The 46,235-nt window shown below is 44.1% G+C and carries 38 protein-coding genes, 2 pseudogenes and 1 riboswitch; of the genes and pseudogenes, 4 read left to right on the top strand and 36 right to left on the bottom strand.

Annotation, left to right across the window (positions count from 1 at the left end; genetic code table 11):
• The 20 genes and pseudogenes from P364_RS0133775 to P364_RS0133685 all read right to left on the bottom strand — a co-directional run.
• Positions 1-1,415, bottom strand: a 1,415-nt coding sequence (locus tag P364_RS0133775) for a serine hydrolase (RefSeq protein ID WP_029881513.1), incomplete at its 3' end; no start/stop codon positions are given.
• 223 nt (positions 1,416-1,638) lie between these two features.
• Positions 1,639-3,000 (bottom strand): sensor histidine kinase, encoded by a 1,362-nt coding sequence (locus P364_RS0133770; protein WP_024634382.1) that lies wholly within the window; start codon positions 2,998-3,000, stop codon positions 1,639-1,641.
• Entirely contained in the window at positions 2,997-3,671 is a 675-nt protein-coding gene (locus P364_RS0133765; RefSeq protein ID WP_024634381.1) for a response regulator transcription factor, read from the bottom strand. The genes P364_RS0133770 and P364_RS0133765 overlap by 4 nt, the downstream gene beginning before the upstream one ends.
• 453 nt (positions 3,672-4,124) lie before the next feature.
• Positions 4,125-6,245, bottom strand: coding sequence for a serine hydrolase domain-containing protein (locus tag P364_RS0133760; protein ID WP_024634380.1), 2,121 nt, complete (start codon positions 6,243-6,245; stop codon positions 4,125-4,127).
• Positions 6,246-6,463: 218 nt separating this feature from the next.
• Entirely contained in the window at positions 6,464-8,494 is a 2,031-nt protein-coding gene (locus P364_RS0133755; protein WP_052016885.1) for a serine hydrolase domain-containing protein, read from the bottom strand.
• 92 nt (positions 8,495-8,586) lie between these two features.
• Positions 8,587-10,041 carry an alpha/beta hydrolase family protein gene (locus P364_RS0133750; RefSeq protein WP_024634379.1) on the bottom strand — a complete coding sequence of 485 codons (1,455 nt, stop codon included), beginning with the start codon at positions 10,039-10,041 and terminating at the stop codon, positions 8,587-8,589.
• A 129-nt stretch (positions 10,042-10,170) separates the two neighbouring features.
• Positions 10,171-11,151, bottom strand: a complete 981-nt coding sequence (locus tag P364_RS0133745; RefSeq protein WP_024634378.1) for an alpha/beta hydrolase — start codon at positions 11,149-11,151, stop codon at positions 10,171-10,173.
• A 151-nt stretch (positions 11,152-11,302) separates the two neighbouring features.
• Positions 11,303-11,526: pseudogene (locus P364_RS38410) on the bottom strand (alpha/beta fold hydrolase); the annotation flags it as partial.
• Between the two features lie 294 nt (positions 11,527-11,820).
• A complete protein-coding gene (locus P364_RS0133740) occupies positions 11,821-13,191 on the bottom strand; it encodes a HAMP domain-containing sensor histidine kinase (protein ID WP_024634377.1) in 1,371 nt (456 codons plus the stop codon).
• Complete coding sequence (locus P364_RS0133735; protein WP_024634376.1) at positions 13,188-13,862, bottom strand: response regulator transcription factor; 675 nt, start codon at positions 13,860-13,862, stop codon at positions 13,188-13,190. Before P364_RS0133735 ends, P364_RS0133740 begins: the two co-directional genes overlap by 4 nt.
• 89 nt (positions 13,863-13,951) lie before the next feature.
• A complete protein-coding gene (locus P364_RS0133730; protein ID WP_236642120.1) occupies positions 13,952-14,695 on the bottom strand; it encodes a hypothetical protein in 744 nt (247 codons plus the stop codon).
• Positions 14,696-14,844: 149 nt separating this feature from the next.
• The gene (locus tag P364_RS0133725) at positions 14,845-15,921 is read right to left on the bottom strand and encodes a sensor histidine kinase (RefSeq protein ID WP_024634374.1); all 1,077 of its coding nucleotides are present in this window, start codon (positions 15,919-15,921) and stop codon (positions 14,845-14,847) included.
• Positions 15,918-16,592, bottom strand: coding sequence for a response regulator transcription factor (locus P364_RS0133720; protein ID WP_024634373.1), 675 nt, complete (start codon positions 16,590-16,592; stop codon positions 15,918-15,920). Before P364_RS0133720 ends, P364_RS0133725 begins: the two co-directional genes overlap by 4 nt.
• A gap of 130 nt (positions 16,593-16,722) precedes the next feature.
• Complete coding sequence (locus P364_RS0133715; RefSeq protein WP_024634372.1) at positions 16,723-17,538, bottom strand: ABC transporter permease; 816 nt, start codon at positions 17,536-17,538, stop codon at positions 16,723-16,725.
• Positions 17,535-18,575, bottom strand: a complete 1,041-nt coding sequence (locus P364_RS0133710; protein ID WP_024634371.1) for a daunorubicin resistance protein DrrA family ABC transporter ATP-binding protein — start codon at positions 18,573-18,575, stop codon at positions 17,535-17,537. The genes P364_RS0133715 and P364_RS0133710 overlap by 4 nt, the downstream gene beginning before the upstream one ends.
• 149 nt (positions 18,576-18,724) lie before the next feature.
• Positions 18,725-20,125 (bottom strand): family 43 glycosylhydrolase, encoded by a 1,401-nt coding sequence (locus P364_RS0133705; protein ID WP_024634370.1) that lies wholly within the window; start codon positions 20,123-20,125, stop codon positions 18,725-18,727.
• Between the two features lie 62 nt (positions 20,126-20,187).
• On the bottom strand, positions 20,188-21,942 hold the full coding sequence (locus P364_RS0133700; protein ID WP_236642119.1) for a glycoside hydrolase family 2 protein: 1,755 nt from the start codon (positions 21,940-21,942) through the stop codon (positions 20,188-20,190).
• A gap of 47 nt (positions 21,943-21,989) precedes the next feature.
• Positions 21,990-22,379, bottom strand: coding sequence for a hypothetical protein (locus P364_RS0133695; RefSeq protein WP_024634368.1), 390 nt, complete (start codon positions 22,377-22,379; stop codon positions 21,990-21,992).
• A gap of 301 nt (positions 22,380-22,680) precedes the next feature.
• Positions 22,681-23,648: pseudogene (locus P364_RS38405) on the bottom strand (family 43 glycosylhydrolase).
• Positions 23,638-24,597 (bottom strand): ArsR/SmtB family transcription factor, encoded by a 960-nt coding sequence (locus tag P364_RS0133685; protein ID WP_024634367.1) that lies wholly within the window; start codon positions 24,595-24,597, stop codon positions 23,638-23,640. Before P364_RS0133685 ends, P364_RS38405 begins: the two are co-directional and overlap by 11 nt.
• A gap of 194 nt (positions 24,598-24,791) precedes the next feature.
• On the opposite strand from P364_RS0133685, the gene P364_RS37935 reads away from it, so the two are divergent.
• The gene (locus P364_RS37935; protein WP_024634366.1) at positions 24,792-25,064 is read left to right on the top strand and encodes a hypothetical protein; all 273 of its coding nucleotides are present in this window, start codon (positions 24,792-24,794) and stop codon (positions 25,062-25,064) included.
• Positions 25,065-25,336: 272 nt separating this feature from the next.
• On the opposite strand, the gene P364_RS0133675 is transcribed toward P364_RS37935, so the two are convergent.
• Positions 25,337-26,569: a cytochrome P450 gene (locus P364_RS0133675; protein WP_024634365.1), complete on the bottom strand. Its 1,233-nt coding sequence runs from the start codon at positions 26,567-26,569 to the stop codon at positions 25,337-25,339.
• A gap of 322 nt (positions 26,570-26,891) precedes the next feature.
• Here P364_RS0133675 and P364_RS0133670 point away from each other — a divergent pair, with 322 nt between their 5' ends.
• Positions 26,892-27,551: a hypothetical protein gene (locus P364_RS0133670; RefSeq protein WP_024634364.1), complete on the top strand. Its 660-nt coding sequence runs from the start codon at positions 26,892-26,894 to the stop codon at positions 27,549-27,551.
• Positions 27,552-27,620: 69 nt separating this feature from the next.
• Here the strand turns inward: P364_RS0133670 and P364_RS0133665 are convergent, their stop codons facing one another.
• Positions 27,621-28,226, bottom strand: coding sequence for a TetR/AcrR family transcriptional regulator (locus tag P364_RS0133665; RefSeq protein WP_024634363.1), 606 nt, complete (start codon positions 28,224-28,226; stop codon positions 27,621-27,623).
• A gap of 283 nt (positions 28,227-28,509) precedes the next feature.
• Between P364_RS0133665 and P364_RS0133660 the strand changes: the two genes are divergently transcribed.
• Positions 28,510-29,949, top strand: a complete 1,440-nt coding sequence (locus P364_RS0133660) for a DHA2 family efflux MFS transporter permease subunit (RefSeq protein WP_052016884.1) — start codon at positions 28,510-28,512, stop codon at positions 29,947-29,949.
• A gap of 158 nt (positions 29,950-30,107) precedes the next feature.
• Here the strand turns inward: P364_RS0133660 and P364_RS0133655 are convergent, their stop codons facing one another.
• The 5 genes from P364_RS0133655 to P364_RS0133635 all read right to left on the bottom strand — a co-directional run bounded on the left by P364_RS0133655 (position 30,108) and on the right by P364_RS0133635 (position 33,928).
• Complete coding sequence (locus P364_RS0133655; RefSeq protein ID WP_024634361.1) at positions 30,108-31,007, bottom strand: TetR/AcrR family transcriptional regulator; 900 nt, start codon at positions 31,005-31,007, stop codon at positions 30,108-30,110.
• 50 nt (positions 31,008-31,057) lie between these two features.
• Positions 31,058-31,591, bottom strand: a complete 534-nt coding sequence (locus P364_RS0133650) for a GNAT family N-acetyltransferase (RefSeq protein ID WP_024634360.1) — start codon at positions 31,589-31,591, stop codon at positions 31,058-31,060.
• Positions 31,592-31,633: 42 nt separating this feature from the next.
• Positions 31,634-32,305, bottom strand: coding sequence for a thiaminase II (gene tenA, locus P364_RS0133645; protein ID WP_024634359.1), 672 nt, complete (start codon positions 32,303-32,305; stop codon positions 31,634-31,636).
• Positions 32,306-32,425: 120 nt separating this feature from the next.
• Positions 32,426-32,524: riboswitch (TPP riboswitch) on the bottom strand.
• Positions 32,525-32,570: 46 nt separating this feature from the next.
• Positions 32,571-32,789, bottom strand: coding sequence for a hypothetical protein (locus tag P364_RS0133640; protein WP_024634358.1), 219 nt, complete (start codon positions 32,787-32,789; stop codon positions 32,571-32,573).
• 8 nt (positions 32,790-32,797) lie between these two features.
• Positions 32,798-33,928 carry an NAD(P)/FAD-dependent oxidoreductase gene (locus P364_RS0133635; RefSeq protein ID WP_024634357.1) on the bottom strand — a complete coding sequence of 377 codons (1,131 nt, stop codon included), beginning with the start codon at positions 33,926-33,928 and terminating at the stop codon, positions 32,798-32,800.
• A gap of 241 nt (positions 33,929-34,169) precedes the next feature.
• Here P364_RS0133635 and P364_RS0133630 point away from each other — a divergent pair, with 241 nt between their 5' ends.
• On the top strand, positions 34,170-34,985 hold the full coding sequence (locus P364_RS0133630) for an AraC family transcriptional regulator (RefSeq protein ID WP_024634356.1): 816 nt from the start codon (positions 34,170-34,172) through the stop codon (positions 34,983-34,985).
• Here the strand turns inward: P364_RS0133630 and P364_RS0133625 are convergent.
• The 9 genes from P364_RS0133625 to P364_RS0133580 all read right to left on the bottom strand — a co-directional run bounded on the left by P364_RS0133625 (position 34,982) and on the right by P364_RS0133580 (position 45,999).
• Positions 34,982-35,623 (bottom strand): HAD family hydrolase, encoded by a 642-nt coding sequence (locus P364_RS0133625; protein ID WP_024634355.1) that lies wholly within the window; start codon positions 35,621-35,623, stop codon positions 34,982-34,984. The genes P364_RS0133630 and P364_RS0133625 overlap by 4 nt on opposite strands.
• Positions 35,624-35,669: 46 nt before the next feature.
• A complete protein-coding gene (locus P364_RS0133620) occupies positions 35,670-36,263 on the bottom strand; it encodes a DUF1349 domain-containing protein (RefSeq protein WP_024634354.1) in 594 nt (197 codons plus the stop codon).
• 65 nt (positions 36,264-36,328) lie between these two features.
• Positions 36,329-37,573, bottom strand: a complete 1,245-nt coding sequence (locus P364_RS0133615) for an MFS transporter (RefSeq protein WP_024634353.1) — start codon at positions 37,571-37,573, stop codon at positions 36,329-36,331.
• A gap of 85 nt (positions 37,574-37,658) precedes the next feature.
• Entirely contained in the window at positions 37,659-38,690 is a 1,032-nt protein-coding gene (locus P364_RS0133610; protein WP_024634352.1) for a zinc-dependent alcohol dehydrogenase, read from the bottom strand.
• Positions 38,691-38,751: 61 nt separating this feature from the next.
• Entirely contained in the window at positions 38,752-40,032 is a 1,281-nt protein-coding gene (locus P364_RS0133605) for an aminotransferase class III-fold pyridoxal phosphate-dependent enzyme (RefSeq protein ID WP_024634351.1), read from the bottom strand.
• Positions 40,033-40,065: 33 nt separating this feature from the next.
• The gene (locus tag P364_RS0133600) at positions 40,066-41,220 is read right to left on the bottom strand and encodes a glycosyltransferase family 2 protein (protein WP_024634350.1); all 1,155 of its coding nucleotides are present in this window, start codon (positions 41,218-41,220) and stop codon (positions 40,066-40,068) included.
• Positions 41,221-41,563: 343 nt separating this feature from the next.
• Positions 41,564-42,133 carry a TetR/AcrR family transcriptional regulator gene (locus tag P364_RS0133595; RefSeq protein ID WP_024634349.1) on the bottom strand — a complete coding sequence of 190 codons (570 nt, stop codon included), beginning with the start codon at positions 42,131-42,133 and terminating at the stop codon, positions 41,564-41,566.
• Between the two features lie 205 nt (positions 42,134-42,338).
• Positions 42,339-43,817, bottom strand: coding sequence for an Lsa family ABC-F type ribosomal protection protein (locus P364_RS0133590; protein WP_024634348.1), 1,479 nt, complete (start codon positions 43,815-43,817; stop codon positions 42,339-42,341).
• A gap of 445 nt (positions 43,818-44,262) precedes the next feature.
• Complete coding sequence (locus P364_RS0133580) at positions 44,263-45,999, bottom strand: NAD-dependent malic enzyme (protein WP_024634346.1); 1,737 nt, start codon at positions 45,997-45,999, stop codon at positions 44,263-44,265.
• Positions 46,000-46,235 lie beyond the last annotated feature (236 nt).

Below are 46,235 nucleotides of genomic sequence, written 5' to 3'. Positions count from 1 at the left end.
AATTTCAACTTTTCTGTACCATCATCACTCACAAAAGTACCATCTGATGTATAGGTGTATTCTTGAACCGGATTACTTGGAGCCGTGAGAGAGGAGACCGTCATTTGTCCAGCCTTATTTATTTTGATCTTCGTAACTGAATTATTGCCACCATATATCCCTGCAAACTTGGAGATTTCTTTAGGCATATCAGCCTTCACAGGTACACCAAATGATTTTTCCGGTTTCCGTTCTTTAATAATGCCCTTTTCTTCAAGTGCGCTAAGTAATAACTCACTCGCAATGAATTGATTGGTTATACTTGCTCCGCCTGAAGAGATCACGGCTGCAGCCATGTTGTATTCCGGAAGTACGACGAGTGAAGAATGATAAGATAACGTATCTCCACCTTTCGTAACAGCCTTGATGCCGTAGGCACTGAATGGGAACAAGTCCACACTATCCCACCCTAATCCGTAAGACATAGAAGAATCACTATCCTCTGGCCACATGCCTCTTCTGTATTCTTTTTGCTCCATGGCTTCTACCGACTTGTTGGAAAGAATCCCTTTGACCTCTCCTGTGAAGATTTGCGAAAATTTCACCAGATCCTTAGCGGTGGAATATATGCCTCCTGAAGCAATGATATTATAATTCTCGTGTGGAAGCTGCCCCTTATACAAAGGAGAGTAGATTCCCGCCATTTCTCCCGTATTAACTATATCCTGTGGTGTTTTGGTATGATTCATTTTCAGAGGCTCTGTAAAATATTTGTGTATAAATGCCGTAAAGCTCATACCAGTGACTCTCTCAACCAGAATTTCAGCTAATGTAAATCCATCGTTAGAGTACACCGAATACGCACCTGGCTCTGCCATCAGATTCTGGGTCGCCAATTGATCCAAAAAGGTATCATGTGCATAGGTATCATTGTCCCCATACAGTATAGCACTACCGCTAGAGGTTCCGAGAAGCCCGGCCGAATGATTCAGCAACATACGGGGTGTAATCTGTTTGTATCGTTTATCTTTCATTGTAAAATCAGGCATATAGTTCACAACAGGCACATCCAAATCGATCTTGCCTTCATCAACCAGCTTCATTACAGCGGCTGTAAGCATCATTTTACTGGTTGAACCAATGCCATAGATCGTGTTCGTAGTAAGAGGTACCTTGTCGTTTAGATCGTTCTTCCCCGTTTGACCGGACACCGTAATCTCTCCACCATCAATGAGCGCATATTGCAGACTCGTCGTACCGTACGCCTCCGTCAGTAACTTGGCTTTTTCGATCACCGTTTTCTTCGCGGTCTCATACGTAAGGTTACTGTTGTTCATGGGAGCCGGTGCGGCCATTGCAGACATTGGGGCAAGTATCGTCAGCATGAGAGTCACAGCAACTATAGTATTTCTCTTTCTTGCTGTCCTCACACTCATCTTCAGTTTTGTTACCTCTCTTGGTTTCATTCTTGCATCTACTCCTGTCTTCATCATTGTGGTAAGCCACCTTAACCTGGGCGCTAAAGACAATATAACAAACCAAGATGTCCCCCTAATGACTACAGCATGAACGGAGGATGAATAGGCAAAAAAGTTTGCATCATCATACGCAAGGAGGTTTATACAGGGTGTCATAGCCTAGAGAAGGCATGAAATCCAATCACTCTGTGGGTGTTGTGATTGGCAAGATGACTATGAAGGTCGTTCCTCGTCCATATTCGCTCTCCACCCGGATGTCCCCTTGATGAAGCGAGACGATCTGCTTTACAATAGCTAGTCCCATACCGCTTCCTTCATATTTTTGACTGTGGGAACGATCAGCTTTAAAGAAGCGGTCAAATATACGCTTTTGGTCTTCCGGGAGAATTCCAATACCCGAATCCGATATGCGGATCGTCACGCTCTTGATATTCTGTTTGATCCTGATGCTAATTCGGGCACCATCTTCGGAAAATTTGATCGCATTGCCGAAGATATTGATCCACACCTGATTTAACTGGTCATGATCGGCCGTGATTTTAGTGGGCTGCAAATCAAGATCGAACTGAATGTTACGGGCCGACCATTGGGGTTGAATAGCGACGATTACTCGTCTGATCTGTTCATCCAGACTGAGCGTGGCAAGTCGCATTTGCAATGACTGAGATTCGAGCAAACTCAGCTTTAGCAGACTATCACTTATTTTGGACATCCGTGCAGTCTCAGTGATGATAATGTCGAGATAAGAGCTTCGTTCGTCATCCGGGATGTCTACCTGCTTGAGCGCTATAGCAAAACCGGAAATGGAAGTGAGTGGAGACTGAACTTCATGGGACATGTTTGCTACGAATTCCCTGCGCATCTGCTCAAGCTGTTGTAGATCGTGCATCATTTCTTCGAAGCTGCGAGCCAAAGTACCTATCTCACCCTTTTGTTTAATATTAAGCTTGACGTTGAAATCTCCAGCAGCTATAAGCCGGGTCGCTTCTGTCAATTTTTTGATCGGTCTTACCAGAAAAATAGCCGCAATTAGTATCAATAGGCTTCCTGTTAACAACGAACAAATCAAAAAGGTTACAACAAACTTGATAAGAAATGAGGTGGAAGAGGAAGTGAGGGGCTCTACAAACATTGCTATGCTTCCCATTTCAGTTTTTATCGGCAATCCCAAGAAGATCGTATCGATTCCATTAACTTGGACTCTTCCTCCATCCAGCACTTTCTTCACTTGTTCTGTAGTCACTAGAAAAGGATGTTGTCCTTTAAGTTCTCCATAGGATTGAAACTGACCCGTTGCTTTATAGATTCGAATGTGGTAAGAGTTGAGTTGTTTCATTTCACTTATAAACATTTCTGCTTCGCGTAGAGGCAATGTCTCGTAGATGCGGACGATATCCTGGCCAAAGTCAAGCAAGGAGCCTTGTAAGTTTTCGTTTAATTCATCTTGAAATATCCAGGTTGTAGCAAGAAAAGAAAGGATTGTGCCCCCGATCACGGAGACCAGAAAGGTCAGGACTACACGTGTATAGAGGGAGCCGGTCACTCCTGCACCTCTAGCCGGTAGCCAAGTCCCCGCACCGTTTCGATACGAAAATCGGAGATATCGGCAAAACGTTCGCGTAGACGTTTAATATGCACGTCTATCGTTCGATCATCGCCAGTATAATTAATTCCCCAAACTTGATCGATTAATTGCTCCCGCGTATAGACTTGTCCCGGTAATCCAGCAAGTTTATACAATAATTCGAACTCTTTAAGCGGCAAGGTGAACGACTCTGTACCCCTCAGGACCTTATAAGTCTGCCGGTTCAGAATAACGTTTCCTAATTGGATGGTCTGCGTTAAACCTATACGGTATCGTTTCAACAGTGCCTTGACGCGAGCCATCAACTCAAGCGGATCAAATGGCTTCGTCATATAGTCATCTGTCCCGAGCTGAAATGCTTGTACTTTCTCCCAGGTCTCGTTTCTTGCCGTCAACATTAGTAACGGAAGATCGGGATTGGCTCTTCGAAGTTCCTCGCATAATGCCCAACCGTCCATGACTGGCATCATAATATCAAGAATAACCAAATCGACTGGCGTGGAGGTATAGATAGCCAGGGCTTCCTTTCCGTCTACGGCGTTGATGGTTGTAAATCCGTCGTTGCGCAAAAATAAACAGACGAGTTTGCGAATGTTCGCATCGTCGTCAGCAACTAATATCGTAGGCATCGTTTCCACTCTCCTAAAAAAGAATAATTCTTCCGTTGAGCAAGAGCGAAGAATTCTAATCATGCTACCTCATTGATGAAAATCACTCTGTTCTACTATAAATACATCTTCTTCTTTGCATAATTCCATATTGAACAAAAGCAGCCGATTACTTTGATCGGCTGCCTTCTTAGTTTCGTTAAATTAACGTAAATACTCCCCCTATACCTTCCTTTCATAAAACTAACTACGGCACAACATCTATTTTAAACTCCCCTATTTCCATGGTTTTGCAATCCTCAGGAAGCAATCACATGTGAGAATTTATGATATAGCGTTAACCTGCCCCTTAGCTTAACCGTAAGACAGTCGACTATTTAGCCGGCTGTCTACTTAAAGGGGATAATACCATTCTGCAACTTTTTTCTGTTCATGTTCTTGCTACCTTCAGCATGCTACCTTACTAGAATTCATCTATTTCAATGAAATTTCAAATGTGGAATCCACGTTACCTGCAAATACAATGCGGCCGTTTTCTGGTAAAACAACCTCATTCTTACCGCTAACCACGGTGTGATTAATACAAATTCCGGTCTGATCATAGACGGCAAAGGCTCCCTTTGCAGGCATCTTCACTATCATGACTTTTCCTTTCGCTTTAGCTGGTACCGAAAACCATTTCGCATATCCATCTGCTTGAATGGTTGTTGCGGATTGTTTACCCGAATATATTGGTTTCACCATTTCCTCACTGACGTATACATAACCTGAAAATGTAAGATACTCTCCTCCGTTCTTTTTGGAGAAATGAATGTCCATCGTATCACGTCCAGCAGTACCCGGAATTTGCAAGAGATTGGCCGCTGCGTTCACTCCAGTAATCTTGTTATTGGACATATACCCTGGATTCTCTTTATTCAACTGAATAGGCAGGATCGATGTAGCATTAAGATAGAGCATTGATGTGTATTTCTCATTCACCAGATAATATTTTTTACCATCACGCTTTTTCCATGAGGCATTAACCTCTTTGGATAACACATTGGCTTCCAGCTTCTCCGCATTATATTCTGAGAAAGCCAGCTGTCCGAGTCCTGGAACGGATATATAAGAACGAGACCACAGGTAGGTATTCCCGTTTTTCTCCGTAACAAATTTCAATTTTTCTGAACCATCTTCATTAACAAAAGTACCATCTGCTGTATAGGTGTATTCTTGAGCCGGATTATTCGGAGCTGTTAGTGTGGATACACTCATTTGTCCTGCCTTATTTATGTTGATCCTCATAACCGAATTATTGCCGCCATACATTCCTGCATACTTGGATATTCCTTTAGGCATACTTGCCTTCACAGGTACACCAAAGGATTTTTCTGGTTTCCGTTCTTTAATAATGCCCTTTTCTTCAAGTGCGCTTAGCAATAAATCACTCGCAATGAATTGATTGGTTATGCTTGCTCCACCTGAAGAGATAACGGCTGCAGCCATGTTGTATTCCGGAAGTACCACGAATGAAGAATGATAAGATAACGTATCTCCACCTTTCAGAACGGCCTTAATGCCGTATTCGTTGAATGGGAACAAGTTCACACTATCCCACCCCAACCCGTAAGACATAAGTGTATCGCTATCCTTTGGCCACATGCCTCTTTTGTACTCTTCTTGCGCCATGGCTTCTACAGACTTACTGGATAGAATGCCTTCGACCTGTCCTGTGAGGATTTGAGAAAATTTGACCAGATCTTCAGCGGTAGAATACAGACCTCCAGTACCGAGGACATTATAATTCTCTTTTGGGAGTTGTCCCTTGTAAAAAGGAGAATAGATTCCCGCCATTTCTGCCGGATTAACCACATCCTGTGGTGTTTTGGTGTGTTTCATATCCAAAGGTTCCGTAAAATTTTGGTGTATAAAAGCCGTATAACCGAGTCCGCTAACTCTTTCGACCAGAATCTCGGCTAACGTAAAGCCGTCGTTGCTGTAGACGGAGTATGCGCCGGGATCTGCCTTCAGGTTTTGACTCGCCAATTGATCGAGAAACGTATCATGTGAATACGTGTCATTATCTCCGTATAATGTGGCATTGCTGGTTGAGGTGCCCAGCAGAGCGGAGGAGTGATTCAGAAGCATACGGGGTGTAATCTGTTTGTATCGGTTATCTTTCATTTTAAAGTCAGGGATATAGTTCACGACGGGCACATCCAAATCGATCTTACCTTCGTCAACCAGCTTCATAACAGCGGCTGTCAGCATCATTTTACTGGTTGAACCAATGCCATAGATCGTATTCGAAGTAAGAGGTACCCTGTCGTTTATATCGTTCTTGCCCGTTTGACCAGACACCACAATCTCTCCACCATCAATGAGCGCATATTGCAGACTCGTTGTACCATACGTCTCCGTCAGTAACTTGGCTTTTTCGATCACCGTTTTCTTCGTGGTCTCATACGTAAGGTTACTGTTATTATTCATGGCACCCGGTGCGGCCATTGCAGATAATGGGGCTAACATGGTTAACACTAGAGTTAACGCTGCAATTGAAGTTCGTTTTTTGACGGTTCTCTTGGGCACTCTGGTTTTCTCTTGTTGTATCATTTGCATCTTCTCCTGTCATTATCTCTCTATTAGAGTATCTTGCTTTGTACTAAACTAAGCTTAACCAATATAAATGTACTGCTCGTGACGTCTATATGAACCGAATATGAACAGGCAAAATAATTTGAGTACATGATGATTTACGATCTATGATCGTTCCTTTTTTCGTCATAAAAATATCCCCTTTAAGTAGACACTTAAAGGGGATAAAGACTCGTCTATTTCAATGAAATTTCAAATGTGGAATCAACGTCACCAGCAAATACAATGCGGCCGTTTTCTGGTAAAATAACCTCATTCTTACCGCTAACCACGGTGTGATTAATACATACACCCTTTTGATCATATACGGCGAAAGCGCCATTTTTAGGCATTTTTACCGTCATGACTTTTCCTTTCACCGTTGCGGGTATCGAATACCATCTGGCATATCCGTCTGATTGAATCGTTGTTACAGATTGTTTGCCCGAATAGAGTGTTTGTACAAATTCCTCACTGGCGTATATGCTACCAACGGCTGTAATGTACTCTACTCCGTTCTTTTTAGCAAAATAAATCTCCTTTGTATCACGTCCAGCCAGGCCAGGGATTTGCAGCTCAGTGACTGCTTCGTTTGCTCCAATAATCTTAGTATTGGATATATACCCTGGGGTCTCTTTGTCCAAATGAATAGGGAGGATTGGTGCTGAATTGAGATACACCGTTGATGTATATTTCTCATTCACCAGGTAATATTTTTTACCTTCACGCTGCTCCCATGAGGCCGTATTATCCTGGGATAATTCATTGGCTTCCAGCTTCTCCATTTTATATTCGGAGAAAGCCAATTGTCCAAGTCCTGGCAAGGATATATAAGATCGATACCACAGATAAGTCCTTCCATTCTTCTCTTTAACGAATTTCAACTTTTCCGTGCCTTCATCGTTAACAAAAGTACCATCCGCTGTATAGGTGTATTTTTGAGCCGAATCAATTGGAGCTGTGGGTGTGGATACAGTCATTTGTCCAGCAGTATTCATTTCGATCTTCTTAACCGAATTATTGCCGCCATATATACCTGCATTCGTGGATATTTCTTTAGGTATATCTGCCTTCACGGGCATACCAAACGATTTTTCCGGCTTCCGTTCTGTAATAATTCCCTTTTCCTCAAGTGCGCTGAGTAATAATTCACTCGCAATGAACTGATCTTTGGCACTTGTTCCACCTGATGAGGTAACGGCTGCAGCCAGATTATATTCCGGCAGTACGACTAATGATGAGTGATACGATATGGTATCTCCACCTTTCGTTACTGCCTTGATACCGTATTCACTGAATGGGTACAGATTTACACTATCCCACCCTAAACCGTAAGATATAGACGTATCGCCATCCTCTGGCCACATGCCTTTTTTGTACTCTTCTTGCGCCATGGCTTCTACAGACTTATCGGTAAGAATACCTTGGACCTCTCCCGTGAAGATTTGTGAAAACTTCGCAAGATCTTCAGCTGTGGAATAAATGCCTCCAGTAGCGATAACATTATAATTCTCTTGTGGAAGCTGACCCTCAACCAAAGGAGAATAGATTCCCGCCATTGCTGCCGTGTCAACCACATCCTGTGGTGTTTTGGTATATTTCATGTCCAAAGGTTCCGTAAAATATCGGTGTATAAAAGCTGTAAAACTCATGCCGCTAACACGTTCAACCATAATCTCGGATAACGTAAACCCATCGTTACTATACACCGAGAATGCGCCGGGATCTGCCTTCAGGTTTTGACTCGCCAATTGATCGAGAAACGTATCATGTGAGTACGTATCGTTATCCCCGTACAATGTGGCATTGCTGCCAGTGCTGCCCAGCAGACCGGAAGAATGATTCAACAGCATGCGTGGTGTGATTTGTTTGTAGCGAAGATCTTTCATCTGAAAATCAGGTATATAGTTCACAACAGGCAGATCCAAATCCACCTCGCCTTCGTCAACTAACTTCATAACAGAAGCTGTGAGAAACATTTTACTAGTTGATCCTATGCCATAGATCGTATCCTGCGTAAGAGGCACCTTGTTGTTTTTATCGTTTTTACCCGTCTGACCGGACACCACAATCTCGCCACCATCGATAAGGGCATATTGCAGACTTGTGATTCCATGCTTCTCAGTGAGTAACTTGGCTTTCTCCAACACCGTTTTCTTGGTTGGTTCATACGTAAAATTACTGCTACTTGTAGCAGGCGCGGCCATTGCAGACATTGGAGCTAACATCGTTAATACCAGAGTTAACACAGCGATTGAATTGCGTTTCCCCTTTTGTCGTCCCAATCACATCATCTCCTGAATTTTAATGTTTTGGTTGATTAAAGTTCTTTTGGATCTATAAATTTCACCTCTGGATACAAGTCGCTCGGCCCCTGAATCAGAGTTCCGCCCGTTCCTTTCAATTGCTTATTAAAGAAATCAAGTACATATTGATTTACAATGTTTGATCCTCTTTTACCATTGATGTCTCCTGTGATCCCGGACAGTTTAACCAGCTCCGAATAGAATTGAAGATCCGTGAAATTGAAGTGCTGGGTTCCTTCTATATAAATCACATTTCCCCCATGATTGATAACATTTTTCATAATGTGTAGCTCATCTGAAAGAAATTTAGTTACTTCGTCATCCGAATTTCTATCCTTTTCAAAATTGGCTAACCATTCTTCAAAACTTCCCGATCGGATGAACATAAACGGCTTGTTTATATCATCTCTATCTTCTACTTCATTCAGTGACCCATCCATATTAACCCCGGCCTTGATTCGATGATCTAAATACGTTGCATTAAACGCCGTTGCACCCCCAAAAGAATGCCCCATCGCGCCTATGTTATTTAAATCAATTTTCCCTTTGAATTGACTTTCAATTGCACCTGAATTCAGCTTTTCAATTTGATCGATTACAAACTCCACGTCTTTTGTCCATATATTCCCTGTTTTTGTACGTTCATCTAATGTAGTCGTACTTTTTTTGTAATCCGTTACACGGCCATCTGGAAAAAGAGTAGCAAAGGTGCTATACGTATGGTCGATGGTGACTACGATAAACCCATGACTGGCCAGACTCTCCGCCTGTGATGCTTGTAGAATTCTACTGGTTCCCATACCATGAGATAGCAGTACCACGGGATAAGGACTTGTGGAAGGTAATATTTCTACATTTTCATAAGAGTTGGTTTGACTATACTTCAAGTAGTCAAGCAAAAATTCGGGCAGTTTTAAAGAAGCAGAGAAGCTCTGAATATACTTTTTGAACATTTCTTTATTATTCGGAAACAGTGTGTCACGCTTGTTGTTATTAATGTTCTCAGTAGGATACCAGAATTGGACCATTAACTCCCTCTTGTCGCTCTGATCTTCAGTTAAGACTTCGTCTCTGTTCTGATCCGTAAAATGAAAGGTTTGAGTACCCACTTTCTCTGGACCATCCGGCTTCGGCAAATTAAAAACAGGTAGGTATACAGACAAGGCAGTAGAAACAACCATCAGAATGACGATTAGGGAAGATAAACTATATTTCAAGAACTTCCCTATTTTTAGATTCACCATCTTTTCGGAATGTCTGAATAAAACGATGAGTATGAATAGCGCCGTCATGATATATACCAAAAGCAACTGCCATCTGTATCCCTCAACAAATAATTGAACTAATAATATAACGCTACTTCCTATACCCAAACCCAAGCCTATTTTCTTTGCACTTCTTTTAATAAACAATAGATCTACCAGTAAAGCGAAACAGGATAAAACTAAAAGTATCTCAAATAATCTCATTTGAATTCCTCTCTTTCATCACGGACATCGGCCGAATTGGACTTACTATGGAAAAACCGTCCCACAGGACGGCTTTTCATATTCATTGATACAAATCTGTGAAATCACGAGTAGACTATTACAGGATATTTACTTCACTTCGTTCATGAATGCTCTAAAGTCTTCAGCTATTTCTTTAAATAACGTATGGTGTAAATAATGTCCTCCATCCATTGTGATTACTTTTCCATGTACCGAATCTTTGATCTGCCCTTCATGCAAAGGTATCCAACCTTTTACACCTTCATTATTCGCTTGAACAAAGAGAAGAAGTGGAAGGTCTTTAGGGAAGGTTAAACCTTGGGCCCCTTTGAAATTGGAAGAAATATGGTCCATCTCATTTAACATCGTGGAACTGTTCGAGTTTTTATTCGACAGCATTTCCATCTGCTCTACGGTGTGTTCATCAAATGGGAGTCCAGCATAAGGGCCTTCACCAAATTTGACCACTAATCTTTGGAGACCTGATTTTTTAAGGAATCCGAACATTTTTGTAGGCATTTTGGCATCCATACCCGGTTGTGTTGAAACACTGCTATCGATTCCGACAAATGCCGTCACCTCGTTTGGATATTTGTTCACATAATCAATGCCGTAAATGCCTGCAATGGAGTGGCCCATGAGGATATACTGGTTAATGTTAAGCTGTTGTAAAGCTTCATGAACTTCACTTACGATATTCTCTGTGGTTCTTTCTTTTTCTGTTCCATCACTTAATCCATAACCGAAAGGCTCAACTGCAACCACTTTGTAAAATGGAGATAATTCATCAATAAGTAACTTGAAATCAAGCGCTGGTGTTGCTGTTCCATAACCGGGCAGAAGCACGATCGTTTCCTTGCCTTCACCTTGAATGAGCACATTCATATTTTTCCCGTCTACCGATACGTGCTGGCCGTAAGTCTCTATCTTTTTCGCCTCTGAATTAGTGCTGATCACATTCGTGATATAAACAATACCTAGAAACAAAACAATGGCGATTACGATTGCTCCTAGTACTTTAAGTATATTGTTTCTTACCTTTTTGGCCCTCGAGCCATTCTTCGCTTTCTTTTCCTCTGGTTGTGTCACTCTCATCTTCTCCTGTCTTGAACTGTTTGTTCGGCTTTCTTCTTAGCTGCTAATGAAATCTTAACGTATGAAAATGTACTCTCCGTGACGTCAATATGAACTGAATATGAACAAGCAAATAAATTAATAATTACGGTGACGTCATTGGCGGATAAATTTCCGAAATGGAATGACCCATAAGGATATAACGATCAATATGGAGACTCTGTAAAGCTTCATGAATTTCATTAACGATATTTGCCGTACTGCGTTACTTTTCGGTCTGATCACTCAATCCAGGCTCAACCACGACCACTTTATAATATGGAGTCAGCTCTGAGATAAGCGGCTTAAAATCTAGTGTGGTACGGCTGTTTCATAACCGGGTAGAATCACGACGGGTTAATATCCCCTTTCATTTTATTCCATCTCATTTTTTCTTCTCTCTTTCTTGTGTCACATACATCTGCTCCTGTCCTCATCTGGTTAATGGCCGTAACAAGCGTTAATACAAGCCTAACCAACCAAGATGTCCTCACCATGACGACAATATGAACGGAGCATGAACTAACAAAAAAAAGGCCACGTTTCACATATAAGGAAACTTGTATGTGAAACGTGGCCTGAAAATTCGGTTTAAACCATAATCCAGTGTATATTCTGTTCTGTACATTCACCTCACCTGTATGTCTAAATATCGGTAGGAGGCGTGATTGGCAATGAAACGATAAAGGTCGTTCCCTGACCCACTTCGCTTTCCACCTCAATATCACCTTGATGAAGCGATACAATCTGTTTAACGATAGCAAGTCCCATACCACTGCCGCCATACTTGCGACTATGAGAACGATCCGACTTGAAAAACCGTTCAAAAATACGCTTCTGGTCTTCGAGAGGAATTCCGATGCCCGTATCGGAGATTCGTACGGTCACATTTTTGGCATCCTGCTTGATATCTACGTGAATCACGCCGCCATCTTTGGAAAATTTGATGCCATTGCTGAGGATATTTGTCCATACCTGATTCAACTGATCATGATCAGCCGTAACTTTAACGGTCTGTAGATCCAGTTCAAAATGAATGTTGCGTGAAGACCATTGTGGCTGAAGCGCTACGATCACCCGCCTGATCTGTTCATCCAGGCTCAGTGTGCTAAGTCGCGGTTGCTGTGACTGCGATTCAAGCACACTGAGCTTGAGCAGATTATCACTCATTTTGGACATCCGCTTCGCCTCGGCGATTATAATATCAAGATAACGACTTCGTTCATGATCTGCGAGATTAACTTGTTTCAGTGCTTGAGCATAACCGGATATCGAAGTAAGCGGAGATTGAACCTCGTGTGACACATTCGTTACAAATTCCCTGCGCATCTGCTCCAACTGCTGCAAATCATGCATCATTTCTTCGAAGCTTCGTGCCAGTGTCCCCAGTTCTCCGGTTTGCTTGATATTCAGCTTAACATTGAAATCTCCAGCAGCGATCCGCTTCGTCGCTCTTGTCAGTTTTTTGATCGGTCTAACCAGAAATACGGAAGCAATCAGAATGATCATACTCCCTGCAAGCAACGAACAGGTTGCAAAGATCGAAGCCCATTGGACGACAAACAAGGAAGAAGGTGGAGCGAGCGTCTCAAAAAATATTGCTTTCGCTCCCATTTCCGTTTTCACCGGTAAACCTAAAAGAACTGTTGCAATACCGTTCGGATTGTCCTGGACTACGCCTCCATCTAACACTTTCTTTAGTTGCTCTTTCGTCACCGTGGCCGATTTATGTCCGTTAAGCTTTCCATACGACTGGAACTTACCCGATGCATCGTAAATTCGAATATGATATGAATTCAGTAGCTTCATTCCACTCACGAACGATTCTGCTTCACTTAATGGAAGGGTCTTGTAAATCTGCACGACATCTTGGCCGAAGTTACGTATGTTAATTTGAGCATTTTCATTCAATTGATCTTCAAATATCATCGTGGACATAAAAAAAGAAATGACTGTGCCGGCGATGACGGAGACCAGAAATGTCAGGACCACACGGATATATAACGATCTAATCATTCGTAAACCTCAAGCCGGTACCCCAGACCTCGCACCGTTTCGATCCGAAAATCGGGTGTTGTTGCGAAGCGCTCACGCAGGCGTTTAATATGTACGTCTACGGTTCGATCATCACCAGCATAATCGATGCCCCAGATCTGATCTATTAATTGCTCACGTGTATATACTTGTCCGGGTGTTCCAGCGAGTTTATAGAGCAATTCGAACTCCTTCAGCGGCAACGTAAGCGACTCTGTTCCGCTTGTCACCTTGTAGGTTTGTCGATCCAGGATGACGTTGCCGAAATGAATCGTCTGCGTGGAGCCGATTTTGTATCGTTTCAGTAAAGCTCGAACACGAGCCGTGAGCTCCAACGGATCGAATGGTTTCGTCAAATAATCATCGGTTCCCAGCTCGAATCCCTTCACCTTCTCCCAGGTCTCCCCTCTCGCCGTCAGCATGAGCAACGGAAGATCCGGATTGGCTCTCCGCAGTTCTTTGCATAATGTCCATCCATCCATAATCGGCATCATAATATCAAGCACGACAAGATCAACATGCGTTGAGCCGTAAACGGTCAGTGCCTCCTTGCCATCCGCGGCTTCAGCCGTTTCAAATCCGTCATTTCTCAAAAATAAACAGACGAGTTCACGAATGTTCGGATCATCGTCAGCAACTAGTATTGTAGGCATTTGTTTCCTCTTTTCCTGTTTCCATGTCATGTAGTCGTAATCATTATACTATTATTGAATTTGTAAAAAGCAAGAAGCACGTAAGAAATTTAATCACGCCATCCCCTCAAAATGTTCTGCATCCCCGCCTTGTTATGAAGAAACTGTGTCACACGAGAGCCATTGGCACCAGATGGATGAGGGAATCCCCATAAAATTTTTCCATTGTCTATCCGATGTTCATCAAGCAATTGATGAAGTACAGCCTCCACCGACTTTCCTAATGGAATAATAAGAGGATGCTTCAGCTGTTCCAATTCTGGAAGAAAAGACTCAAGTATGGCTTCATACAGAAATTCATTTTTAGTAATGGAAGGCTGGTGTCCATTGTAATTTTGCTTATTCACGAAGACCGGATATCGAATCAGGGAAGTTGTATGTAACAATGTACAGTCTGCTCCAAAAAGCCTTTGCACATGGGGCACTGTTAAGTAGTCATGCAGCCCTATCTCCTGGAGCATTTGAATCAAGTTGGTACGCATGGAGCCGGCCATTCTTGCCGCTATTTTGGCTTCTTTACAGGCTTGTTCGTATGAATGATGTTCCTTCAGAGCTTGGATGGCCGTTCTATAAGCAATCTCCATCTGTTGCCAACCTGGTGTGATGCCCACAAGCATGACTTTTGCGGAAGGATTGATATATTCATTATGCGGAGAATAGAATATCTCAATCTCTCCTGAAGAGCTTAATTTCAGATCATTAATCAGCAGTTGTGCTTTTGTATACTTTGGCTGTATCGGGAATGAATTCATTATGTCAGTCAGACGCTTTTGGTGAGTAGAAGATATCAGCACATTGCCCACTCCTTACGACCTTATGTGTTTGGCTTCCCTGTGAAATTATCACTTGTATCTCTTATTTTGTACAAAAAAAGCCGAATTCATTGAAATAAAAGGGGTAATTGACAGACAATGTCCATCGATTACCCTTTATGGCATTCTTTTTAGGCTGAATGGGCCGGAAGTTGTACCGTGAATGTCGCACCTTCTCCCGGTTCACTAAACACAGAGACGGTGCCATCATGCATCTCCACAATCTTATGCACGATGGATAAGCCCAGCCCACTGCCTCCCATGGAACGTGTACGGGATTGATCCACCTTGTAGAACCGTTCGAATATGCGAAGCTGATCCTGTTTGGTGATACCGGGACCACTGTCCGTAATGCGAACACTGACCTTGTCTTCACTCTGCGTTAGGAAAATACCAATCGTTCCACCTTCTGGTGTGAACTTGATTGCATTATGAATCAGGTTAATCCACAACTGAATCATCAAGTCCTCGTCAGCAAAAATTTCAACTTCTTCCAGCTCTACGTTCATATCAATTTTTTTATCATCCCATTGGGGTTCGCAAGCCAGAACAAGAGTCACCAGCTGCCGATCCAATCGGTAAGATGTTTTATGAGAGGCATGCTCGGATGAATCCAGAACGGCAAGTTTCATCAAATTATCACTGAGTCTGGACAAACGGACACATTCCGTCTCAATGATCGTCAGATACTTTTCCCGTTTCTCCTGATCCATATCTTTATTTTTCAACGCTCTGGCGAACCCGCTGATTGACGTGAGCGGTGATCCGATCTCATGTGAAACGTTCGAAATGAACTCCTGACGCAGATCTTCCATCACTTTGAGGTTCGCTGCCATATCGTTAATACTATCTACCAGCTCGGCTAACGGATGATTATGTCCTGGCCTTCCGTTTCTTTTCACATAAGCCGAATCCAGATTTACACGAAAATCGCCACGGGAAATACTTCTTAACGCCTGAATCATCTCGTGTAGGAAGTCATATTCCCTACCTTTGACCAGCGGGCCGATAATGACAATGAATAATCCAAAAAAAATAAATCCGAGCATGGCATTGATGAGTAAACTAATCAAATCATGCGGATTCCACGAAATATAGGCATACACACTCTTGGTAATGTAGAATGCCGCTGTCCAGCAGGCAAACAGGGCCAGAGATACCAGAATGAAATTTCTGGCAACATGAAGAAATCCGGGCCCCTGCTTCATTGCCTTACCTCCAGACGATAGCCCAAACCTCGCATGGTACGAATGACGAAAGCATGCTCTTCCTCCGGAAACCGTTCACGAAGACGCTTGATATGCACATCAATCGTTCTCTCGTCCCCTTCATAATCATAACCCCAGATCTTTTCGATTAACTGATCCCGGGTAAAGGTCTTGCCAGGATAACTCGCAAGAGTAAACAACAGTTCAAATTCCTTGCGTGGCAACACAATATCCTGATCCCCCTGCTTGCACTCATACGTATCACGCCGCAGAACAAGTTCTCCAAGGGGTATCACTTGTGAAGTCATAATACGATATCGTTTCAACAAAGCCTTCACCCGTGCGACCAGTACCAGCGGGTCAAAAGGCTTCACTAAATAATCATCCGTCCCAAGTGTAAATCCTTTAATGATCTGCGAAGTTTCCCCTTTTGCCGTTAACATCAGGAGCGGCAGATCCGTCTGCTGCCTCAACTGACGACACAGCTCCCATCCATCCATACCCGGCATCATAATATCGAGAACGACCAGGTCGACCTTATGGTCAGCGAGTAATCGCAGTGCATCCAGTCCGTCAACAGCCTCGATTACATGCAAACCTTCCTGCTGCAAAAAATGTCCTACCAGCTCTCGGATATGCGGGTCGTCATCAACAACCAATATGCTTGTCAATGTGACCACCTCCATTTTTTCAACCTTGCCTTATACTTCACATTCTGTCAAGAAGGAGACCTTATACCCTGCGGGCATACGTCTCTTTCCTGACATCCAACACGTTTCAGCAAAATTTCATGACTTTCAATTATGTTCTACGCATATATGCCCGTACGGTCAATGGCGCAAAAATGGCTACAATAACCGCAGCTCCGGCAAGGCTAGTCACCAGATCGGTTCCCATTGTCCCTTGATTCGCCAACTCCCGTACAGCCGAGACCAGATGTGATATCGGATTGACATTGACAACCCACTGAAGCCAATTCGGCATCGTATCTACCGGAACGAAAGCGTTCGAAGCAAAGGTGAGCGGAAACAGCACGAGCATAGAAATCCCCTGTACACTGGAAGCTGTACGAGCAATAACACCAAGAAAAGCAAATATCCAACTGATTGCCCAAGCGCATATAATGACCAGCAATCCTGCCAAAGCGACATGACCTAGTCCACCTGCAGGGCTATATCCCAATAAATAGCCAATCGTAAAGGTAACGAACGTTGCAATGGTATATCGAATCGTGTCTGCCAGCAATGCTCCAGCCAGTGGCGCAATACGAGCTATAGGCAGCGATTTGAACCGGTCGAATACCCCTTTATCCATATCCTCACGCAATTGCACCCCCGTAACAACGGAGCTTGTAATTACCGTCTGCACCAGTATACCCGGAATAATAACCAACAAATAAGCTTGAATATTTCCCGAGATCGCACCGCCAAAAATGTACGTAAACATCAAGGTGAAAATGATCGGCTGTAGTGTAACATCAAATAACTGCTCTGGTGTACGCCGAACCTTCAAAATCCCACGATAAGCCATCGTCAAGGAATTCCGGACGGTTTGCCCAAAGCTTGTGTATTTTCTCAGCTTCCGACTTGGGTTTTGTTTCGCTATTGTACTGTTCATGCTCGCAACTCCTTCACTGCATTTGATTGTTGAGATTCTTCAGATGTTTGAGACGCATGACCACTCGCATCTTGGCCTGTAATGGTCAGAAACACTTCATCAAGTGTAGGCTTCTGGACACTCATCTCTGCCAGATCAATGCCTGCGGAACGGAAGGCGATCAGCAGATCTGCTGCAATATTCGCATTCGCCATAGGTGCAGTAATCTTCCCTGCTTCCGCCGATACACTGGATTCTGTCCGAAGGATCTGCTCCACAATCTGCCGAGCGTGTTCAATCCGTGTCGGTTCCTGGATGCGCAGCTGAAGTGATGCAGTACCAACTGAAGATTTCAAATCATCCACCGTGCCCTCTGCCACAACATGACCCTGATCGATTACGGCAACACGATCGGCAAGTTGATCTGCTTCATCAAGGTATTGTGTCGTCAGAAGCACTGTTGAACCTGTTTTGACCAACTGCCGGATCGTATTCCACATCTGGGCACGTGTCCGTGGATCCAGTCCCGTCGTCGGTTCATCCAGAAAGATCAGCGGCGGCTGAGCAATAAGGCTTGCGGCCAGATCCAGACGGCGGCGCATCCCTCCCGAGAACCCTTTGATCGGACGTTTCGCTGCTTCCGTCAAGCCGAATTCTTCGAGAAGCTCAGCTGTCTTGCGTTTGGATTCTGCGCGGCCAAGGCCCAGAAGCCGTGAAAATATCATCAAGTTTTCGTTGGCACTAAGTGACTCGTCAACGGATGCATATTGTCCTGTGAGTCCAATCAGCTGGCGTGCGATATGTGACTCCTTCACCACATCATGGCCAAATATTTTGGCCGATCCTCCATCTGGCCGAAGCAGCGTGCCCAGCATACGAATCGTTGTTGTTTTCCCTGCTCCATTTGGACCCAGTACGCCGTAGATTGTACCCGCCTTTACATTCAGATTCACACCATCCACTGCATGTTTATCTCCAAACGTTTTCACGAGTCCTTGTGCTTCGATCGCCCATTCTCCAAGGTCATTGCCTGTTGCTCTTTGCTCTGTATTGTTCAATTGTGGTTCCTCCCATATCGTTTATAGGGGAAGAATAACGTACTTTTATGAACTGAATATGAATGGAATGAAGTTTCAATTTTAAAACATTAAAACCCCGCCAAGGTCCACATGGGATACTGGCAGGGTTGGGATCGTATTATAATTTTCTAATTTGCAGGTTTGATATCAAAAAAGTCCAGTTCTCCATATCCTTCACCTTTGGAGAAGCGAATTTTGTTCACACCGGCCTTCAGCTGAATTCTCGCTGTTGACAGTCCCCAGTTCTCCCATCCCTTGTTCGTGATGTAGAAAGGGCTGGCCGTGCCTCCATTTACACTCAGCAGCAGGTTGGACCAGTTGCCATCTGCGGTGCCATTCGCCGTCCTCGCCAGAAGAATATACTGGCCAGCAGTCGCTGCATTGACGTTAAATTCCACATAGCTGTCCGCAGTATCAATATGTCCAGCTTTCATGCCTCCTGAACCGGAAGGACTTTGGGAAGCGTAAGCGATCCCGCCATAAGTTCCCTCTTCTCCTTCATATCGAACGACCGGCTTTTCTCCCGAAGGCAAGGCAATAGGAACATTGGGATTCACAGGTGCACCCAAATTCGGGGTATTGTCGGCATTCCAGGTGAACTTCTGTATGCGGATTTCTCGATTCCATCCGGAATTATTGAATTTTGCTGTGTGGTACATGATCCAGTCCTCGGTCCCGTCAGGAGACTTGGTAAAGGAATGATGACCCGGGCCGTAAAGGCCGTTACCGGATTGGAAGATAGGCTGACTGCGTTTGCTCCAGGATGCCGGATTCAGCAAATTGCTTGAGGTGCTGGCAGTAATAAGCCCCAGACAATAATCATTGGTCCAGCTGCCACTTGCCGAGTACACAAGACTGATTACACCATTTCGAACGATTACCTGCGGTCCTTCATTTACATTCGGAGAATGATTGGTTTCCCAGGCGTAGGTTGGTCGAGCAATCTCCACACGATTCGAATCGATGGTCCAGGGATTGCTCATATGGGCAATATACAGATTCTGCCGTACATTCGTATCTCCTTCCCATCCCGACCAGATGAAGTAGAGCTGTCCGTTCACCTGTAATACCGTCCCGTCGATGGCCCATTTGTTGGTTGGGTCCGTAATCTGTCCTTTGTATTGCCAGGTTCCCTGTGTAGGATCAGCTGATGTATTCTCCATAACATACATGCGGTGATTGACGTTATCTCCATCATCCTTGGCATAATAGATATACCATGCACCGTTGATGTAATGAAGCTCAGGGGCCCAGATGCCGCAGCAGCCGGTATTTACAACCGTGGTTGGAGCCGCATCAACGGTTGTTAATTGTGCTGACTTCCAGATGGTAACGTCTCCGCCTGTCGTTTTGGTGAAATAGTAGAATCCGTCTGTGTGCTTGTAAACCCATGGATCAGCTCCATCCTGCATCACCACATTATAGAAGTTGTTCTGAACGGTAGCTGCATGTGTCGTCTGTCCCATTGGAAAAATAAGAAATGCACATAAGGCCAGCAACAATTTGCTCCTGTAATTCATGATTTTCATCTACAGTCACGCTCCCTCTCCTATCGGATTATGAATCAAGCACGTAACTAACCCTTCAACGTTCAATCCTCGATAGCAGCCTTGCGGGAATTGATTCGACGAATTGTTTCCGGGTCGAATTTGGGACGTCGGTCATAGGTGTACAGTCCATTCACTTCCTGTTCCACATCATACAGCTGGGTATAGCAAAACCCGAACATTTTTGGATGGTCCAGCAGGACATTGGTTAATCCCTCGTAGCGCGCAATGAAAGCCTCTTCGGATTGGGGTCTATCTCCATATCCCCAAGCATTCTCATCTTGCTGATCCGGGTTCCACCAGATACCACCGTACTCACTGATAAAATAAGGCTGCCCTTCATACGTCTGCCGCTCCGGAAACGTATTGAACACTTCCCCGCCGCTTTTCATCGGTTCATATCTGGCACGGAACGTTTCCGGATTCTGATCATAGTCATGCAAATCGAAGATATCTGTCACCACATGAAAGTTACCGCTGGTATCAATGACAGGACGTGTCGGGTCCATTCGTTTAGTCATCTCATAGACAATACGGAGCACGTCGTTATCCTGACGCGTCCCACCACGATCCCATGTTTCGTTGAACGGACACCAACCGATAAGCGATGGATGATTGAAGTCACGTTCCATACCTTCCATCCATTCCGGCAGGAACCGGGCCAGACTTTCGGTCGTTGTAATATCCAGTCCCCAGTTGGCATGTTCTCCCCATACCAGATAGCCTAGCTGGTCAGCCCAATACAGGAAACGCGGCTCAAACATCTTTTCATGCAATCTCGCCCCATTAAAGCCAAGCTCCATAGAGATTTCGATATCCTTGCGCAGGTCCTCGTCGCTGGGTGCCGTATAGATGCCTTCCGGGTAAAATCCCTGATCCAGCACGAGCCGCTGAAAAATGGATTTCTCATTGATACGAAACGCCATACCATCCAGCCTTACCGTCCGTAGTCCAAAATACGAAGCAACCGTATCGCTGGTCTGATCCTGTTTATTCAGCTTCAGTTCCAGATCATACAGTTTGGCATGCCCCGGCTCCCATAAATGGATCTCGGATAATGGAACGATAAGCTTCACCGAAGGACCATGAACAACCGCCGTTGTCGACCCAACATCCTTTCCTTCAAAGCGGGCATTTGCAGTCAGTTCGCCTCCAGCAGCGTTACCGCATATATTCGCTTCCAGGTGCACGCATGAATTATCCGGATCAGCGACGACTTTCATGTCGGATAGATACACCTCTGGCACCTGCTCCAGCCAAACGGTCTGCCAGATCCCCGTAGTCCGGGTGTAATCACAGCCATGTGAATGGAATTGTTCGCTCTGTTTGCCTCGCGGCTGGCGCCCAGAACGCACATCATCTTCCGCATACACCGTGACTACATTTGTACCCGATGAGACATGGGATGTGATGTCAAAATGGAAGGGTGAGTAGCCTCCCCGATGCTTGCCAACGGCTTTTCCGTTGATCCAGATCTCCGCTTCATAATCAACAGCGCCAAAATGAAGCAAAATGCGTCCGTTCATCCAGTTATCTGGAATAGAGAATTCCCGTTTATACCATACCGCCGCCATAAAATCGGTATATGCCACACCGGACAGCTTGCTTTCTGGGCAGAACGGAACGGTGATCGTTCCAGCGAGATGATGCTCGGACTGCTCATAGCCGCGTGCTTTTCCGCTTTTTCCATGATCCTTTTCAAACTGCCAGGTTCCGTTAAGATTGGTCCAATTGCTCCGCACCCACTGAGGACGAGGATATTCCGGGCGGGGTATCTGTATCATCTTCTCTTTATTCATGTAAAATCACTCCTATTAGTCTTTGATCGAACCGAAGTATACTCCTTTTACAAAAAATCAGTGAGATCCATATAAGCGCCATCATTCAATCCGGCCTCAAGCTCCCCAGGGTAACGTTCGGGATTGATAATGATATCGGGAAGCTCGCCGGATGAGATCATCAGAGTAAAGGCATCCGCCTCCTGTCCAACGGACGGTGTAATAAAATTCACATTAATACCGGTCAATTGCTCCACTTGCTTTTGCACGGCTTGATTATTCATGTCCGGAATGCTGGGAATGGCTGGCATGCAAACGTTCAGCGTGGCATCTGTTTTATAGGGATAGGCTGAATAATCGTTGGGAATGGTCCGAACATATCCTCCCCCCGCTACGAATTTGAAATCCTCCCCAGAACGATGTTGATCCTGAATTGTAATGTTCTGTATTCGACTCAAATTATAGTTACACAATAATTAGATGTCAACGCTTTCAATCTAATTTATTGTAACAAAATACATTTGCCATTCCTGATTGTTTTTCTACAAGATACATAAAAAAACTAACTAAATCAATGTAAAATAGCTGAAATACCGCTGATTTAATACACTTCACATGAATTCAATTGCAATAGAAGTATTGCTTTATTCCATGAATGACCGCACGCATTTCCATCAAATTATTCACTTGTGTTTGTTTTTAATTACAAAATACTTGTAACTATAGGCGCACTTATACACGATTCTCGAGCCTTATGTTTCACTCTCCCGATGGAATTTGAAGGGCATGATCATCGCTGAAAGGCACACCAAAATCAGGTGTTCCATCGCCGTTCCATTCAAATTTTTGAATGCGCGTTGCCCGTAAACCGGTATCTGCACCCGGTGCAGGAAGAGCATGATATACAATCCAGTCCTCCAGACCATCCGGTGACGTTGTAAAACTGTTGTGCCCTGTGGCATATACATTATTTTCAATACTTTTTCGAAAAACAGGCTGCAAGGATTTGGTCCATGATGAGGCCAACATCGGATCATCCTCTTCATTCATGGTCAGCATGCCCAGCGCATAATCTTCCGACCAGGTTGTGCTTGCCGAGTAAATCAGAAAAATGCGTCCATTTCGATGCAGCGTGACCGGACCTTCATTAATCGCCATTCCGCCTTGCTTTTCCCAAGAAAGGGTGGCGCAGTTAGCAGCACATGCTCCCCCGTTATAGAATAAGGGTCAGACATCCGCATAATATAGATCGCTGACCCATAGTCCGGAAAATGACCATAACCTGCGTACAAAAAATAGAGCTCGCTCCCCCTCTTCAACACGGTGCCATCCAGACCGGGGACAGGAGTTTCCAGTGCCCCCTTCCATACCCAGTCACCTTCCATAGGATTTAAACTTTCATTCTCCAGTACGCAAATTCGCCGTGAATCGTCCCCTCCACCATCATTAGCCGTATAGTATATGTACCATTTTTCATTCAAAAAATGGATTTCCGGTGCCCACACATAACCGTGATGAAGCCCTGGCGGAATCATAATGAGGTCACCCGCACCCACTTTGACATTCTGCTCAGGCGAACTGTAATACCCTTCTCCATCCAGTATAAGTGTGAGTTCATCATATGCATGTGAATGGGACTTGAATAAGCCCTCACCCTGCTCCAGATGAAACAAGTGAGGTTTGAAACGCTCGATACTCACGATAAATGAGGTACCGTTATTTGGCATATCTCGCATCCTTATCGCCCGCATTCATCGTATACTTTACCTGCATCATAATGTTCTGTTCATGATCTCCGAATTCATTGCCGAACAGATTCATACCGCCTTGATGTCTGGCATCCGGATGAATTCCAATTCGTAATCTTAACTTGTGTTTATCCTCGAGATGAAGATCGGACAGGGACACATCCGAAATTTTCTCCTTGTCCAGCACGGTCTTGTTGTCGTCCACTCGCCATTTTTTGAGAATGCCGTACTGTGTGGAACCATCAGACCACCATGCCGGATTCAGTTTGCCACGGCGGTCACCCAAATCTCCGGGACTTGTCCACATCCCGATCTCAGTGCCATTGACCCAAACGGAAATATCCGAAGGCCACTCATTATTATAGGTTGCTACTTCAGAACAGATTTCCATGGACAATTCCAAAGCTTCAATCGTAGCACCTTGCGGAATATCCATCGGAAGCAAATATTCCAGATACCCTTTTGCCAGCCAGATGATCTGAGCATCAATATGCTTGGGATGATAAAAGCTTGCCGGGTCGTCTTCCTTCAGAATCATTTCCTCCGTGCTCGCCATACCACATGTTGGCGCAACCTCACAATCGCTGTAATGCCCTATCGGCATATGAACTTCATAGACATTCGTATCCCGTTGGGGAAAGGAACTCACCCTGTCCAAGGCAATATGAATATCATCATAATTGCGGCTGCAAACCTTCATGGCCCCGCGCGAAGCTGGAAGCATTTCTGTATGTATTAAATGGGCGGCCTCCAGCACTTTAATATGGTTGGCTACCGTCGACACTGGCAGGTTCAACGCCTCGGCGATTTCGATAATGTTTAGCTTGTTTGCATTCAAAAGCTGGAGAATGTCAATCCGGGAACGAGTCGACAAGGCGTGAGTGACACTTACTAGTTTTTCCGGGTCGTTAAAGCTAAGTTCCAGCACGATTCTGCTCTCCTTTGGAAAAGTTAAATTAAAAATAATTTTACTGAATAACAGGAATAAACACAATGATACCATGTGTAATCCTGGTACCTCAGCTCTCATTTGAGAACATTTTCCACGTAATTTTTCCTGTAACTAAGGCAATGAATAGATTAATCTGTATTTCTGCATTTCTAGCGAAAGGAAGGTTATACGTGATAAATGAAATCAATAGCTGGATCAGGCATATTGCTTCTAACTATATCTTGATTATTGCGGCAGCTGTTATTTTTTTTGCGATCAAGGCTGTAATTGGGTTCTATACCTACAAGCATTACAATAAAAAGTTGGACCATCTGCACCACAAAGTCGATTTGCTCATGAAGGAGCAGCAGCATTTTGCCCGGTCGTTTTCCCCTCCTGACGAAAATAAGCACATGACGCAGAAAGAAGACCACGTCGAGTCATCTCCACCTCCCCTAATGTGATTTTCTCATATTTAATTGTATGGTAACCAGTAAAATCCTTCCCCTACTCTGTCACCTAAATAGCTGTTTTGTCATATGTATTATCATTTCTAGCTTAAGAGAATGTTCAGCCAACATTGCTGCAGCTCCTACTTGCGTGAATTATCCCCTTGAATCTCTGCCACGGTTGAATCAAAACCAAATGGCTTAAACGATATAAAAGCCGCAGATCGGATGCTGTTAAGCATCCAATCTCGGCTTTTTGTATGAAAAGTATGATATTCGCCTTTCTCCTAATGCCCAATCTTCACGGGCAAGTATGTCAGGGACTGACCTGGAGCCGAGACGGTAAGATGGTTTTCCAATTCAAATGATTCAACCGATTCGATAAAGGGCACCCTTTCTACAAATGCGGTCAAAGCAACACTTAATTCCATTCTCGCCAGTGGAGCACCCAGACAGAAATGTGGACCATTTCCAAAGGTTAGATGTTTTTTGTTATTAGGACGATGAATATTCAATTCGAACGGATTCTCAAATACGTTCTCATCCATATTCGCCGCACTCATCCATGAGATGACAACATCCCCTTTTTTCAGTTGCACACCCAACAGATCATTATCCTTCTTAACCGTCCGATGCCGCTTGGCATTATGAAATCGATAACGAAGCATCTCTTCCACTGCAAGTGGGACAAGCTCAGGGTTCTCTCTTAATTGAACATACAGGTTGGGGTCATCATAGAGAAAAGAATAAAATGTACTGGATACCATGTGACTGGTTGTTTCAATACCGGCTCCGAGCAAAAGCATTGTGGTCCGAACAACCTCATCATCGGAAAATTTCTCGCCGTCCACATCCACCTTCTGCAGATCCGTAATGATATCGTCACCAGGCTGTGTCCGTTTCTGAACGACAATAGGGTACAGGAACTGGTAATACTCCTGCGCTGCGACCTGCTTTTTCAGTTCCATTTCCTCTGCATTTTCGTTATTTGCAGGTTGAAACAGTATGTCTACCCAGCTTTTGAAGCGATGGCTGTCTGTTAGTGGGATACCCAACAAATCAGCCATAACCATTGAAGGCAATGGTGCTGCCAGTGCTTGTACGATATCGATCGTTGTATCGAGCTCGATGTCCTCGACCAGTTGAGTTGCAATGTTCCGAATCCGTGGCTCCCAGTTTTTCAGGCTGCGCGGTGTAAAAGCAGCAGAGAGCAGCGAACGGCTTTTTTGATGGCGCGGGGGATCGATGCTCGAAATATTCATTTTGTCCGGGGGTGTACCTTCCTTGTTTTTGGCACCAACGGATATGGTTGTTCTTGAGCCTTCGGATGAGAAAAATTCATGATTGCTTAGTACCTGCTTAACATCGTCATACCTGAACACATTCCAGGTGTCCGTATCCTCATGATAGTAGACAGGTTTCTCCGACAACATTTTCCGAAACCAGTGAATTGGGAAAAACTCCTCCGATCTTGACTGGAAATTGCTTATATCGTGAACACGAATCACTTCTTTGTACATCCAAACACCGCCTCTCGAACTATTTTTCTTTGTCGGCACATGAATTGACAGTTCAGCGCACAACCCATTTTATACCAATCGTATATTATTTGAAATGAAACTTTTGAACTAAATTCATAATATGTATAATTTAAGGTGTATTTTTATACTATTCGTACATTTAATGATGAAAATTAAGAAGAAATTTGGTTTACTGCTATGTAGTTCCATATCACTAGGAATGAACATGTCTAAACCGAATACGTGGACCATATGGTTTACTATGGTATGCTTGAACACTAGGTTCATTTTTTTGCACATGGGTTCGTTCGGGAGGGATACAGTGAATTGGATACGTCCATTGAATAGAGGAGAATCTGTCTTTAAAGTTAAAAATAATCGCATTGTCTACTTTGCAAAATTATCTATTCCACTTAATGCCCTTATCGCAGTTGGAAAAATATTCTTAGGGATCTACTCCCTCTCTTTCTTTTTATGCATTAACGCCTTCTATAATATCGGCATTGCTGTTGCCAAGTATTTCGCAGCAAAAGCACATGAGGACTCGAATCTTGATGATTCCAGCCCGGAGGAAATCCTAAAAAAACAATACGCTGCATACCGATTTATAGGCAATATTGTACTCGCTTCAAGTGTGGTGTACATCATTTATTGCAGTAAATTATTATTTGTTGCAAGCAGCAGAACACATTATCCTCACTATGTTGCCTTCATTATAGCTGCCGTTACTTTTACCGAAATTGCGGTATCTCTTGGGGGCGCGATTATGGCGAGACGGAATAATGAGCCAGTCATTGAAGCTATCAAGCTGACAAATTTCTCCTCATCCTTGATTTCCCTTTCCTTAACACAAACTGCGATTATGTCATTCACATACAAAGGAGATCCCACCTTTTACAATGGACTGTCAGGTATTATTTTTGGTGCTCTTGCAGCACTCATTGGGCTGTATATGATATTACGAACTCCGGCAGATGAATAGCCATTTTATAATCCGTTGAAAAGACATCCGCGTATAGTTGATCCTGACTATCGTTGGATGTTTTTTTGGTTATATCAAATCATTGTAAGAATAAGCCCGAATTAAAGAAAACTGTTTGGCAAGAAAATGTGGTGCATAGGGCATGTCATTGCGAAGCCAGGATACAATGGTTCCTATCAGGGCTGAGGAACTGTACCAGATGGCGATCTCCTTATGAATACCCGCTTGTGCAAGAGAACTTCCTATCTCCAAACTTTCAATCTTGGCCGATACGAGTCTCGTTAACAATTTCAAGAGCCTTTCCGTAAAAATGGGTGTGCGTCTGGATGCAAGAACAACACGATAGAATTTGGAATGGTCGGCAAAGTGTTCAAGCAATTTCACAAGCACAGGCCAACCATCGTCTTTGGCAGCATCCTCTAACGGAGGAGCATACTCGTCCACGATCCGTTCAATGTGCTCGATCATCTCGTCCGCCATTTTCTCCATCATGTCTGTGATGTCCCGATAATGCAGATAGAAGGTCACACGGTTGATCGTCGCTCGTTCTGCAATCCGATTGACCGACAATTTTTCGATGTCCATTTCCTGCAAAAGATCTACAAAAGCATCACGAATCAACTGCCTCGTACGAAGTATACGAGGGTCTGTAGCAGACTTCTTTTCGTTTTTCATCGCAAAATCCCCTCCTCAAATTTTAAAAATTACAATTTTAAATGATCAGTCGTTTATTTGCGAATTAGACTACATATTTTATTTTTCCGTAAAATAAGCAACGAAAATACCCAAAATCGTAAATTGTATTCTTCGGGAATATGTATATAATTCAATAGATACAATGTAAACTATACAACACGTTGTAAATTTAGTCACGTGTGGATTGAAAGGATGGAATGGATTGAGCCAGGCTAGATTAAAAGAAAGAGATGACGTAAAAAAGGGCCCCATACTGTTTGTTATGATTTTGGGTGCATTTCTTGCCACATTGAACCAAACCGTAATGAGTGTGGCAACTCCGGAGCTGATGGGTGATTTTAATATCTCAGCAGCAACAGCCCAATGGTTTACAACAGGTTACATGCTGGTGAATGGTGTACTTATTCCCATCACGGCCTATTTCATGCAACGCTTCTCGACACGGCAATTATTTCAAGCTTCGATGTTTATTTTCCTCATCGGTACGATTATATCTGCCCTTGCGAGTAATTTCGGTACACTGCTGACAGGGCGTATGGTTCAAGCAGCCGGTGCTGGTATTATCATGCCATTGTTAATGCATGTCATTCTAACCTTGTTCACTCCTGAGAAAAGGGGCGCCGCAATGGGCATGGTCGGTTTTGCCATCATTTTCGCTCCGGCGATTGGGCCGACCCTTGCTGGTTATATTCTTGAAAATTACACATGGCAAACGATGTTTTACGGGATGATTCCACTAACTGTTATCGTTATTGGTTTTGCGTTTGTATACCTCAAAAATGTATCGGAACGAGTCAATACCAAATTCGACACACTCAGTGTATTGCTGTCCACGATTGGATTTGGTGCATTACTGTATGGCTTCAGCCGGGCGGGAAGTCTGGGATGGTCAAGTGCAGAAGTCATCATATGCCTTGCAGCAGGAGTTGTTTCTCTTGGACTATTCACATGGAGACAACTTGCATCTGCAAATCCCCTGCTCGATCTGCGGGCCTTCAAGTATAATATGTTCTCTCTGACCACGATCATTAATATCGCGATCACGATGATCATGTATGCCGATATGATGCTGCTTCCGTTATACCTCCAAAATGCACGGGGTTACACTGCATTGGAGTCCGGATTATTGCTTCTTCCAGGAGCGCTTGTCATGGGCTTCCTGATGCCGATTACGGGTAGATTGTTTGACCGTTTTGGCGCAAAATGGCTGGCGATTATCGGGATGGTTATCACAATCGTAACCACTATCGGGTTCATTGATTTAACCGATTCTACCAGCTACACCTACCTGGTATTAATGTCAACAGGTCGCCGAATTGGTATGGCCTTGCTCATGATGCCAATTCAAACGGCAGGTTTGAATCAGCTGCCACCACGACTTGGACCACACGGTACAGCGATATCCAATACCGTTAGACAAGTGGCTGGCGCAGTTGGTACTTCATTACTCGTGAGTGTAATGACCAGTCGTACAATGACACATGCGCAAGATATGGTTGCAACGGGTGCAGCCAACGGATTAACGAAGCAGCAGTTGGGAATGGAGTCCATGATTCAGGGAATTAATGATGCTTACGTTGTCATTATCGGCATTGCTGTTCTCGGATTGTTACTTTCCTTCTTCATTAAACGTACCAAACAGGCAACAGAGGACGATTCCAAACAGCCTATAAGACAAAAAGTCTCCATGAATACAAATTAAAAATAGCATTTACATGAATTGCATCTTGTAGAGTGCTTGGTACCTTATACAAAAAAGCGGCAGATCCGGACCCTAAGCTTTGTCCAATCTGCCGCTTTTTGTGTATTGAATTATGAATATAGCCTTATCACATAAGTAAGATCAACTTCGTTATCGTCTCATTTCGTGCTCCCCATCGGGACACGCCTGATTTGTTCGAGATATGATCTGCAATCCTTGACAATCCTGCTTGCATCGCCTTGAAGAGAACCCGATTCAAATTCCGTCTGAAATGCCTGTAGAGTTACTTCCAACATGGAAATATTGATCTCTTTCTGCTCGACTAAGGAAAGCAGCCCTTTTGTTAATTCTTTTGCTTTAATAGACACTTCCGATTGGAGAATGGAATAACTGAATTTCTGAAGACCTGCAATCAGGCTGTTTTTATCCAGCGCAATGTCTTTAGAATCTGGAGCAATCATCGAAAGACTAGGAAAATCAATAATGTGCTCCTGTCTTTCCAGCATGGAACGAAGCAAAATTTCGATATAATTCAGCACTTTTGGCACAAGATGACTCCAATCCGGTTGGTCGAGATGGAAATTTCTCCACGTATTTGAGATTTGATGTACCATGCCAAAACAAAAAATAGCTCCTTCAAAAGCAAAGGGTTTTAATTCTTCACCAAATACCTGTACCAGTCTTTCTGACAACCAATTTAACTGCATGCGAGTCAGATTTGCCACATCACATTTTCCAGAATAAAAGCCTGTCCAGAATAGCTCCACAACACGCTGTTTTTCAGGCAAAATCATCGGCATCATAATCTGATCCACCAGTAAATCAAAATCGGAAGCATAGCTTTGACTCTCCAAATTTTTGCGAATCATCATGTCTTCCTGTACACGTTGCTCCAGAATAGCAAGAATACAATCATCTTTCGAACTAAAAAATTTATAAAATGTTCCTTTGGACACACCCGACTCATCTAGGATCATTTGTATGGAGGTGCTGGTCACTCCATGTTTCTCAAAGAGCACAAGCGCAGAGTCCAATAACATTTGTTTCCGTTTATTCATAAGTTCCCCCTGGATGATTTCGGTGGTTCACGTCACGATATCTTGATCATCTAGCGTAAATCCACTGCAAACATCAGATGTTCCTTCCATATCCCCCTGATTTTAATATTCTGGCGATCCGTCTCCTGGAAACCCGCCTTACGCAGCACTCGGATCGATCCGGCATTATCGGGCAGCGCACCTGCCTCCACGCGTTTTATTCCCGCATCATTCATGGCAAAACTCAGTGCTAGCCCAAGGGCTTCACTCATGTAGCCCTTGCCATTGTGCGCCTGGTCGAGCACATAACCTACGATCCATTTTTGCTTGGAATCCAGTTCAAGCTCGAACAGAGAGATCTCCCCAATGAGCTCATTTGTCGTGTTCAGGAAGATTCCGAAAGAATAACGCTTCCCTTCTTCCCTGGCCTTGTTCCAACCTTCAAGCAGGGTGACCTGACCCTCCAGCGTATAGAATGTCTCCGATCGTTCACTTGCCGAAATCTCTTCAAAAACAGCCCGATTGCGGAGCTGTACATCCAGCAGTGATGCCGCGTCCTCCATGTTCAAAAATCGTAAATAGATGCGTTCTCCACGATTGTTCATCTGTATGTTCATCCTTGTCTCTGGTTGTAGTCTATTTCATCATTAGAAGTACGAGAGTTTCCGTTTATACGCCATATCCCAGAACAGATATTCAAATTCAACGCTTCTTCTGAATATGTCCTCAATGGCTTCCAGTTCCTGCTCGGTTTTATGTTCACATAATGCATCCAGTGTATCATAGAACCATTCGAATGAGTCGCGGAATTCATCACTTGCATAATTTTCGATCCAAGTCTGATAGAAATTACCCTCTAATGAATCCCCATATTGTTCTTTTAATCTTGTGGCATAGTCGTAATATGTCCACGCACAAGGGAAAATGACGGCGATGATTTCGGCAACCCCGCCTGTTTGAGCGACACTCATCATATTTGACGTATATGCCTTGTTGAACAGAGATGGTTTGACAGTATGATGTTCATCCAGCGTTATCCCAAATTCATTCATGTAATTCCGGTGCAAATCCATTTCTTCGTACAGAATAGCGTGTTGAACATCCGTAAAGTTCGTCATCAGTTTTTCATCCGTAGCCTTCACTGCACCCATCGCAAAAATCTTCGCATATTCAATCAGATATGTATAGTCCTGGAGTAGATAAAACTTAAACGCTTCCTGATCCAGTGTGCCTTTCCCCATCTCGTGTAAAAAAGGATGATTGTATCCATCTTCCCATACGGTTATGGACTTGTCTTTTAACGTTCTTGAAAATGACATGATCAGTTCTCCTTTGTCCAAATCATATTGTCCCATCTGCAATCCAGCTATTGCTTCCTGTTATGAAATATGCAAACCAAAAAGCCCTTGTCCTAATTTCGGCAAGGGCAAAAATAACATGAGTACATGTCATTTGCTCCCTACGTCAGTATTAACTAACAGGTTCAAAGGGTCAGGTTTTAACCTTCTCAACTGCGAACAGTCCCCCTGCAAATAGCTCAGGCTTATTACAACATGTGTATTTCCAAATGTCAAACTATTCCTATTAATCTTCGAGTTTGCCTAATTCCTCTTGCAAGCTCTTAAGACGGGTGCGAATAGTTTCAATCCTATTCTGCACTTCACTTAACTGGTTCAAATCCCTTTCGTATGCCTGTTCCTCTTCCTTGGCTTTTGCCAATTCATCCTCTGCAACGCCAATCTGGTGCTCCAGATATATGATATCTGAAGAGCTGCCGTGAGTTAAACGCTGTGAATATGTCATGGTTCACCTCATTTCTGGTCTTCCATTGCTTTTCCTATATTATATGGCTGAATATCGATGTCCAAATCCATACCCAGGGCCAATTTGGCCAGTTGACTTCCTATAAAGGGCCCCATCGTCAGACCTGATGCTCCAAGCCCGTTGGCTGTGATCAATCCATCCCAACCAGAAACAGCACCCATTACCGGAAGAAAACCCGGTGTGAACGGACGGAAGCCTACTCTCACCTCCTGAAACGTGCTATCAGCTAAACCGGGAGCCAGTTCCAAACCTTTATTCAATATTTCCTGCATTCCGCCTGCGGTTACTCTTGTATCATAGCCTTCAATATCATTTTCGTGAGTCGCCCCAATCACAATCTTCTGTTGATCAAAGGCTAACAAATATTGATCCGAAGGAGGCATGACCACAGGCCATTTCCCCGTGTCTTCTCGATCGTGAACCTGCAAATGCATAATTTGTGCCTTCTGATAATGAACCTTAAATTCAATGCCCAAGGGCTTGAACAGTTCTTTGGCCCAAGCGCCGGCACACACAATAACCTCGTCAGCCGATATGACTTTCCCGTCAACAACTACTCCAATTACCCGATTCGACTCATGTTGAAGTGTCGCGTCCCCATCAATCAGGACCGCTCCATTTCGCTGTGCCGATCGGATCAAGGCATCGCGCAGCGCACGCCCATCGATACGCGCAGCACCGCTGATGTACACGGATTGAAAAGTTTCCTCTAATAGAGGAAAACGCTGATGGGTTTCTTTTGCATCCAACAGGGTAATATCACCAATCTCCGGTGCATCTTCTTTACGAAGATGTGCCCGGCCCTGCATCTTGTTAAGTTTCTCCACATCGGTATGAATACTAAGCGCACCCACTTGAGCGTAACCCGTTTCCGTTTCCCCTTCACTCTTAAGTTCTTCAATCAACCCGGGATAGAAACGTGCACCTGCCTTGGCAAGCTGATACCAGTCCTGATTACGACGTTGGGACAACCAGGGACAGATAATCCCGGCAGCGGCATCCGTAGCCTGCCCTCGATCTTTCCGATCTATAATAAGGACCTCTGCACCCCATTTTGCTAATTGATAGGCTGTTGATGCCCCAAGAATTCCTGATCCTATGACGATGACTTTCTTCATGATTGCATTCCTCTCCTAAATCACTGTATCCATTATAGCCTATACTGTTCGACATGATAATGGCAAGGCATCGGCATGATGATACATATTCCTAAAAGGTTTTCGGTAAAAGCTCATCGGATTGAAAACATTATTTAAATTATTGTTAATTATGTAATATAATTCAAATCAAGTTTCTTTTAACGCAGTATCCGCGCCATTTACGCACACGACCTTTAACGAAATGAGGAATAACACAACGATGCCGAAACGTAGTATGGGGAATTCGCTGGATACCGATATGCCACTTATGATTACAGGCCAAAACCAGCTGACCGTAGATGAATTGATCCATTGGAGCGACCATTCACGGGATTACAGCATTGTTCAGTGTATCGGGGGAACTGGGAAAATCGCAGCCAAAAATCATGAGTACTCGATTCGGGAAGGAACCGCTCTTATTATGTTCCCAGAGGTGACGTACCGTTACGACAATTTGAGTGATTCATTGTTGTTCGATTGTCTGTCCTTTAATGGCTATTTATTGCCCCGGTTTCTGCATACCTTGCAGATCGGGGAGCTGCGCGCCTTCAAGCCGGACGGAATGCTTCATATCCTGTTGCATGAAATAACGTTGGCGCTGCAGTCCCGGCACAAGGATCAGATCTGGCATGTATCTGCACTGCTGTACATGCTTCTGGTCAGGTTAACCATTGAGGGTGAGCGTTATGGCGCTTTTGAACGCTCGGATGCCCGCCTAAAGCTGGGCGGACTTGTCACGTTTATCAAACAAAATTATCATCAGGATATTTCACTCTCCATGCTGGCACAGCAGATGAATGTCACCGAACAGCATTTGAATCGAATATTTAAAAAGGAATTTCAAATGACTCCGCTTGATTATCTGACACGATATCGGTTGTTGAAAGCCAAGGAATTGCTCGTCCATGACGCCGGGATAACTGCTCATGAGATAGCCAGAGCTGTCGGATTTAACAGCGCCAGTTACTTTGGATCCGTATTCAAAAAATATGAAGGGATCTCCCCTATCGAGTTACGCAAACAATATCAGGGTTAAAGGATTTCCATTGTGATCTCTGCCAGCGAGGTTAACCGCAGATCATACTTCGTGAATTCCAGATTACGCGTTACCTCGTTAGGCACAATGACACAGCGAATCCCAGCGGCTTTGGCTGCCTTTAGTCCATTGGGGGAGTCTTCGAACACAACCGCTTCGGATGCCTCGATCCCGAGACTCTCCAGGGCAAGCAGGTACAATTCCGGGTCCGGTTTGACCCGCTTGACGTCCTCGGCGGTATGAATGACATCGAATAATTCGAAAATGCCAAGTGTGCGCAAATACCCATGAACCCAATCCCGGGTAGAGCTGGAAGCAACGGCAAGGCGAATTCCCTTTTCACGAGCAGCGTGGAGCAACTCATGCACCCCCGGAAGAATTGCTGCCTGTCCCAGATATGCTTCATATTTCTGTTCAGAGAGCAACTTGATATGATCGTGATCAATCGGCTTTTGCAGCACTTGCTCCAGATACAGAAACGGATGAAATTCCTCAAATGATGTCCCTACATTTTTCGACCAAAGCTCCAAGCTAAGTTCAATTCCATGCTCTTTATAAATCTCGCGAAAGGCATAGAACCAGGGGGTCTCCGTGTCTACAATAAGTCCATCAAAATCCAAAATAAAGGCTTTTACCATTCAGCTTTTCTCCCTCCAATGATCAGCCGATGGCAGGGAGATGGGCTTAGAAGCGTGCAGTCACGTCTGGACGGGTAACATTCATGGATAAAAAGTGACAGGTACAGCCCGTTCCAGCTGGTGACTGTCCAACAACTCCAGCCCGGATCTCCCCCTCCATCGGCATGCCAAAATATCGAATCAGTTTCCACTCCACCCCATCGGGTGAATAAAAAAATGAAATGCAGTCCTCCACTTTGCGTATGCGCAGATAAGGATTGGTTACGGGAACTTCAACCGAGTTGCAATCGTCAGATGAACCATCCTTCGTGACCACCGACACAATAGTAGCTGCTTTTCCATCATACTCAAAACAAAGCTTGCACCAGTTTCGTTCATCCGCCATCACCATCAAACAACCGGAATCATACTGATGTTTCATGTCCACGGTTAGCTGGGTTGTCATCTCGAAATCATTAGGAACGGGCATCGACAGAAACGGTGCAGTTGCACGGATATGTTTACCCGCCGGGTCCTGAAAAAAGTCCGTATCGGCCTGAGCTTCTACAATAAGTACGCCTTGATCCGTATACGACCAGGTATTCGGCTCATTGATCCACTTCATTTGGTTTTTTGTTTCTGCTGCAAATACATTTGTCATTTCTTTGCCTCCCAGGTTCATTTTCTGTATTATATATTCGTTTTATATACAGAAAACCCCTTCCCCTACATATTTTTGTAAGTTCCAATCACTTGGGAGTGCTTTTGGGGATCAGAAAGGAATAACATAATGACCATGAGTACGATGTAAAGTGCAAGAATGACACTAAATAACAGCACAGGATTATAGTGATACAACAGACCTGTCAGGTAGCCTGAGGGAATAGCTGTTAACGTCATGACGGTCTGCACAGCCGAGAACATATCCGCTTTTTCATGTGTACCCAATCGATTCATGAGCAGGGAGTCCCGGTACGTTTGCAAGATGAAATTACCTGCCGCCAGTACGATCAAAGTCAGAAATAACATGGCTATATTCCCTACAGGTATCAACAGAAAAAGGATTGCCCCGGCTGTACTCAGAATGATGGAGAACCCGACATATTTTTCTTCCGAACGTCGTTTCAGACGAGGGATGATGACCAAATATAGCAGCATGACGGTTACTGCGGTGACAACCGGGATAAATGAAATAATCTGATCATTGAATTTTAACTGTTCCTTGAAAAAAATCACTTGAAAAAAATTCAGCTGCAGGATCAGATTGGAAAGCACCGTAATCAGAATAATCGGTAAAAGCCTCCGTTTGTAGAACGATTTACCGAATAGGCGCAAACTTGAAGCCAGACTCTGTATCACTCGGGTCTGGCTATGCATACCCATGAGCTCCTTCCCGACTGCTGTCTCATCCGTATATCGGTTACGAATGAAGAACATCACGGTCATCAGGATGCCACCGACAAAATAAATACTGGCTAATGTTGGCACAATGCCAAAATCGGCAATCACTACTCCGGCAATCGGTGTCAATACTCCAGCCCCTGTAATAATCATGTTGAGAATGGCGAATACCTTAGATCGCTTGTGTTCCTCAACATCCTCGATAATCAAACAGTTAAAGGAAACCGTCACAAATTTGGAGGTGGCATTCAGCAGGTAAGCCATCAGAAACAGCCAAAAATTCTGAGAAAAAGCCCAGATGAACATGGGAACACTCCAGGCAATCAGATCAAAAATCAGCGTTGTTCGCTTGCGACCGAGCTTATTCGTGATTGAACCCGCAAACAACTGAAATATAAACGCAAAATAAAGATTCACCGAATTGATCAAACCGATTTCGATATCCGAAAGTCCGGCTTCCTTCATATATAAGGGAGCATAAAAAAGAACTATCGTGCCCGGAATGGCCCATACCGGTTCAAGTAAGATGGAGTACCGCGGATTCCTCGGCAAATCCTGTAGCAGCTTCAATCGATTTCTCCCCCTCTTCTGCGGTGGTTTTCACCGCTGCGAATTCCTGCTTTTCGCAGCGGCAAAACCGCCAATGTCTACATGCTTACAAGATCAAAGCTGTTTTAACCGAATTCATGGGCAGAGGCTCACCTGTACGCAGATGATATCCCAGTGTGCCGTTGAACGCCTGTTCATAATCACTCAGCAGTTCTGAAGAGGTAACCATTTGCTCCAGTTCCGGAATGCTTTGTGCGAATTTCAGTGCCGTACTGATCATCGAATGATTAGCCACCGCACCTATGATACTAATTCCGTCATTAATTACGTGTGTCGATTTAAACGTCACTTCATAGCTGTCGTCATAGCCCATAGGAATGATTCTGCCCCCTTTGGCAATCAGTTCAAATCCCACATGAAGCTGGTTTCCGACTGCATCGACCACGATATCAAATTTCTTATTGTTATTGATCTCATATACTTTATCCAGCGTGAGTTCCTGAGGATAGAAAACATGATCGGCAATGCCTACAGCAAACTCTTTGCGGTATGGATCTACTTCTGTTCCTACAGTAAGCCTAGCTAGTCGTTTACTCACAAGCTGACATAATGAACCAATGGCCCCGGAACCCAGGACAAGAACAGAATCACTTGGCTTAACCCCTGCTTTCATGAACGTCTGCAGCACACAACCAAGTGGCTCGATCATCATCGCTGTTTCCCAACTCATGGAATCAGGAATCGGATAAATATACTTTTCATCCCCGACGTAATATTCTGCAAATGTACCATGGGTGGTCATACCAACCTGATGGTCATCAAAGTTTTCGCAATAGATGAACAAACCTTCACGGCAATAAGAACAAATGCCACAGGATTGGGTCGGATCAATTAACACCCGATCTCCTACCTGAAGTCCCCGAACCTCTGACCCCACCTCTACTACAGTGCCCACGCCTTCATGACCGATAATCGTTCCTTTGTTGGCCGGCACTTTACCTTTGACGATGTTCAAATCCGTACCACAGATGCCAGAACCATAAATTTCCACTTTAACCTGATCTGCCTTTTGAATGCTCGGCTCCTCAATATCCTGAAACGCCACCTGTTTAAGATCCTGATACACCAGTGCTTTCATTGAATACTCCTCCTAGTCGATTTTCTTGTTTGGACAAAAATTATAAACGTTTTCGGAAATCTCAATTCGAAAGGTGTTCCTGTTTCAGAACTTCTTTCCAGTCCGATAGTGTCTGCAAAAGAGCTTCCTCCACCCAGAGCAATTCTTCCCGGGTATGAGCATCCGAGAAAATAAAATACCCTTTGGTGAAAATTCCGAAGTGGGCCATTCTTTTTACGATAAACTCACGGAAAGGATCCGTGTGAAAGTTATCCTCCGAAATAGAGCTAATGGAGAAGCTCGCATAGGTACCCTTCAACACCAATTGATCGGTTAATCCAAGAAGCACGAGTTCAGCTTCAATCAGATCCATGATCCGGACTGTAGCATCCCGCCAGCTAGGCCATACTTTTGCGCTTTTCATCAATCGCTCACATGCAATTGCTGCCGCCAGCGCAGTGGTCTCGCTGGAATGGGCATTGCTGAATCTGACCTGTCCTGATAACGACATCAGATGTTCCGGTCCCATTACGGCTGCGAGAGGCAGTCCATTCGCCATGCCTTTGGAAATGCAAAGCAGATCCGGCCAGATGTCATACTCCCCGGCTGTAGCTTGCTTGCCCATTCGAATACCAGAGGTCACTTCGTCAAATATGACAATGATATCCAATGAACGACATAAGGATACGACCTGCTCCAACGGCTCACGTTTCCATTCATTCGGGCAAAGAACAATACAGGCGATATCCTCGGGAGAGGATTTAATTTGGGATTCGATACGCTCTGGCGAGGGCTTGTCTACCCAGATGGTTGTACGTTCTATATCCACGGGGATGCCTCGCTCTTTCGTTTCGCGGCCATAGTACCCATAGGCAGACCAGTCGTGCCAACCATGATAGGCAGTCGCGATGACCCTGCTTTTTCCACTTCCTGCACGTGCCAGACGTACAGCTCCGCTGACTGCATCAGCTCCGCTTTTGGTGAATCGCAATGAGGGGTAACGGCCTTCAAATCGCTCCAAAATCAGTTCAGCGCATTCAAGTTCAATGTCAGCAGGAATGGAATAGCTTACGCCTTTTTTCAGCTGATGGATGACCGTTAGTTGAACTTCGTGCCGAGCATGTCCCCATGGTGCCGTACCCATGGCCATCTCACAATCCAGCCATTCATTACCATCGATATCGATAAAACGGGAATTACGTGCTTCGGCGCAGCATACAGGCGTATATCCCGGGAATAATCGTTCTGGTGCTTTGGCTAACGTACTGCATCCGCTCGGAATTACTTTTTCGACATGTTCCAACCACTCCAGATTCCGGGTAAACCTTACGGCACGGTCCAACGTGCTCTCTTTTGAATTCACCTTTCGTTCCTCCCTGTTTATTTGGTTTGTGTGTTAGCGAACTTTGGAACCGGGCCAGCAGCCATCATATATGCGATCCATGGTAATGACATTGCCATACAGGTCAATAATCAGATCTTTGGCCCGATGAGCATGTCTCATCTCGATCCAATAACGGTTTTCCAGCAAACGAGCGAAATTGTCCACCAAAAACAATAATCGCTTCTCGCTATGAATCAGCTCCTTGCCCAGAACCTGCGGAAGCCAGATGGCTCCATTAGAGTTAAAGCGGTTGGAATAGTCACGCACCTCGGCAACAGGTGCAATATTTGCTTCCTCCAGCTTGGTCCAGAATGTATCCGCGTCACTGCGAACCTCTGCAAGATCAATACCAACGATTGGCAGATGCTGATATTCACGCTGGTTATTAAGCTGTTCTTTCAGATGACTGAATACGAATGGCCAAACATCGGCCTCAATTTCCCCACCCCACTTTTTCCAAAAACGTGCCAGATTGTTTTTCCGGTTGAAGTTGCGATGAATGCCACTGCTGCGCTCCCAGTGATAGGCGAGAATATTCGGGTTAATGACCGTATCATACCCGGCTGCTCGTGCTCGCATCTGATAGTCAAAATCCTCATATCCGTTAAAGAACTTCTCATCCAGCTCGCCGACCGTTTCATACACTTCCCTCTTCATGCCGAACATGGCGAATACGACAAGCTGAACCGAAAATGTTTCCTTCGGAATGTCATCAGGCGATGCGTTCAGGAATAAATGTCGGCCAATCGTGTCAGCAAAAGCAATACCACAATGCTGCACACCTCCCGTTTGCGGATATAACAAGACCCCACCAATCATGCCGATTGTAATGTCAGTATCCAGTGTCTCTTTCATCATCGGTTGCCAGTTTGGTTGAAGAATCGTGTCGGAATCCAGGAAGAAAATATACTCCCCCTCTGCCCGCCGCAGTGCACTATTGATCGATACAGCGCACCCAAGTGGAAAATCATGCTGGAGAATCTCGATGGTTACACCTTCCCTTACCTCTTGCTTCAGTTTCTCCAGATGCTGTAAAACCGCAGAGCCGGAACCATCGTTGATAAAAATAATTTGAGTGGACGGGCTTACGGTCCGAAGCAGCGAATCGGTGAACAGGTTCAGAATGTTATAGTCCTGGTTGACTGGCACAATAATGGTGTAAAGCATGGAATCCCTCCTGTTGGATATGATGGAATGCGTGCAAAAGCGGCTTGAAACGGTATCGGGTTCAGTGCAGATTATCGACCTCCTTGTCGCAAATTCACTGTCTTAATTTGGTAATGATTTGAATCTACTAGAAATTTATATCATTTTTTGTAAGTTTAAAATCTTAAATTATGAACACTGTTAATTTTTGAATATGTACCCATTAGATCAATTTAATGCTTAGAGCATTTTTTGTTAGCTATCCACGCAAAAAACACGCCCAGAGCCACTCCGTATCCATTGACACGGTTGACTACCAGACGTGCTTCAAATATAACAATACATCATTCCATATAATTAGCGGCTACGATCTGGCCTTGAAGCCATGATAGAACGTATCCACAACCAGAGAAGCTGCCGATTTACGAGCAATATCACCACTTACTACCTGCTGCCAAGTCAGAAACAAGATAGAATACAGCACATCTACAATCCAGTTTTTATTGACATCCTGACGAAAATAATTCTTTTGCTGCAACAAGCTGACCGCATGCAATATCGGCTCTCTCAGCTTCGAATCTGCTCCTTCGATCTCAGGGTTATAGTGAATAGCTGCATCATGGGTAAGGAAAAATATTTTATCACCTAACGGAATGAGCACTTCAATCAGTTCCGGAATATACGTTTCACAGTTTTCTTCATCCAGATGAATGTTTTGCATGGCCTCACTTACAACCTCAATCGCACGCAAGCCCAGGTAAACCATTAATTGTTCGCGACTCTCCACGTAACGATGCAGGGTCGCAATGCCGATTTTTGCAGCTTCTGCGATGTCATTCATGGATGCATTGGGCTTTTCAATCAGCAGTTTGGTTGCTTCGTCCAGGATGGAGTTAAGTCTCGTTTGCTTCATCGATGTCAGTTCTTTTTTCAACGGGTTTACACCTCTTGGGGAGTTTATTCTATATATTGATTCAATAATCCATCATTTGAGTGGAATATAACTATAAAATTATAGCATAGTTCCTCACCATACCAATATCTGAACATGACAAACATCCGCAAATATTGGTGATGTAGCTTAAAAGCTTAAAAGCCGCCTTTCGGCGGCTTTTAGTATCTATGACATTCCCTGTTGCTTATAGCTCGATAATTCTCGTTGCAATATTTGCGCAAAATTCACTGTCATGCTCTACAAACAGAAGGGTCGGGGAATACTCCAACAGCAACTCTTCAATTTGCATACGTGAGATGACATCCACAAAATTGAGAGGTTCATCCCAAACGTGCAAATGAGCTTTCTCACTAAGACTTTTGGCAATTAGCAATTTCTTTTTTTGGCCTGCGCTATACGTTGAGATATCCTTCTCCAACTGCAATCTGGAAAAATCCAGTTTTCTTAATATGGATTTAAACAGGCTTTCATCAATACTCTGGGCGGCCGCAAAGTCAGATAAATGACCTCCGAGATCAGACGTGTCCTGTGACACATACGAGATTTTAAGCTGGTGATCCTTTCGAAAAAGGCCTATATAAGGGATATTCTCACCACAAATCAGTTTAAGGATGCTTGATTTTCCAGATCCGTTTTGACCATAAAGGGCGATACGATCCCCTTTTTCAACCGTGAAACTCACGTCCTTACAAACGACATTGGAATCATATGCAATGGATACATGTTCCAATTCGACGAGTTCCTTCTTGTGATAATCCAGTTGATGAATCTGCAGGCGTTCTGCATTTTCAATATTTTTGAGCAATTTGGACTTTTCCTGAATGGCGGATTGCTGCCTCTGCTCGATATTTTTGGAACGTTTCATCATTTTGGCAGCCTTATGTCCTATATATCCTTTATCCACCTTGGAACCGGAATTTCTCGTACCATTTTTGGTTCTTTCGACTTCATGCGACCATCCACCCGTCCGTTTGGCGGAGTCGGATAAACGCTTGATGTCCTTTATTAATTTCTCATTACTGGCAAGCTCAAACTGATCTTGTCTCTGTTTATTTTCCCACCACGCGGAAAAATTCCCTTTCTGAATCTCGATGTTGTTTTTATTGATGGACAGAATATGATCCACGCTGTTATCCAGAAAGGATCGATCATGGGATACCAAGATAAATCCACTTTTGCTGCGCAGATAATTACTTACAAGTTTTCTCGCATGAATGTCGAGATGATTGGTAGGCTCATCAATGAGCAAAAATCGATTATCCTTCAGGAACAAGGCAGCAAGCATCACCTTCGTTTGCTCTCCGTTGGATAAGGAATCGAAAGGTCGATACAGAATATCTTCCGACACTTTTAACAGGTTAAGCTCACGCACAAGCTGCCAGTGCAGATACTCAGGATAGACCTCTTGAATGACATCGAGGGTCATAGCTCCTTTGTTCTCAACCTGAAACGGAAAGTACTCAAAGCTGACATTTGCAGAAATAGTTCCGCTGTATTCATACTTACCGAGCAGCAGATTGAGGAATGTCGTTTTGCCTCTTCCATTCCTTCCGGTAAAGCCTAATTTCCAATCGGAGTCCAGCTGAAAACTCACATTTTCAAAAATATTATCGTAACTGCCATCATAGGCAAAGGTTAGGTTCGTAACGTTGATTAAAGACATTAAGGATCATCCTTTTTATGTGAAATATAAAAGTTAAGCGGGCGGAGTATTTACCACGACATGGTCCCTCACTTTATATTTGAACATAATCAGAATTTCAATCCGCTTTTGAATAAAAGACACACTTCCCGTGTCAGCATTATGAGAATATATCCTCAAAATAAAAAAAACGCAAAAAAGCCCAATTCACCCGGTGCTTTTTTTGCGTTACATCAACCTGACTATACAATGACGAAACCTGGCGTCCTGGAGCTTAACGCCAAGATGATCTATGCATAGGAGGATAAAGTGCCGGATTCTGATTAGTTATGTTGTGAACCATGTCAATGTCCATGTTCGCTGACAGGTTCACAACAACATCTACAACCTCTAACTCAGTCATCGCTCTATCCCCCCTTTAAAGGCTCAACAATTTAATACCAGAAACTTAACATGGAATGCGTGCTTAGGTCAAGGCGACCTGCTCTGCATTCATTGAGTTATCAAACGCTGCATACAGCGGTTTGTAAACCGGATGCCACATAGCAGCTTTGACGGCCTCTTCCACGTCCTTGAGCTCCACACGCGCTACGCCATCTTCGACTGCCGCTTTGGCGACTGCGACTGCAACTTTGTACGAAACAGCTTGCAGCTCTTTTACTCGTGGCAGAAGTGGAGCACCCGGTGCAGAGGAATCTACCGAATTAGCTACGGCCACTGCTGCTGCGGTGAACATGTTTTTGGTGAATTTCGATGCTTTTGCAACGATAGCGCCCAGTCCCAATCCTGGAAAAACAAAGGCATTATTGGATTGACCGATTTCATATAAAGTGTCATTAAACATGACAGGTTCAAATGGACTGCCTGTTGCAATTAACGCTTTACCATCCGTCCATTCAATCAGACTTCTTGGTGCTGCTTCGGCAAGGGATGTCGGGTTGGACATCGGCATAATGATTGGACGTTCCACATGTTTCGCCATTTCTTTGATAACTTGTTCATTAAAAGCACCAGTCACACCGGAAGTCCCAATCAGGATCGTTGGTTTAATCTGTTTCACAGCTTCCAGTAAACTGACCTGTCCCTGCTCATTCAATACCCAATCTTTCACTTCCGCTGCTTCACGTACATAAGGTTTCTGGAATTCGAACAGACCTTCCGTCTCATCTGTAAGAATTCCACGGTAATCGAATGCCCAGAACCGACTTTCCGCTTCCTCCTGCTCAAGACCTTCTTCCATCATGGCATCACGAATCTGATCCGCATTGCCAATGCCAGCAGCCCCTGGTCCAAATACAAGAACACGATGCTCTCGAAGAGGTACACCCGTCACTTGAACTCCAGACATGATAGCTGCAAGCGTGACAGCGCCCGTTCCCTGTATGTCATCATTAAACGTAAGGAGTTCTTCCCCGTATTTCTTAATAATATTTCTGGCATTCACGCTGCCCAGATCTTCCCAGTGAAGCAGGATATCCGGGAACCACTTTGTTGTTTCTTTCACAAACGCCTCGATAAATTGATCATATTTTTCCCCGCGAATACGTTCATGACGATTGCCCACATACAATGGGTCATTCAGCAATTTGGGATTATTGGTTCCGACGTCCAGTACAACTGGCAGTACACGGCTTGGATCAACGCCCACGGCTGCGGTGTATACGGCCAGTTTGCCAATAGCAATATTGATGCCTCCAACACCCCAGTCTCCGATCCCGAGGATGCTTTCCGAGTCGGTCACCACGATCAGATCCACATCTCCCGCATGCAGGCCACTGTTGCGGAAGGCTTCTTCCAGCCCATCCATATCATTAATGGATAGATAGATACCGCCTGGTCTATGATACTGATTGCTATACTCCTGAATGGCTTGCCCAACCGTAGGTGTATACACAATCGGTAGCATTTCACTAAGGTGCTCCTTCATTAAACGGTAGAATAGTACAATATTTCGGTTAAACAGATCACTAAGCATGATGCTTTTGCGCAAATTATCCGATTCATTTTGCAATTGCTGATATACGCGGCTCACTTGTTCTTCAATATTTAAAACCATCGGCGGCAAAATGCCGTTCAGGTTAAGCTCTCTTCTCTCTTCTTCGGTAAAAGCAGTACCCTTGTTCAACATCGGATTGGACAGAACGTCCTTGCCTTTCAAAGAGGTTTTTAAGTTTCCATTGGAATCCACAAAAAATGAGTTCATTTACTAATTGCCTTCTTTCATGACGTCTCTTCGCTGTCTTTTTAATATATTTTTATCACTTGATAACTTTTAGTTAGTTATAGATCTTCCGATGACAATTATAAGGTATTTTATATGGCATGTAAACGAACTCATGAAACTTTCATGAATGAAATTCAATTTCTCCTTGATAAATAAAATTTATCACTTTGTATTTTTTCAACAAATTCATTTTATGAAAAAGTTCATTTCGAACA

The organism is Paenibacillus sp. MAEPY2, assembly GCF_000499205.1.
Lineage (GTDB): Bacteria > Bacillota > Bacilli > Paenibacillales > Paenibacillaceae > Paenibacillus > Paenibacillus vandeheii.
The sequence above is the reverse complement of the archived record's forward strand: the minus strand, read 5'-3'. Positions and strand labels throughout refer to the sequence as shown.

Excerpts from the sequence above, each read along its gene's own strand:
- P364_RS0133590 (WP_024634348.1), bottom strand. The coding sequence starts at position 43,817 with ATGTCTTTAATCAACGTTACGAACCTAACCTTTGCCTATGATGGCAGT.
- P364_RS0133610 (WP_024634352.1), bottom strand. The coding sequence starts at position 38,690 with ATGAAAGCACTGGTGTATCAGGATCTTAAACAGGTGGCGTTTCAGGAT.
- P364_RS0133675 (WP_024634365.1), bottom strand. The coding sequence starts at position 26,569 with ATGTACAAAGAAGTGATTCGTGTTCACGATATAAGCAATTTCCAGTCA.
- P364_RS0133620 (WP_024634354.1), bottom strand. The coding sequence starts at position 36,263 with ATGACAAATGTATTTGCAGCAGAAACAAAAAACCAAATGAAGTGGATC.
- P364_RS0133640 (WP_024634358.1), bottom strand. The coding sequence starts at position 32,789 with ATGACATATTCACAGCGTTTAACTCACGGCAGCTCTTCAGATATCATA.
- P364_RS0133765 (WP_024634381.1), bottom strand. The coding sequence starts at position 3,671 with ATGCCTACGATATTAGTTGCTGACGACGATGCGAACATTCGCAAACTC.
- P364_RS0133735 (WP_024634376.1), bottom strand. The coding sequence starts at position 13,862 with ATGCCTACAATACTAGTTGCTGACGATGATCCGAACATTCGTGAACTC.
- P364_RS0133625 (WP_024634355.1), bottom strand. The coding sequence starts at position 35,623 with ATGGTAAAAGCCTTTATTTTGGATTTTGATGGACTTATTGTAGACACG.
- P364_RS0133740 (WP_024634377.1), bottom strand. The coding sequence starts at position 13,191 with ATGATTAGATCGTTATATATCCGTGTGGTCCTGACATTTCTGGTCTCC.
- P364_RS0133700 (WP_236642119.1), bottom strand. The coding sequence starts at position 21,942 with ATGAATAAAGAGAAGATGATACAGATACCCCGCCCGGAATATCCTCGT.
- P364_RS0133705 (WP_024634370.1), bottom strand. The coding sequence starts at position 20,125 with ATGAAAATCATGAATTACAGGAGCAAATTGTTGCTGGCCTTATGTGCA.
- P364_RS0133665 (WP_024634363.1), bottom strand. The coding sequence starts at position 28,226 with ATGAAAAACGAAAAGAAGTCTGCTACAGACCCTCGTATACTTCGTACG.
- P364_RS0133725 (WP_024634374.1), bottom strand. The coding sequence starts at position 15,921 with ATGAAGCAGGGGCCCGGATTTCTTCATGTTGCCAGAAATTTCATTCTG.
- P364_RS0133760 (WP_024634380.1), bottom strand. The coding sequence starts at position 6,245 with ATGATACAACAAGAGAAAACCAGAGTGCCCAAGAGAACCGTCAAAAAA.
- P364_RS0133580 (WP_024634346.1), bottom strand. The coding sequence starts at position 45,999 with ATGAACTCATTTTTTGTGGATTCCAATGGAAACTTAAAAACCTCTTTG.
- P364_RS0133635 (WP_024634357.1), bottom strand. The coding sequence starts at position 33,928 with ATGAAGAAAGTCATCGTCATAGGATCAGGAATTCTTGGGGCATCAACA.
- P364_RS0133715 (WP_024634372.1), bottom strand. The coding sequence starts at position 17,538 with ATGAACAGTACAATAGCGAAACAAAACCCAAGTCGGAAGCTGAGAAAA.
- P364_RS0133650 (WP_024634360.1), bottom strand. The coding sequence starts at position 31,591 with ATGAACAATCGTGGAGAACGCATCTATTTACGATTTTTGAACATGGAG.
- P364_RS0133750 (WP_024634379.1), bottom strand. The coding sequence starts at position 10,041 with ATGAGATTATTTGAGATACTTTTAGTTTTATCCTGTTTCGCTTTACTG.
- P364_RS0133755 (WP_052016885.1), bottom strand. The coding sequence starts at position 8,494 with ATGTTAGCTCCAATGTCTGCAATGGCCGCGCCTGCTACAAGTAGCAGT.
- tenA (WP_024634359.1), bottom strand. The coding sequence starts at position 32,305 with ATGTCATTTTCAAGAACGTTAAAAGACAAGTCCATAACCGTATGGGAA.
- P364_RS0133630 (WP_024634356.1), top strand. The coding sequence starts at position 34,170 with ATGCCGAAACGTAGTATGGGGAATTCGCTGGATACCGATATGCCACTT.
- P364_RS0133600 (WP_024634350.1), bottom strand. The coding sequence starts at position 41,220 with ATGCTTTACACCATTATTGTGCCAGTCAACCAGGACTATAACATTCTG.
- P364_RS0133655 (WP_024634361.1), bottom strand. The coding sequence starts at position 31,007 with ATGAATAAACGGAAACAAATGTTATTGGACTCTGCGCTTGTGCTCTTT.
- P364_RS0133660 (WP_052016884.1), top strand. The coding sequence starts at position 28,510 with ATGATTTTGGGTGCATTTCTTGCCACATTGAACCAAACCGTAATGAGT.